The sequence below is a fragment of the Candidatus Cryosericum hinesii genome (assembly GCF_003570985.1).
GTDB classification, from domain to species: Bacteria; Caldisericota; Caldisericia; order Cryosericales; family Cryosericaceae; genus Cryosericum; species Cryosericum hinesii.
On the sequence record NZ_QXIW01000002.1, the window covers coordinates 47125 to 101965 of the forward strand.

General features: G+C 55.9%; 51 protein-coding genes and 2 tRNA genes. 49 read left to right on the plus strand and 4 right to left on the minus strand.

Annotated elements, in window-relative coordinates:
• Positions 1-327: 327 nt before the first annotated feature.
• The 4 genes from fabD to fabF are packed head-to-tail and all read left to right on the plus strand — an operon-like array spanning position 328 to position 3511.
• Positions 328-1227, plus strand: a complete 900-nt coding sequence (fabD, locus tag SMC3_RS00380; RefSeq protein ID WP_243623327.1) for an ACP S-malonyltransferase — start codon at positions 328-330, stop codon at positions 1225-1227.
• Positions 1224-1967, plus strand: coding sequence for a 3-oxoacyl-[acyl-carrier-protein] reductase (gene fabG / locus SMC3_RS00385; protein WP_119087581.1), 744 nt, complete (start codon positions 1224-1226; stop codon positions 1965-1967). The genes fabD and fabG overlap by 4 nt, the downstream gene beginning before the upstream one ends.
• Before the next feature lie 34 nt (positions 1968-2001).
• The gene (gene acpP, locus SMC3_RS00390) at positions 2002-2244 is read left to right on the plus strand and encodes an acyl carrier protein (RefSeq protein WP_119087560.1); all 243 of its coding nucleotides are present in this window, start codon (positions 2002-2004) and stop codon (positions 2242-2244) included.
• Positions 2245-2266: 22 nt separating this feature from the next.
• A complete protein-coding gene (gene fabF / locus SMC3_RS00395) occupies positions 2267-3511 on the plus strand; it encodes a beta-ketoacyl-ACP synthase II (protein ID WP_119089704.1) in 1245 nt (414 codons plus the stop codon).
• A gap of 80 nt (positions 3512-3591) precedes the next feature.
• Here fabF and SMC3_RS00400 read toward each other — a convergent pair whose 3' ends face one another.
• Together SMC3_RS00400 and SMC3_RS00405 are read right to left on the minus strand one after the other, a co-directional pair.
• Positions 3592-3783 carry a ferredoxin gene (locus SMC3_RS00400; RefSeq protein WP_119087559.1) on the minus strand — a complete coding sequence of 64 codons (192 nt, stop codon included), beginning with the start codon at positions 3781-3783 and terminating at the stop codon, positions 3592-3594.
• Positions 3784-3853: 70 nt separating this feature from the next.
• On the minus strand, positions 3854-5569 hold the full coding sequence (locus SMC3_RS00405; RefSeq protein WP_119087558.1) for a proline--tRNA ligase: 1716 nt from the start codon (positions 5567-5569) through the stop codon (positions 3854-3856).
• A 142-nt stretch (positions 5570-5711) separates the two neighbouring features.
• Here SMC3_RS00405 and SMC3_RS00410 point away from each other — a divergent pair, with 142 nt between their 5' ends.
• From SMC3_RS00410 to rpsU, 13 genes are all read left to right on the plus strand, one after another.
• The gene (locus tag SMC3_RS00410) at positions 5712-6293 is read left to right on the plus strand and encodes a deoxynucleoside kinase (protein ID WP_119087557.1); all 582 of its coding nucleotides are present in this window, start codon (positions 5712-5714) and stop codon (positions 6291-6293) included.
• Between the two features lie 139 nt (positions 6294-6432).
• Complete coding sequence (locus SMC3_RS00415) at positions 6433-7698, plus strand: Glu/Leu/Phe/Val family dehydrogenase (RefSeq protein ID WP_119087556.1); 1266 nt, start codon at positions 6433-6435, stop codon at positions 7696-7698.
• Between the two features lie 80 nt (positions 7699-7778).
• On the plus strand, positions 7779-8876 hold the full coding sequence (gene buk, locus SMC3_RS00420) for a butyrate kinase (protein WP_119089705.1): 1098 nt from the start codon (positions 7779-7781) through the stop codon (positions 8874-8876).
• Between the two features lie 21 nt (positions 8877-8897).
• Positions 8898-9641, plus strand: coding sequence for a hypothetical protein (locus tag SMC3_RS00425; RefSeq protein ID WP_119087555.1), 744 nt, complete (start codon positions 8898-8900; stop codon positions 9639-9641).
• The gene (locus SMC3_RS09860) at positions 9592-9876 is read left to right on the plus strand and encodes a 4Fe-4S dicluster domain-containing protein (protein ID WP_243621692.1); all 285 of its coding nucleotides are present in this window, start codon (positions 9592-9594) and stop codon (positions 9874-9876) included. Before SMC3_RS00425 ends, SMC3_RS09860 begins: the two co-directional genes overlap by 50 nt.
• The gene (vorB, locus tag SMC3_RS00435) at positions 9873-10940 is read left to right on the plus strand and encodes a 3-methyl-2-oxobutanoate dehydrogenase subunit VorB (RefSeq protein ID WP_119087553.1); all 1068 of its coding nucleotides are present in this window, start codon (positions 9873-9875) and stop codon (positions 10938-10940) included. The genes SMC3_RS09860 and vorB overlap by 4 nt, the downstream gene beginning before the upstream one ends.
• Positions 10941-10956: 16 nt before the next feature.
• A complete protein-coding gene (locus SMC3_RS00440) occupies positions 10957-11703 on the plus strand; it encodes a thiamine pyrophosphate-dependent enzyme (RefSeq protein ID WP_119087580.1) in 747 nt (248 codons plus the stop codon).
• A complete protein-coding gene (locus SMC3_RS00445; RefSeq protein ID WP_119087552.1) occupies positions 11703-12245 on the plus strand; it encodes a 2-oxoacid:acceptor oxidoreductase family protein in 543 nt (180 codons plus the stop codon). The genes SMC3_RS00440 and SMC3_RS00445 overlap by 1 nt, the downstream gene beginning before the upstream one ends.
• 9 nt (positions 12246-12254) lie before the next feature.
• Entirely contained in the window at positions 12255-13604 is a 1350-nt protein-coding gene (gene ssnA / locus SMC3_RS00450) for a putative aminohydrolase SsnA (RefSeq protein ID WP_119087551.1), read from the plus strand.
• 131 nt (positions 13605-13735) lie between these two features.
• Positions 13736-15640: a DNA gyrase/topoisomerase IV subunit B gene (locus SMC3_RS00455; RefSeq protein ID WP_119087550.1), complete on the plus strand. Its 1905-nt coding sequence runs from the start codon at positions 13736-13738 to the stop codon at positions 15638-15640.
• Between the two features lie 17 nt (positions 15641-15657).
• Positions 15658-18135 (plus strand): DNA gyrase subunit A, encoded by a 2478-nt coding sequence (gene gyrA / locus SMC3_RS00460; protein WP_119087549.1) that lies wholly within the window; start codon positions 15658-15660, stop codon positions 18133-18135.
• Positions 18119-19201, plus strand: coding sequence for an AI-2E family transporter (locus SMC3_RS00465; RefSeq protein WP_119087548.1), 1083 nt, complete (start codon positions 18119-18121; stop codon positions 19199-19201). Before gyrA ends, SMC3_RS00465 begins: the two co-directional genes overlap by 17 nt.
• A gap of 73 nt (positions 19202-19274) precedes the next feature.
• Positions 19275-19475: a 30S ribosomal protein S21 gene (gene rpsU, locus SMC3_RS00470; RefSeq protein ID WP_207799326.1), complete on the plus strand. Its 201-nt coding sequence runs from the start codon at positions 19275-19277 to the stop codon at positions 19473-19475.
• Between the two features lie 56 nt (positions 19476-19531).
• Here the strand turns inward: rpsU and SMC3_RS00475 are convergent, their stop codons facing one another.
• Together SMC3_RS00475 and SMC3_RS00480 are read right to left on the minus strand one after the other, a co-directional pair.
• A complete protein-coding gene (locus SMC3_RS00475) occupies positions 19532-20293 on the minus strand; it encodes an SDR family NAD(P)-dependent oxidoreductase (protein WP_119087547.1) in 762 nt (253 codons plus the stop codon).
• Between the two features lie 3 nt (positions 20294-20296).
• Positions 20297-20635 (minus strand): cupin domain-containing protein, encoded by a 339-nt coding sequence (locus SMC3_RS00480; protein ID WP_119085863.1) that lies wholly within the window; start codon positions 20633-20635, stop codon positions 20297-20299.
• A gap of 152 nt (positions 20636-20787) precedes the next feature.
• Here SMC3_RS00480 and SMC3_RS00485 point away from each other — a divergent pair, with 152 nt between their 5' ends.
• The 32 genes from SMC3_RS00485 to fusA (SMC3_RS00640) all read left to right on the plus strand — a co-directional run bounded on the left by SMC3_RS00485 (position 20788) and on the right by fusA (SMC3_RS00640) (position 54811).
• Positions 20788-21411 (plus strand): cyclodeaminase/cyclohydrolase family protein, encoded by a 624-nt coding sequence (locus SMC3_RS00485; RefSeq protein ID WP_119087546.1) that lies wholly within the window; start codon positions 20788-20790, stop codon positions 21409-21411.
• A 27-nt stretch (positions 21412-21438) separates the two neighbouring features.
• Positions 21439-22887 carry a transcription termination factor Rho gene (gene rho / locus SMC3_RS00490; RefSeq protein ID WP_119087545.1) on the plus strand — a complete coding sequence of 483 codons (1449 nt, stop codon included), beginning with the start codon at positions 21439-21441 and terminating at the stop codon, positions 22885-22887.
• Between the two features lie 5 nt (positions 22888-22892).
• On the plus strand, positions 22893-23501 hold the full coding sequence (locus SMC3_RS00495) for a thymidine kinase (protein WP_119087544.1): 609 nt from the start codon (positions 22893-22895) through the stop codon (positions 23499-23501).
• 16 nt (positions 23502-23517) lie between these two features.
• Complete coding sequence (gene prfA, locus SMC3_RS00500) at positions 23518-24606, plus strand: peptide chain release factor 1 (protein WP_119087543.1); 1089 nt, start codon at positions 23518-23520, stop codon at positions 24604-24606.
• Positions 24603-25466, plus strand: coding sequence for a N5-glutamine methyltransferase family protein (locus tag SMC3_RS00505; RefSeq protein WP_119087542.1), 864 nt, complete (start codon positions 24603-24605; stop codon positions 25464-25466). The genes prfA and SMC3_RS00505 overlap by 4 nt, the downstream gene beginning before the upstream one ends.
• Positions 25463-26092: a glycerol-3-phosphate 1-O-acyltransferase PlsY gene (gene plsY, locus SMC3_RS00510; protein ID WP_119087541.1), complete on the plus strand. Its 630-nt coding sequence runs from the start codon at positions 25463-25465 to the stop codon at positions 26090-26092. Before SMC3_RS00505 ends, plsY begins: the two co-directional genes overlap by 4 nt.
• Before the next feature lie 24 nt (positions 26093-26116).
• On the plus strand, positions 26117-26749 hold the full coding sequence (locus SMC3_RS00515; protein WP_165846474.1) for an L-threonylcarbamoyladenylate synthase: 633 nt from the start codon (positions 26117-26119) through the stop codon (positions 26747-26749).
• The gene (cmk, locus tag SMC3_RS00520; RefSeq protein ID WP_119087539.1) at positions 26746-27417 is read left to right on the plus strand and encodes a (d)CMP kinase; all 672 of its coding nucleotides are present in this window, start codon (positions 26746-26748) and stop codon (positions 27415-27417) included. The genes SMC3_RS00515 and cmk overlap by 4 nt, the downstream gene beginning before the upstream one ends.
• Positions 27407-28027, plus strand: coding sequence for a lysophospholipid acyltransferase family protein (locus SMC3_RS00525; protein WP_165846475.1), 621 nt, complete (start codon positions 27407-27409; stop codon positions 28025-28027). Before cmk ends, SMC3_RS00525 begins: the two co-directional genes overlap by 11 nt.
• Complete coding sequence (ispH, locus tag SMC3_RS00530) at positions 28020-28919, plus strand: 4-hydroxy-3-methylbut-2-enyl diphosphate reductase (protein ID WP_119087537.1); 900 nt, start codon at positions 28020-28022, stop codon at positions 28917-28919. Before SMC3_RS00525 ends, ispH begins: the two co-directional genes overlap by 8 nt.
• Entirely contained in the window at positions 28898-29899 is a 1002-nt protein-coding gene (locus SMC3_RS00535; protein WP_119087536.1) for an NAD(P)H-dependent glycerol-3-phosphate dehydrogenase, read from the plus strand. The genes ispH and SMC3_RS00535 overlap by 22 nt, the downstream gene beginning before the upstream one ends.
• 25 nt (positions 29900-29924) lie before the next feature.
• A complete protein-coding gene (locus tag SMC3_RS00540; RefSeq protein ID WP_119087535.1) occupies positions 29925-30203 on the plus strand; it encodes an HU family DNA-binding protein in 279 nt (92 codons plus the stop codon).
• A gap of 1 nt (position 30204) precedes the next feature.
• Positions 30205-30282 (plus strand) — tRNA-Pro (locus tag SMC3_RS00545).
• An 8-nt stretch (positions 30283-30290) separates the two neighbouring features.
• Positions 30291-30367, plus strand: a tRNA-Pro gene (locus SMC3_RS00550).
• A 29-nt stretch (positions 30368-30396) separates the two neighbouring features.
• The gene (locus SMC3_RS00555) at positions 30397-30711 is read left to right on the plus strand and encodes a hypothetical protein (RefSeq protein WP_119087534.1); all 315 of its coding nucleotides are present in this window, start codon (positions 30397-30399) and stop codon (positions 30709-30711) included.
• A 187-nt stretch (positions 30712-30898) separates the two neighbouring features.
• Positions 30899-32791: a V-type ATP synthase subunit I gene (locus SMC3_RS00560; RefSeq protein WP_126854954.1), complete on the plus strand. Its 1893-nt coding sequence runs from the start codon at positions 30899-30901 to the stop codon at positions 32789-32791.
• A gap of 16 nt (positions 32792-32807) precedes the next feature.
• Positions 32808-33383, plus strand: coding sequence for a V-type ATP synthase subunit K (locus SMC3_RS00565; protein WP_207799594.1), 576 nt, complete (start codon positions 32808-32810; stop codon positions 33381-33383).
• A 12-nt stretch (positions 33384-33395) separates the two neighbouring features.
• The gene (locus SMC3_RS00570; protein WP_119087529.1) at positions 33396-33974 is read left to right on the plus strand and encodes a V-type ATP synthase subunit E; all 579 of its coding nucleotides are present in this window, start codon (positions 33396-33398) and stop codon (positions 33972-33974) included.
• Positions 33971-35008, plus strand: coding sequence for a hypothetical protein (locus SMC3_RS00575; protein WP_119087528.1), 1038 nt, complete (start codon positions 33971-33973; stop codon positions 35006-35008). The genes SMC3_RS00570 and SMC3_RS00575 overlap by 4 nt, the downstream gene beginning before the upstream one ends.
• Positions 35005-35349 (plus strand): V-type ATP synthase subunit F, encoded by a 345-nt coding sequence (locus SMC3_RS00580; protein WP_165846476.1) that lies wholly within the window; start codon positions 35005-35007, stop codon positions 35347-35349. The genes SMC3_RS00575 and SMC3_RS00580 overlap by 4 nt, the downstream gene beginning before the upstream one ends.
• Complete coding sequence (locus SMC3_RS00585) at positions 35336-37123, plus strand: V-type ATP synthase subunit A (RefSeq protein WP_119087526.1); 1788 nt, start codon at positions 35336-35338, stop codon at positions 37121-37123. Before SMC3_RS00580 ends, SMC3_RS00585 begins: the two co-directional genes overlap by 14 nt.
• Positions 37116-38492 carry a V-type ATP synthase subunit B gene (locus SMC3_RS00590; RefSeq protein ID WP_119087525.1) on the plus strand — a complete coding sequence of 459 codons (1377 nt, stop codon included), beginning with the start codon at positions 37116-37118 and terminating at the stop codon, positions 38490-38492. Before SMC3_RS00585 ends, SMC3_RS00590 begins: the two co-directional genes overlap by 8 nt.
• A gap of 8 nt (positions 38493-38500) precedes the next feature.
• Positions 38501-39121, plus strand: coding sequence for a V-type ATP synthase subunit D (locus tag SMC3_RS00595; RefSeq protein WP_119087524.1), 621 nt, complete (start codon positions 38501-38503; stop codon positions 39119-39121).
• Positions 39122-39135: 14 nt separating this feature from the next.
• A complete protein-coding gene (locus tag SMC3_RS00600) occupies positions 39136-39681 on the plus strand; it encodes an NUDIX hydrolase (protein WP_119087523.1) in 546 nt (181 codons plus the stop codon).
• Positions 39682-40542 carry a lysophospholipid acyltransferase family protein gene (locus SMC3_RS00605; protein WP_119087522.1) on the plus strand — a complete coding sequence of 287 codons (861 nt, stop codon included), beginning with the start codon at positions 39682-39684 and terminating at the stop codon, positions 40540-40542. It abuts the gene before it with no gap.
• Positions 40539-41207, plus strand: a complete 669-nt coding sequence (locus SMC3_RS00610; RefSeq protein WP_119089708.1) for a glycosyltransferase family 2 protein — start codon at positions 40539-40541, stop codon at positions 41205-41207. Before SMC3_RS00605 ends, SMC3_RS00610 begins: the two co-directional genes overlap by 4 nt.
• A gap of 256 nt (positions 41208-41463) precedes the next feature.
• Complete coding sequence (locus tag SMC3_RS00615) at positions 41464-45645, plus strand: hypothetical protein (protein WP_165846477.1); 4182 nt, start codon at positions 41464-41466, stop codon at positions 45643-45645.
• Positions 45646-45666: 21 nt separating this feature from the next.
• A complete protein-coding gene (gene fusA / locus SMC3_RS00620) occupies positions 45667-47754 on the plus strand; it encodes an elongation factor G (RefSeq protein WP_119087519.1) in 2088 nt (695 codons plus the stop codon).
• A 16-nt stretch (positions 47755-47770) separates the two neighbouring features.
• Complete coding sequence (gene rpoC / locus SMC3_RS00625) at positions 47771-51670, plus strand: DNA-directed RNA polymerase subunit beta' (RefSeq protein WP_165846478.1); 3900 nt, start codon at positions 47771-47773, stop codon at positions 51668-51670.
• Positions 51671-51815: 145 nt separating this feature from the next.
• Positions 51816-52217 (plus strand): 30S ribosomal protein S12, encoded by a 402-nt coding sequence (rpsL, locus tag SMC3_RS00630; RefSeq protein ID WP_119087517.1) that lies wholly within the window; start codon positions 51816-51818, stop codon positions 52215-52217.
• The gene (gene rpsG / locus SMC3_RS00635; RefSeq protein WP_119087516.1) at positions 52217-52687 is read left to right on the plus strand and encodes a 30S ribosomal protein S7; all 471 of its coding nucleotides are present in this window, start codon (positions 52217-52219) and stop codon (positions 52685-52687) included. Before rpsL ends, rpsG begins: the two co-directional genes overlap by 1 nt.
• 33 nt (positions 52688-52720) lie before the next feature.
• Positions 52721-54811, plus strand: coding sequence for an elongation factor G (fusA, locus tag SMC3_RS00640; RefSeq protein ID WP_119089710.1), 2091 nt, complete (start codon positions 52721-52723; stop codon positions 54809-54811).
• Positions 54812-54841: the final 30 nt, after the last annotated feature.

Consider the following 54841-nt stretch of genomic DNA (forward strand, 5'->3'; position numbering starts at 1 on the left):
GAAGCTCCCGCCGTTGAGAACGTAGAGACCGCGGCGGCCGAACCCATGTCGACCGAAGAGGCTGTCCAGCACGAAGAGACAGAAGGGCCTGCAGAGGCCTAACTGGCGACTCTGGCCTTTTGGTGTGCTTTTCCAGAAGAATACTTCCAGATAGGTTCAGATTGACGGGGTTGCAGTGCCACACGGAGATGTGTGGCAACTGCGACCCCGTCTTTTTTACCGTGGGTGGCATTGACGAATGCTGGGTTCTGGCTTCCTCGCGGTTCCCTGGTGCAAGAAGTACTGTGGTGGTCGTGCAATGAGCGCTGACAACAGGAGGAGGCAGTCATGATAGCATTTCTGTTTCCCGGGCAGGGTTCACAATACGTGGGAATGGCCGGTAAAGTAGTCGACCCGATTCTGACTCGCAGGCTGTTTGGGCAGGCAAGTGACGTGCTCGGTCTTGACCTATGGAACCTTGTCGAGGCAGGTGATGAGGCGGCGCTGACTCGCACCGAGAACACCCAGCCTGCCCTCTTTGTGACCGAGATGGCATGGGTCGAGACACTTGCGAGCAGGGGTATGGGCTGCGATGTTGCCGCCGGGCACAGCCTGGGGGAGTTCAGCGCGCTGTGTTGTGCTGGCGTCTTCACGTTTGAGGATGGTATTCGACTCGTGCGACAACGTGGAGAGATCATGGCAAAGGCTGTATCTGGATCGCCGGGTACGATGGCTGCTATCGTAGGATTGGACGACAACGATCTGCAGCGTGTTCTTGTTGAAGGGCGTCGGGCCGGAATCGTGGAAGCTGCCAACTACAACGCGTCCGACCAGACGGTGGTGTCCGGCGAGATGGCTGCTGTGGATCGCGTCATTGGGGCCGTGAAGGAGATCGGCAGAGGACGCGCGATCAAGCTTCGGGTGGGCGCCCCATTTCATTCATCCATCATGGCTGGCGGTGCTGCCGAGTTTGCGACGGTCGTGCATGATATCCCGTTTTCCCGGCCTCGTTTTCCTGTCGTGAACAATGTGGCGGCAGTACCGGAAGATAATCCCGAGACAATCAAGGAGTGCCTTGTCGCGCAGTTCAAGAGCCCGGTGCAGTGGGTGCGTACGATGGAGACACTTCAGAGAATGGGAGCGAGTGAGTACCTGGAGGTCGGACCGAAGGGTGTGCTGACGGCACTTGGTCGGAAGGCGATTCCTGAAGGAAACGTCAGAGCCGTGGAGGAGGAGACATGGCAATGACGCTGGAAGGAAAGACAGCCCTGGTTACGGGTGGATCCCGAGGCATCGGTAGAGGCATTGCTCTCGAGCTGGCCATGCAGGGAGCCAATATCGTTATCGATTTTCATCAAAACCGCGTGGCGGCAGAAGAAGTTGTCACAGCCATCACTGCGATGGGTCGGGTCTGTGAAGCAGTGCAGGCGGATGTTGGGGACGTCGCTCAGGCTGACGATCTGGTTGCACGGAGTATCATGCTGACAGGTTCGCTGGACATCCTGGTCAGCAACGCGGGTATCACCCGAGACGCCTTGCTGGTCCGGATGACGGATGAGAAGTGGAACGACGTGCTGCGAACGAATCTCACCGGCACGTTCAATGTAACGCGGGCAGCTGCCCGCCATATGATGCGTCAGAAATCCGGACGCATTGTCCTGATCTCGTCGGTAGTCGGACTGGGAGGGAACGCCGGGCAGGCCAACTACGCGGCGAGCAAGGCAGGTGTTATCGCTCTTGCGAAGACGGCGGCGAAGGAACTGGGGTCACGCGGGGTCACCGTCAATGTCGTTGCGCCCGGATTTGTGGAGACAGACATGACGAGCTCGCTTGACAATGAGGTCGTATCCTCGTATCTTGCTAATATTCCACTTAGGCGGGCCGGAACGCCAAGCGACGTTGCCAAAGCTGTGGTGTTCCTTGCAAGTGAAGACGCTTCGTACATTACCGGCCAAGTGCTTGCGATTGACGGGGGATTGTCTCTCTGAAGTGCTTGGATATTCTTCTTTCAGGAGGAATCTTATGACCAAGGAAGAAATCCGCTCGAAGGTAGTAGATATTGCCAAGGAAAAACTGGGTGTCGAAGAGTCTCGCATTACTGATGAGGCTCAATACGTCAAGGATCTTGGCGCCGACTCTCTGGCATTGGTCGACATTACGATGGCACTGGAAGACGCTTTTGGAACATCAATTCCCGACGAGGACATCGAGAAGATTGCGTCTGTGGGGCAGACAGTAGACTACGTAATGTCCCACATTGCCTGACGCTGCAGGAGACAGAATTTCCATGGAGCGGACCCGTGTCGTCATAACGGGGCTTGGCATTGTGTCGCCGATCGGAAACAATGTCCCTGCGTTTGAGGCGGGACTCGCGGCTGGCATGTCAGGTGTGGGACCGATCACCCGGTTCGATGCAAGCGCCCTCAGCTGTCGTATCGCAGCCGAAGTAAAGGACTTCAACCCGGAGGACTACTTCGAGAAGCGTGACGTTGCACGTACCGACCGTGTACAGCAACTGGCGCTTGCGGCTGCGCAAGAGGCCCTGGTGGACTCACGGCTGGATCTGGAGGCTGAGGACAGGGAACGAATCGCCGTCTACGTCACGAGCGGTATAGGTGGTCTCGCGTCCTTTGAAAGTGAAGTGTTGCAGGTTGCCGTCAAGGGGCCTTCGCGCCTTTCCCCATTTCTCATTCCAAAGATGCTTGTGGACTCCATCCCGGGAACCATAGCTCAGCGGTTCAAGCTCTATGGAGGGACTAGTTCAGTCGTCAGCGCCTGCGCGAGTGGTACCCAGATGCTGGGGGATGCTCTTGAGGCTATTCGGCGAGGCGACGCAGACGTTATCGTGACAGGGGCGTCCGATGCTGCGGTGACAATGACCGGTATCGGAGCTTTTGCCAACATGCGCGCACTTTCTACGCGGAATGATGATCCAGGACATGCTTCCCGGCCTTTCGACAAGGAACGCGATGGATTCGTCATGGGCGAAGGCGCAGGAATCCTGATTCTGGAGCGGCTTGACCATGCGCTTGCCAGGGAGGCGCATATCTATGGCGAGATCCTGTCTCAGGCAGTAACATCAGATGCGTACCATATGACGTCGCCTGATCCTGAGGCGAAACAGATCGTGCGGGCCATGCGTACCGCCATCGAGCGCGCAGGGCTTTCTCCACTCGATATCGACTACGTCAATGCACACGGAACATCGACTCCGGCGAACGACCGGACCGAGTCATTTGCCTTGCAGACGCTTTTTGGAAGTCGAGCTCACCTTGTTCCTGTGAGTTCCACAAAATCCATGACCGGCCACCTGCTGGGTGCTGCCGGCGCTATAGAGACCATAGCTTGCATGTTGACCATCAAGAACAGACTGATCTATCCCACCATCAACTATGTCACGTTCGACCCCGAGTGTCCGCTGGACTACGTTCCGAACATTGCACGTTCATCCGACGTTCAGCATATTCTCAAGAGTTCGTTCGGATTTGGAGGTCACAACGTCTCCATTGTTCTGGGACGGTACGCAGGATAGCGTATCCGCTGTCTGGCAACCAGAAGGCCCCGTCAGCGACATGTTGACGGGGCCTTCTGGTTGCCTTATGGGGCAGCAGACTATTCTTCGACGGTAATTGAGGCGACGGGGCAGGACTCGGCGGCTTCCTTGCAGCAACCGGCAGCGCCACAATCGGCACCTGGGATGACCTCGGCCTTGCCGAGCTCATCATTGAGTCTGAATACAGTATCGCACAGGGCGACGCAAGCGCCACACCCGATGCAAGTCTCCTGATCGATTGAAACCTTCATGATTCCTCCTTTGGCATAGATGCTGTGTTTCTATTTTACTGGTTAACAGCCGGGTGTCAATTTGCCTGCGCTACTCTGTCGTTCGCACCAGATCGACAATGAATGCGATTGCCTCTAAGGCAGAGACGGCTTTCTTGTCTGTCTTGTTGCTGCGGAGAGTGACCTCGAAATTGCCAGTCTTGAGGAAGGAATTGCCGACGACAACCTGGATCGGGAAACCCATAAGGTCAGCATCGTTGAACTTGACACCTGCCGACTCGCTTCGGTCATCAAGAATGACGTCAATCCCGGCCTTCTCGAGTCCTTCGTAAAGTTCCAGCGCAGCATGCCAGACTGCATCGTCGCCCTTGTTGAGGGGAACGACAACGACCTGGAAGGGGGCGACGGACATGGGCCAGACAATCCCCTTGTCGTCGTGATGCTGCTCGATGATGGCTGCCAGTGTGCGCCCGATGCCAATGCCGTAGCATCCCATAAAATAAGGCTTCTCGCTGCCATCCTCATCGACATAGTTGGCATGAAGAGGAATTGAGTACTTCGTACCGAGCTTGAACGTGTGACCGACCTCAATACCTGTAGCCGTATGCAGCGGATGGCCGCACACGGGGCAAAGGTCCCCCGCCCGGACAGTCCTTATGTCTGCCACGACAGTCGAGTCAAAGTCCCGTCCAAAGAACGCATTCCTGATGTGGAACCCATCTTTGCCGGCTCCGACGGTATAGGCGACGTCCCGACGAACCATCTCATCAACAACGATAGGTACTGCCGTCTGCATTGGTCCGACTGAACCAGGGTGAACGCCGAGGATGTTCAGCACTTCCTCGTCGGTCGCCAGCCGGCCCTCACGGGCTTGCACGGCTTTCCGGAGCTTGACCTCGTTGATATCGTCGTCTCCTCGAACCACGAGGAGCCAGGGTTTGTCGTCAGCGACATAGAGAATGGATTTGAGAACGGTGCCTGGATCGACGGCAAAGAAGCGGGTGACCTCTTCGATGGAGTGGATGCCAGGTGTGGCTATGCTTTCCGGGGCGGGTGGAGTACCCGTAGCACTGTCAGAGCTTGTTGCTGGATGCGCTTTCGAGAGTTCGAGGTTGGCAGCATAGCCGCAGTTGTCGCATGCGGCGTAGGAACACTCTCCGTTGTCTGCCTGAACCGTGAACTCGTGGGACGACGAACCACCGATAGCGCCAGAATCTGCTTGGATAGGGCGGAACGTGAGGCCCACACGGTGGAAAATGTTATTGTACGCCTCAAACATGAGGGCATAGTTCGGCTCGATGGAGGCCTCGTCGCGATCGAAGCTGTAGGCGTCCATCATCGTGAACTCACGGCTGCGAATCAGCCCATACCTGGGGCGAATCTCATCCCGATACTTGTTGGTGATGTGGTACAGGTTGAACGGCAATTCTTTGTATGAATGGCGCTCACTGCCGACAACAGATGTGACCAGTTCCTCATGTGTTGGCCCCAGGCAGAACGAACGGCCCTTCCTGTCAGTCAGTTTGAACATTTCGTCGCCGTACAGATCCCAACGGCCAGTCGCCTGCCAGGGTTCAGCGGGCATCAACAAGGGCATCAGGATTTCCTGGGCGCCATGGCTGTCCATCTCCTGGCGCACAATTTCCTCTATACGCTGCTTGACGCGCAGGCCAAGATTGAGATAGGTGTAGATACCGGACGCCGATTTGCGAAGCAGGCCGGCGCGAAGCATGAGTTGGCCGCTTATGGTATCGGCGTCCTGGGGAACTTCACGCAGACGTGGTGCAAAGACTTTGCTCAGATACAAGGTTTCCTCCTGATGTCACAGACAAGCATATACATTATAGATGCAGGGTTGGTTTTGCAAGGGAGTCGATTGCTGCTAATATGAACAACTACAAGGATCAGAAGGGGCAGATCCTGGATGTTGACGGGAGCAGGGGGAAATCATGTACTTGGTCATTGCAGGAAACATCGGTGCAGGGAAGACGTCGCTCGCTCAGATGATCTCACGTGAGCTTGGTTTTTCCGTCTACTTTGAAGCGTTCGGCGACAACCCATTCCTGCCCAGCTATTACCAGGACATGCGTCGCTGGGCATTTGCGACACAGATCAGCTTCCTGGCTCTCCGGTATGAGCAGATTCTGAACCACGTTCTAATGAGCGATGTCCCCGCAATCCTTGACCGTTCCATCTATGAGGATCGCGAGATCTTCGCCAAGGCACTTGTGCGCGATGGACTCCTGTCGCCAGACGAGTGGAATACCTATGACAAGCTCTATCAGCTCATGGTACGCCGGCTTCCCAATCCCAACCTGCTCGTGTATCTTCGCCGGGACGTCCCGACACTCCTTGCCAATATCCGCAAACGCAATCGCAGCATTGAGAACATCAGCGGAGACTACCTGGAGGGTCTGAACAAGCAGTACGAGGAGTTCTACGGGAACTGGCATTATCCCAAGGTCGTGTTCGAGGAGGACATCTTTGATCATGCCACTGACGTACTGCAGCTTATCAAGAGTGCCATCTAGTGCATAGTTGTGTTTTTTTTCACAAATACTTGCAATGTTGGTGCATGGGCGTAAAATATGAGATGGCGTTTTAAAGCCCCATAACGGGACGGCTCTCCATTCTCCCTTAGAGCCAACACCACACGTCACGGAGGCTATTATGGCAGGCGAGAAGAAAAACTGGTTCCAGGTAGCTCAAGACAGAATTCAGATTGCAGGCACGAAGCTCGGTCAAAATCCCGAAATCACGGAGATTCTCCGCAACCCACAGAGGACGCTCAGCGTTTCCATTCCTGTTCGCATGGATGATGGCACCACAAAGGTTTTCCAGGGGTTCCGCTGCCAGCACAACGACGCGGTTGGACCGACCAAGGGTGGCATCCGATTCCATCAGGACGAGACCCTCGATGATGTTAAGGCTCTGGCGACCCTCATGACGCTCAAGTGCGCCGTCGTCGGTCTCCCATATGGTGGTGGCAAGGGAGGTATCGTTGTCGATCCCACGAAGTTGTCCATCGGCGAGCTCGAGAGACTTTCCCGTGGATACATCCGCGCGCTGGGGACGTTTGTCGGCCCCGACCGTGATGTTCCCGCACCCGATGTCAACACGACCGGTCAGATCATGGCATGGATGGTCGATGAGTACAGCAAGCTGACTGGCCACAACGCGTTTGCCCTCATGACTGGGAAACCCCTTATCCTTGGCGGGTCTCTTGGCAGGACTGCTGCGACCGGGCTTGGTGGCGTCTATTGCCTGCGCCTCGCTGCAAAGAAGATGGGGATGAACCTCAAGGGCGCTACTGTCGCCGTTGAGGGTTTTGGCAACGTTGGCTTCTATGCTGCCAAGATCCTTCGTGAGGAAGATGGCGCAAAGATTGTTGCCATTACGATGGTCAGCGGTGGTGTTTACGACCCCAAGGGTATCAACCCCGATGATCTCAAGGCCTACGAGAACAAAAACGGCACTGTGAAGGGTTATAAGGGGCTCGACAACGTGTCCAACGAACAACTGCGCGCGCTGGACGTCGACATCTATATACCTGCAGCTCTCCAGAACGCTATTCTCAAGGACAATGCAAAGGACGTCAAGGCAAAGATCGTCGTGGAACTTGCCAATGGTGGCGTCAACCCTGATGCAGACGAGATTCTTGAGAAGAATGGTGCTTTTGTCATTCCGGATATTCTGGGCAACGCCGGCGGTGTCACCGTCTCCTACTTTGAATGGGTTCAGAACAACTACGGTTACTACTGGTCTGAGAAAGAAGTCAATGAGAAGCTTGAACGTGTCATGACCGAGGCATTCGAGCGTGTCCACAATATGTACACCAAGCACAAGGCAGACAAGGTCACGATGAGGATGGCCGCAGACATGGTCGCAGTCGAGCGTATCGGCGAGGCCGTCAAGGTTCGCGGCTGGGTAGCCTGATAGATAGTAGTTCTCTCTGGAGGGCGCGTCTAGCGCGCCCTCCTTTTCGTGCTGGTCTGTCTAGCATATTGGAGGCCGCCTTGCCATTCAGGATTCTTGTCATCAATCCTGGCTCTACAAGCACCAAGCTGTCGATCTTCGAAGACAGGACTCCTGTCGCGGCGGAAACCGTTTCGCACGACGCTGCGACTATCACCCAATTTGTCTCGCTCATGGACCAGCTGCCAATGCGGCTGGCGATTGTCAAAGATTTCCTCACCCGCCACAGCACAGCCGTGGTCGATCTGTCGGCTATTGCCTGCAGGGGAGGACTGCTACGACCGCTTCCCTCAGGGACATATCGCGTCGACGAGACGATGGTGCACGACCTGCACGAACCTGTACTAGGCGCACACGCGTCTAATCTGGCCGCATGCATCGGGTTCGAGCTGTCAAAGGAATCGGGTGTTCCGGCGTTCATCGTAGACCCCGTCGTTGTCGACGAACTGAACCCACTGGCACGTTTCTCCGGCTTGAAGGGGCTTGACCGCGTGAGCATCTTTCATGCCCTCAACCAGAAGGCTGTGGCCAGACAGGCAGCAGCAGATCTTGGCAAGACCTATGAAGAGGCTAATCTCATCGTTGTTCATCTCGGTGGAGGAATCTCTGTTGGGGCGCACCATCTGGGTCGGGTCATCGACGTGAACAATGCGCTCAACGGTGACGGTCCCTTCGCTCCCGAGAGAGCGGGTAGTCTGCCGGCTGTTGGGCTGGTCAAATTGTGCTTTTCGGGTGAATATTCGCAGCCGGAGATGATGAAACTTCTTGCAGGCAAGGGAGGGTTGGTCAGCCACCTCGGAACGAATGACGCTCGCACGGTTGAGAAGATGATCGACGATGGGGACGAGCACGCTCTCCTGGTGTACACCGCAATGGCGTACACAGTCGCGAAGACTATTGGGGAAATGGCCACCGTATTGAAGGGAGACGTCGACGCCATTGTCATGACGGGAGGTATCGCCCGGTCGGCTTTCCTCGTCGACGAGATCACGAGACGTGTCCAGTTCATCGCACCCATCAAGGTCTATCCGGGCGAGGACGAGATGAAAGCGCTGGCTTTGGGCGTGCTCCGTGTACTGGATGGTTCGGTACCCGCCGGAGTGTATCCGCCGGAGCAGGCGGGTAGCGGACGGCCCTGAGTACATTGGACGTGCAGACCGATGCGTGAACTTGCCGATCTGTTTGGTCGCCCGCGGACAGGCCAGTCGATTGTATTTGCCGGGCCATCCGGGTCGGGCAAGACCGAGGTCGCTATCAACCTCGCCCTGTCTCTGATCCGGGTGACGACGTCCCCGGTTACACTATGCGACCTGGATGTCGTCAAGCCCTATTTTCGGCTTCGTGACATGTTGCGGCTGCTTACTGAGGACGAAGCAGGGAGACTGACCATCGTCGAACCGGAGCGTCGACTGCTTCATGCAGACATCCCGACGTTTCCTCGTAATCTGCATGCGCTTCTGTCTTCTCGAGAGACAATCAAGGTCATCGATGTTGGTGGAGACGCCATCGGGGCAGGAGCTGTTGCCCAGTTTCGTGAAACGATTATTGCCAGTGACTATAGCCTGTACATCGTGGTGAACACGCTGCGACCGGGAATGGATAGCGCTGATGGCCTGAAACGTATGCTGATGGCTATTCGCTCAGGTGCGCGCCTTGAGGTGACTGGACTTGTTGCCAACACGAATCTGCAGGCGGAGACGACTGCGGAAGACGTACAGCGCGGCTACGATGCTGTCAAGGCTCTCGGCGATAGTGAAGGGTTGCCTGTCGTCGCAGTGCTTGTGTCGCCGGAGTATGCTGACCAGGTAGTGCATCGACTCGCGCCAGGTGCGGCCGGGCTTCTGTCGGTGATTCGTGTTTTCAATCGTATTCTGGATACAGTCGGGTCGCAAACGGAATTCTGAAGCAATATGGAGGTCTACCTTGGAAAGAGTCTCTATTGACGAACAGCGGTGCAAGAGTTGTGGTCTGTGCGTCAGCATTTGTCCTGTCAAGATCCTGATCATAAGTGATCGACTGAATGCCCGTGGTTTCAGACCTGCACAGTGCACGGATCAGGACAAATGCACCAGTTGCGGTTCGTGCGCGCTGGTCTGCCCTGATATTGCCATTGAGCTGCACAGAGAGGTGAAGGCATGAGCGACAAGGTTCTCATGAAGGGGGCGGAAGCCCTTGCCGAAGGTGCCATCCAGGCGGGGTGTCGCTACTACTTTGGCTATCCAATCACACCACAGAATGAGACGCCCGAGTACATGAGCCGCCGTCTCCCGGAGGTTGGTGGCAGATTCGTGCAGGCTGAAAGCGAGGTTGCGTCTATCAACATGGTCTACGGTGCTGCCTGCGCTGGTGTTCGGGTGATGACGTCGTCCTCGAGCCCAGGTATTTCCCTGATGCAGGAAGGCATTTCCTACATCAGCGGCTCCAATGTCCCATGTGTCGTCATGAATGCCATGCGTGGCGGGCCTGGTCTCGGCAACATTGCTCCCGCTCAGGCGGATTACTTCCAGGCGGTCAAAGGGGGCGGCAACGGGGACTACAAACGCATTGTCCTTGCTCCCTCATCGATCCAGGAAGGCGTGGACTTGTTTGTCGATGCGTTCGAACTGGCGGACAAGTACCGCATGGTGGTCATGGTTATTGTTGATGGTCTCATCGGACAGATGATGGAACCCGTCGAGTTCAAGACCAGGATTGATGTTTCGACGCTGAAGACACCGGAGTGGGCAACGGTCGGGCGACATGGACGTGACCATGCAAATATCATTACCAGCCTTACGCTGGATGCTGCCGGACTGGAGCAATGGAACCTCAAACTCCAGGCGAAATACGCGCAGGTCGAACAGGCTGAAAGCCGCATCGAGGAGTACCAGATGGACGATGCCGACTACGCTATCATCGCGTATGGAACGATGGCGCGCATTGCGAAAACGACAGTACGCGTTGCACGTGACAAGGGCATCAAACTCGGGTTGCTGCGTCCGATAACAGTCTGGCCATTTCCTGCAAAGCAGATGCAGGCGTACGTTGGCAAACTGAAAGGGACTCTGACGGTCGAACTTGCGTACAGGCAGCTGTTTGAGGATGTCCAGCTGACTCTTTGTGACAAGATGCCTCTGGGCTGGTATGGGCGGGGCGGCGGAGTCGTGCCGGGACCTCAGGAAATACTAGCGGCGTTCGAAGAGCAGTTCGGGAAAGGACGGTAGAGCCATGGCTGAACAGATGAAAGTCATCTACGAACGTCCCACGTCGTGGGCAAACAAGGTAACACACTACTGTCCAGGATGTACGCATGGAGTTGCCCATCGGCTTGTCGCCGAGTTGGTGGATGAGATGGGACTCGTGGACAAGACCATTGGGGTCTGGCCAGTTGGTTGTGCCGTTCTTGGATATGACTACTTCAACTTCGACAGTGTCGAGGCGGCGCATGGCAGGGCTCCAGCGATGGCCACCGGCATCAAGGTCACGAATCCAGACAACTTCGTGTTTACCTACCAGGGAGACGGCGATCTTGCCAGCATCGGCATGGCCGAGATCGTCCATGCTGCGGCACGGGGCTGGCCCATTACCGTCATCTTCATCAACAATGGGAACTACGGTATGACCGGAGGCCAGATGGCGCCAACGACGCTTCTTGGCCAGAAGACCACGACGAGTCCTCTTGGCCGCACTCCCCAGGCCAACGGTTTTCCTATCCGTGTAGCCGAGATGCTCGCCCAGCTTGACGGGCCTGCCTATATCGCTCGTGTCTCTCTGGATTCGCCAGTCAACATCCGCAAGGCGAAGAGTGCCATGCGCAAGGCCTTCAATGCTCAGGTGCGCGGTATTGGATTCTCACTCGTCGAGTGCCTGTCGACCTGTCCGACCAACTGGAAGCTGACGCCTGTGGAATCAATGGAACGCGTCCGTAAGGAAGTCATGCCCTACTTCCCACTTGGCGAGTTCAAGGTCGTCGAGGGGGTGCTGTGATGGAACACAACGTCGTCATTGCAGGATTTGGCGGACAGGGTGTCATGCTTATTGGCGAACTTCTGGCACGCGCAGGCATGGAGGAGGGCAAGGAGGTCACGTGGTTGCCCTCGTACGGTCCAGAGCAACGTGGTGGAACGGCCAACTGCGCAGTGGTAGTCGCGGACGAGCCGATTGCCTCTCCACTTCTGACTGAACCACAGGCAGCGATCGTCTTCAATCGGCAGTCGTTCGACAAGTTCGAGCCTGTCATCGAGAAGGGAGGATTGCTCGTCATCGATTCAACCCTGATTGACAGGAAGGCTTCCCGTGCGGACTTGGACGTGGTGTACATTCCTGCGACGGACATCGCGACAGAGCTGGGCAACTCGAAATTTACCAATATGGTGCTGCTGGGTGCCTATCTTGGCAAGGTCAACCCCATTAGCATAGCGTCTGTCCATGGGGCTTTGTCAGTGTTCCTGACGGGCAAGAAAGCTGCTCTCATCGAGGTCAATAAGAAGGCGTTGCAGGCCGGCGTCGACTTCGTCAACAAGAAGTAGGGGCAGGGGATGGCAGAACTCCTCGTCAGGAACGCTCGCATTGTCTACCCGGCGACGAGGGGTTTTGTCGTCGACCGGGGATGGCTTCTGGCGCGGGACGGCGTGATTTCTGGTCTGGCCGCGGGGGACGTTCCAGTGGATATCGCACGGCCGGTTGCAGGAAGGCAGGAGATTGACGCCGCCGGTATGACGTTGCTCCCGGGGCTGCTCAACACGCATATGCACCTGTACTCGATGTACTCGCGAGGTATCAGCACTGGGCGTGTATCTCATAGCTTCCTCGACGTACTCCAGGACCTCTGGTGGCGTCTTGACCGTTCCTTGCTCAAGGACGCCTGCTGGATGAGCGCAACGTTCAGCGGGATGGACTCTCTGCGCTCTGGAACGACGACCATCGTCGACCATCATGCTTCACCCAGCTACATCGCTGGAAGCCTGTCGATACTGTCTGATGCGTTGAGCAAGATCGGTTTGCGGCACGTGCTTTCCTATGAGATCACTGATCGTAATGGCATACAGGGTGCGATCGCAGGCGTTGACGAGAACATTCGTTTCTTCGACGAGGTTACGGGAAAGGGAGGGCTGGCTTCAAGCATGGTTGGCCTGCATGCCTCGTTCACGGTCTCAGACACCACCCTCACCACCTTGCGCGCGAGAGTCGGGTCGCGTAACGTTGGGTATCACGTTCATGTAGCTGAGGGTGCCGTTGACGAGGAAGACAGTGTCGAAAAGTATGGCAAACGCATCGTGACCCGTCTGGACGATGCGGGATTGCTCGGTCCCCGGTCGATTGCGGTACACTGTATCGGCATCGACGCATCGGAGCGGGAATTGCTTGCGAAGTCCGGAACGCCCGTCGTCGTAAACACCATGTCCAACATGAACAATGCAGTCGGTCTTCCGGCCGTTCGAGAGATGCTGGAGGCCGGCATACAGGTCGGCATAGGGACCGATGGCTATACGGCGAACATGTTTGAGGAGTTTCGGAATACCCTCGTGGGGCTCAGGCACCGATACGAGGATCCGGCCGGTTTCTGGGCTGAGGTGCAAAAGGCTCAGATCGAGACGAATGCCGATATTGTGTCGCGTTGTACGGGATGCACAGTGGGCCGGTTGGAAGAAGGGGCTGCTGCAGACTTCATTCTTGTCGACTACGCGAGTCCTACTCCGTTAAGCTCGGAGAATGCTTTCGGCCACGTTTTTTTTGGCATGTCCGCGGATCTGGTCGACACTGTCGTTGTCAACGGAAATGTTGCTGTGAAAGGACACCAGGTCCTGGCCGTAGACAGAGAGGCTCTCGAACGGGAGTCACAGAAGGTCGCAAAGGCTGTCTGGGAGGCGTTTGACCGGCTATCCTAGCGTCCGACGATCATCTGACAGAGATGTACTTGACATAGGCGAATACGGAAAGGGCCTGAACCCTTGTTCCTGCATTGCATTTCCTCTGTTTCATGATACCATGTAATTGTCAGAAAACAGGAGGATTGCGCATGCAGGATTCCCAGTACACCGCAAGAGACATCAAGGTACTTGAAGGTCTGGAACATGTTCGAACCAGACCTTCAATGTATATAGGGTCGACCGACTCGCGTGGTCTGCATCATCTCGTGCAGGAAGTCGTGGATAACGCAATTGACGAATCCATGGCTGGCTTCTGTACCAGGATCGACGTTGGGCTCAGCGCAGACCACAAGACCGTCGACGTGCGCGACAACGGCCGCGGTATACCAACCGACATGCACCCCGTGCTGGGCATATCGGGTGTCGAGGTAGCTTTGACGCGCCTCAACGCCGGTGGCAAGTTTGACAAGAAGAGCTATCACGTCTCCGGTGGTTTGCATGGCGTCGGAGTCTCCTGCGTCAATGCTCTCTCGAACCGTCTCTACGTCGAAGTGACGCAGTGGGGAAAGGTGTTCCAGGAAGAGTTCAGTCGCGGCAAACCCATCTATCACCTCCGTGTCAAGGAGGAGGGCATTCCCGCTGGCGTTTCAGGCACATATGTGAGCTTTACTCCAGACGAAGAGATTTTTGGTGAGTTTATCTTTGATCCTGAGCGCATCGCCAAGCGTCTGCGCGAATTGGCTTTCCTGAACTCCGGGTTGGAAATCGACTTCGTCGACCACGCAACTGAAGAGGTTCAGGTCTTCAAGTATGACAAGGGACTCATTGAGTTCGTGCGATATATGAACGAAGGCAGTGAGGTCGTACCACCGAATCCCGTGCATTTCATGCGAGATACGGAAGGTTTCTTTCTCGAGGTTGCCTTTCAGTACAACACCGGCTACAACGACCAGATGATCTCCTACGTCAACAATATCAACACCGTGGACGGCGGTGTCCATGAACTGGCCTTTAAGAATGCCTACACGCGCCTGTTCAACGCGAAGGCGCGGCAGGTGAAGCTGATGAAGCCTGAGGAAAGTCTCGGCGGTGAGGACATTCGTGAAGGTCTCGTGGTCATCATCAACCTCCGCATCCCTGACCCGCAGTTTGAGGGCCAGACCAAGACGCGGCTTGGGAATGCTGATCTCAAGGGACCCATGGAGGCTGCGGTCGAGGAAGAGGTGGAGCTGTACCTCGACAAGCACATCGATGAGTTCAAGGCAATGGCCAACAAGGCTGTCAGTGCGAAGCTTGCGCGTGAAGCGGCGCGCAAGGCGCGTGATCTCGTTCGGCGCAAGACCGAGCTGGACGGCGGACGCCTGCCGGGCAAACTTGCAGACTGCTCGTCCCAGGACCCGGCTGAATCAGAGCTCTACATTGTCGAGGGGGACTCTGCAGGCGGCAGTGCCAAGCAGGGCCGGAACCGGCGTACGCAGGCGATTTTGCCTCTGAGGGGCAAAATTCTCAACGTAGAGAAGGTCGGTATCCAACGAGCCCTCGAGAATGAGGAGATCAAGGCCCTCATTACTTCCATCGGCACGGGCGTCATGGACGATATCAAACTCGAGAAGCTGCGGTATCACAAGATCGTTATCATGACGGATGCCGATGTTGACGGAGCACATATCCGGACATTGCTGCTCACGTTCTTCTACCGCTACATGCGCCCGCTCGTTGTCAACCAGAATATTTACTTTGCCCAGCCTCCACTTTTTGCTGTCATTGATGGCAAGTCAACGCGCTATGCGTTCTCTGACGACGAACTTCGGACACTCCTGTCCCAAACGAAGGGTAAGCCTGATGTCCAGCGGTACAAAGGACTGGGAGAGATGAACCCTGAGCAGTTGTGGTCGACGACGATGGACCCGGAAACTCGCCTCATGGGACGTGTCACTTTGGAGGAAGCCGAGGAGGCTGAACGCATCTTCACGCTGCTCATGGGCGAGAAGGTAGAGCCTCGTCGTAAATTTATCATTGATCACGCGCGTGAAGTTTACAACTTGGACATTTGACGGAGTGAGGGACACTGATGCCAGAAAACGATAGAGTATTCAACGTCTACGTCGAGGAGGAGATGAAGAAGTCCTACCTCGAGTACTCCATGAGTGTTATCATCGGTCGAGCGCTGCCGGACTTCCGCGATGGTCTGAAGCCAGTGCATCGCCGTATCCTCTTCGCCATGTATGAACTAGGGTGTTTCTGGAACAAGCCGTACAAGAAGAGCGCCCGTATTGTCGGCGACGTCCTGGGCAAGTACCATCCTCACGGTGATATCGCTATTTACGATTCGCTGGTCCGGATGGCGCAGGAGTTCTCCCTCAGATATCCATTGATCGATGGTCACGGTAACTTTGGATCCATTGACGGCGATTCTGCAGCAGCCATGCGTTATACTGAGGTACGGCTGGCTCCTGTCTCTGCACTCATGATGGACGAGCTGGATAAGGAGATCGTCGAGTTCACGCCGAACTTTGACAACAGCCTGGAGGAACCGAGCATCCTTCCAGCCAAAGTACCGCAGCTTCTACTCAACGGTTCCAGCGGAATTGCTGTCGGCATGGCTACCAATATCCCCCCTCACAACCTCGGCGAACTGATCGATGCCCTGAAGTACATGCTGGACTGCCGGATCAGTGATGAGCCCGAGGACCCCGCGCAGATCCGGTCGTTTATCAAGGGTCCCGACTTTCCGGGCGGTGGCCTCGTTGTTGGCACGGACGGTATCGACGAATACATCGCTACCGGCCGAGGCAATGTCGTCACGAGAGGAAAGTACACGATCGAGAAGGATGGCAACAAGACGCGATTCATCATTACAGAGTTGCCGTTTGAGGTAAATAAGGCCGAGTTCGTCCAGAAGGTTGCCAACCTGATGAAGGACAAGCGCCTGACACAACTGTCTGACCTGCGCGACGAATCCAGCCGCGAGGGCATCCGGGTCGTGCTTGAGTTGAAGAAAGATGCGGTTCCGGAGCGAGTTGACCTGCTGCTGCGCAGACATACTCAGTTCCAGCAGCATTTCCACGTCAGCATGCTCGGAATCCTGTACGGCGTGCCGCGGACCCTCCCCCTGGGCGACGTTCTCGCTACATTCCTGGACTTCCGCGAGGCAACGCTACGCAAGAGGTTCGCTCTGGAACTCCGCAAGCACGAGGAACGTCTGAACGTCCTCAACGCTCTTGTTATCGCCATTCGAAACATCAAGCGAGTGACAGAAATCCTGACTGCGTCTTCCTCTATGGACGACGCATCGGCTCGCCTCATCGAGAACTTTGGACTCAACGACCGGCAGGTGGAGGCGATTCTTGAGATGCGCATGCGGTCTCTGGTGTCGCTCGAGGTCGAGAAGCTGACGAAAGAGGTTGAAGAGAATAAGACAGAGATAGAGAGGCTCTCTGCGATGCTGGCAGACCCCAACAGGATCCGTGTCTACATCCGGGATGAGCTTGTCGAGGTCGCCCGCAAATATGGAAACCCACGCCGCACTCAGATCTTGAAGGACGATGGCCGCGGGGAGGACGATGACGAGCAGTTCATCGAGGACAAAGAGGTCATGGTCGTCATTTCCAAAAACGGCTATGCCAAGATTATCCCGAGTTCGACGTTCAAGGTTCAGGGTCGCGGAGGACTGGGAGTCGCGAGCATGAATCTGAAGAGGGACGACTATATCAGCAAGTACTTCACCGTCCGTACGAAGCAGTGCATGCTGCTCTTCACCAACAAAGGACGCGTGTACTCGATTCCAGCATACCGTCTTCCTGAAGAGAAGCGGCAAGGTGGAGGGGAAAATCTATCGCTTCTCCTCGGTATGGGGGCGGACGAGCTCGTCACCGAAGCGACGGCGCTGCCCGCCGTACAGGAGGGCGTGTCATTCATCATCGTGACCCGTCGTGGGCGTATCAAGAAGATGGTTACATCGCAGTTCGTTACCATACGTAGTACAGGAAAGACGTTCATCAAGCTTGTTGAAGGGGACTCTGTGGTCGCTGTAAGATCCGTCAAGGACACCGAGGAGGTCCTCATCGCCTCCGATTCCGGCCGAGCTGTCCGGATCCGGTCGACGTCTGTGCGTGCCATGGGGGCATCTGCCCGTGGCGTGCGCGGAATGCGTCTCTCACGCGGAGGCAGATTCGTGGTCGGCATGGAAGTGCTTCGGCCCGACGTGCCGTTCACACTCATTACGGAACATGGCCACGGCAAGCGCTTGAACCCATACGAGGTTCGCCTGGTTGGCCGAGGGTCCGGTGGTGTCATTTGTTATCGTGTCACCGAGAAGACCGGTCCACTGGCGGCATTTACGACGGGAACCGCCGACCAGGATGTCGTCGTGTCCACGAGTACGGGCCAGACGATTCGTACCCCTGCCGAGAGGCTCCCCCTGCTTGGAAGAGTCTCTTCGGGCGTGAAAGTGATCCGACTGAAGTCCAAGGGCAGCTGTGTTATTGCTGCGGAAGCAATTATCAAGGAGGTCGCCCCAGCGGAGGCTGAAGATGAGGCTGAGCAGTAAGGAAACCAGTGCTCTGCGTGTCGTTCTTCTGTCGGTCCTGAGCATCGCTGTGGCCACGTGGGCCGTCTGGCTCCTGTGGAGTCTTCGTAGCATCGTGTCTCTGGGAATCGCCGCGGCATTCGCGGCGTTTCTCTTCTTGCCAATTGCACGCTGGCTCAATCGGAAGACCCACCTTCCCATGGGTATCACGTGTGCCATTGTTGTTCTGGGAATCGTGGCGGCATTCGTCGGATTGGTGGCGATCACGATTCCTCCTCTTGTACGCGAAACGAGGTCGCTTGTGACAGCTCTTCCTGATTACGCAAAGACGGTTCAGGGATATTTCTCCAGACTCTCGACATGGCTGGATCGTCTTCAGCTGGGGTCGGCGAAGGACACCATCACGGCCGTTCTCGACGCAGTCCAAAAAGCCGCGATCCAATTCGGACAGAATATCGTCACGGCATCGTCCAAGAGACTACTAAGTGTTAGCGCACTTCTCCCGTTTTTCGTGCTCATGTATTTTTTCATGAGCGGTTCTCATGGCTACTACGAGATGTCTCTGTCGCTGCCGTTTATCCGTACACAGAAGGATCTTGCAGAGGTCGCGCTTGCGCAGGTCGCTGCAAGCACCAGGAGATATATCGAGGCGCTTGCTCTCATTGCACTGGTCACTTCGCTGTTCGTGGGCGGGGTCAGTGGGCTCTTCGGGATCAACTACGCTCTGACAATCGGCGTCGTGGATTTCTTCGGCGAGTTTATTCCATACGTAGGCCCGTTCGTGGTTGCATTGCTGGGAGCGTTCTTTGCCGCCGTGACGGGTCCGGGGAAGCTTATCGCGTGGATCATCATCTTCGGCGTTATCGAGGTTGCGACGAGTCAGATTCTCGCCCCACGACTCATATCCGAGAAGACTGGGCTCAGACCAGAGTTTATCATCCTGCTGCTTCTGGTGGGCGGCACGCTTGCGGGGTTCTTTGGGCTGGTGCTTGCAGTTCCTATGGCGGTTTTCGTCCGAGAGATCATCAAGAGTGTTCAGTTGTTCCGATCAGCGTCTGAGGATATCACAGAGAAGCCGGTTGACTGAAGACGCAATTCCGGTATAGTTAATTGGTTGTTTATCAACCCCTTTGGCAGCGGTTTGACGAAAGGAGGGGTGAATGATGGGAAACTATCGTGATCGGAACAAAGACAGGTCTGAACCTCAGGGCGAAGATGCTCAGCTTGAGAACATGCTGAGGCGCTATAAGCAGGACTGTATCCGTGATGGCCTCTTCGGCGAACTCAAGAAGCGTCGCTTCTTTATGGCGCCAAGCGAGAAACGCAAACAGAAGTCCATTGCTGCGCGCAGGCGCAAGTAGGGCCGTTCTTTCTGAAGATGAGAGCACGGGGCGCGTGAGCGCCCCTTTTTCGTTCTCTAGAGCCCCTGACATAGGAATCCACCATCGACAGGGATGGATGTCCCATTCACGTATCCGGCGACGGGAGACAGAAGGAACATGATGAGGTTGGCAATATCCTCAGGACTGCCCGGTCTGCCAAGCGGGACTGCGTCAAGAAACCGGAGGCGCTCGGCCTCAAACTCTTTTCCGAAGAAGTCCTCCGTCATGGGCGTTCGGATAAGGCCTGGGATGATGGAGTTGGAGCGTATTCCCCGAGAGCCGGCCTCGACCGCGATAGACTCGGAGATGCTCTCCAGTGCACGTTTCGAACTGTCATAGCTTGCCGAGGGCGTATGATGGGGATGTCTATGAGCGTCGATCGAGGACACGAACACGAAGCTTGCTGAGGAAGAGGCTACAGACAGTGCGGCTTGCGCAAACTCGAAGGCGGCAAAGACATTGACATCGAACGTCTCCCGGAATTCGCTGGAGCGAGCTTCAGAGAAAGTATCGGTTCGCAGTTGTGCCGGAAGGAACACGAAGCCGTCAAGCTCGGTGGACCCGCGAAGGGCGACTGTGCATTGATTTCGGTCCGATTCTCTGCGCAGATCTGCGGGGACGATGCCAATCAGTGCACCAGGAGACAAGGTGTGTGCAAGAGCGTCCAGACGTTCGGGACGCCCTCCCACAAGCAGGAGGCGGGCATGCTCCTGGTCAAGCGAGGTCGTGAGGAGCGACCCGATGCCGGCCGTACTGCCCGCGATGGCAATCGTTCTTCCTGCCAGAGCGAGATCCATTGGCTACTGAATTGGTATCATGCACAGAAAGACAAGGTCATCGGTGCCTTCGTTGACGAAACTGTGAATCGCTTCTGGCTCGATATAGATGGCATGGTCTGGGCCAACATGACGAGTTTCACCTTCGCAGAAAGCAGTACAGGTTCCCTTGATGACAAAGATCTCGTGCTCCCAGGGGTGAGCGTGGCGCGGTGTAGACCCACCCGGTTTGACGACGAAGTACCGCATCGCAAACGTGGGAACTCCGTCCGAGCGGTTGAGCATCCAACGTATCGTAGTGCCACGGGCTCCGGCTTCGGTGACGGAAATCTCCTCGACGTCTTGAACTGCCTTGACAATCATGATGACCTCCGGTTGGACTAGGTAGAGTGCATTATACTACAATTGTAGGGGAAAGGCTCTTCTCAGGACTCTCACGCTTGCATTTTCCAAGCGAGCAGGTATTATTTGTCTGAACTAGTCGATACATTCCAATTGTCAACCAAGAGGTCGAGATGTATAAAAATCAATCCTTAGATGGGTTTTTGACCGAACTCTCATCGCGCAATCCGACTCCCGGCGGAGGTAGTGCTGCCGGGCTTGCCGCGGCGATGGGGGCAGCTTTAGTCGAAATGGTTGCCAATGTCGTAGGTGTGCGTGATGAGTCGGAAAAGAGCCGTCTGGCACTATTTGTCGAGGGCTGCGAAGCGTCGCGAGCGGAGTTTGTTGCGATGATGGACCAGGACAGCGCGGCATTCGAGGGCTACATGACTGCCATGAAATTACCCAAGACGACCGATGACGAGAAACTTGTGCGACGGGCGGCCATGCAGGATGCACTCAAGGGTTCGACGAGAGCTCCTCTCGCGCTGGCCGTCCGCGTGTGCGATTTTGCCGAGCTTCTCGTCGCAACGTTTCGTGATGCGCCAAAGGATATTGCATCCGACCTGTATGTTGGCGCCGCCATGCTCGAGGCTGCCTATGCCGGAGGCATTGCCAACGTTTACGTCAATCTTGCATATCTGCGAGATCCTGTCTTCAAAGATGAGACACGTGTGACAGTTCAGCAGTGTCAGACGCGTGTTACTGTGTTGGGCTCGTTCAAGGATTCTATCGGGCGCTTGCTGGCTATTGAGTAACCACTTGATGAAAGAAGGCAGAGGATCATGAACTTCACTGAACAAGAGTTGCTGGAAAAGACGTCCCGGGAATTGTACGAGATTGCGAAAGTGCTGCATGTTCGGAACTATACACGGCTCAAGAAGCCGGACCTCATCGAGGAGCTGTTGAAACTTGGGGGTAAGGATGCTAACGATCAGGAGGGGCCTGCCATGAGTTCCATGAGACCCTACGACAACCATGACAAGCCTGAGGTAGTGACTGAGCATCTCGACATCGAGCAGGAACGTGTACCGGAGCACGTCGTTTCCGGGGCTGTTGTCTCGAGTTCGTCTGATCGCCATGGCGGAGAGGTTCCGCGAACGGGCGGGGAGGAGTTCACTGCCTCGGGCCTGTGTGAAATCCTCGCCGAGGGATATGGGTTCATGCGTTCCAACTACTTCCCTTCCTCGTCGGACGTCTATATCTCGCCCCCCATGATCCGGCGGTTCGGTCTGCGGACCGGTGACTGGCTCGAAGGTATCGTCCATCTGCCGCGTGGAGACAAGGAGAAGTACTCCTCACTAATGCGCCTCCGCAGCATCAATGGCATTGGCATCGAAGGGCACGTGCTCGCTCGACCGCAATTTGAGTCACTCACACCGATCTTTCCCAACAAGCATCTCAAGCTGGAAACGCCTAATTGCAGCATGGCGGTGCGCCTTCTTGAGCTTGTTGCCCCAATCGGCAAGGGTCAGCGTGGCCTGATCGTGTCTCCACCGAAGGCTGGAAAGACGACCATCCTTAAGAATATTGCGCAGAGCATTGAGTACAATCACCCCGAGGTCACGCTGATGGTGCTCCTTATCGATGAGCGACCCGAGGAAGTCACCGACATGAAACAGTCGATTCGGAGCGAGGTGATCAGTTCGACGTTCGACCAGCCTCCTGAGAACCATATTCGAGTCGTCGAGCTGGCCTTGGAGCGTGCAAAGCGTCTGGTCGAGGTCAAGAAGGATGTCGTCATCCTCATGGATGGCATCACCCGGCTCACGCGCGCTTACAACCTGATCAGTTCCTCGTCCGGGAAGACTCTGTCGGGCGGTCTCGATCCAACTGCGATTCGTGGCCCCAAGAGAGTTATAGGAGCCGCGCGGAACATGGTCGAGGGCGGCAGTCTCACTATCATCGCAACAGCGCTCATCGAGACAGGCAGCCGCTTGGACCAGGTCATCTATGAGGAATTCAAGGGTACCGGCAACATGGAACTTGTTCTGGACCGCGAGCTGGCTGAGCGCCGCATTTTCCCCGCCATCGACGTCCGAAAGTCCGGCACACGGCGCGAAGAGCTCTTGTACACGCCCGAGGAGTACCGCAAGATCTGGGCTCTCAGGCAGTTCATCGGCAACGAGGATCCAACGGAGAGCCTGGAAAAGCTCATCGCCATGCTTCAGAGAACTGCCAACAATCGGGAGTTCCTGGCCAACATCGTCGCGCAGGACAGCGCTGGACGCTAGGTATCATGGATAGTCTTTCCGGCAGGATCGAGGTCGTTGCCGGCTGTATGTTCTCGGGAAAATCCGAGGAGCTGATTCGGCGCCTCAAGAGGGCTCAGATTGCCAGGCAGAAGGTCATTGCCCTCAAGTCGTCTCTGGATGACCGCTATGGGCTTGAGACGATCACGAGCCATTCGGGTATTCGCCTTGAGTCAGCGCTCGTGGCATCTCCTGCCGACGTGCTCAGGATCGTCGAGGAGAGACAGGTGGAAGTCGTCGGCATTGATGAGGTGCAGTTCTTCGATCCCGGGATCATCGATGTTGCAGAGTACCTTGCGGGTAAGGGCGTTCGCGTCATCCTCGCTGGGCTCGACCAGGACTTTCGTGGTGAGCCGTTCGGACCTATGCCTGAACTGCTTGCGCTTGCGGAAGAAGTGACGAAGTTGACCGCGGTATGTATGGTATGTGGCAGACCGGCGACGCGTACTCAGCGCATCGTCAATGGACGTCCAGCGCGATACGACGACCCGGTGGTGATGGTAGGTGCAGCCGAGAGCTACGAAGCACGCTGTCGTGAGCACCATGTGGTTCCAGGTCGACCAGAGCGTGTATTGGAAAAGGAGCGCCTCATTTGAGGTATGAAGTGAGCCGATGAGCCTGGAAACAGAACAGTTGGCACGTAGAATTCATGAGATCGACGAGCGAGTTGCCAACCTGCGCTACGATGTCGATCAGAAGGAAATTCAGAAACTCACGCTGGAGCGGCGCACGATGGATTCTCTGTTCGGGCTGCTTAGTCGTGAAGAATCTCTGAGAACCCAACTTGCCGACAATGATGCGCTTCTTGCAGAGGGAACGGATTTCGAGTTCACTGCCATGATTGAAGAAGACAAGTTCCGACTTCGACGAGAACTGGAAGCTGTCCACGCTCAGATCGAGGAAGAACGCATTCCTAAAGACCCGGATGACGACAAGAATATCATTGTTGAGATCCGGGGAGGTGTCGGTGGCGACGAAGCGGCGTTGTTTGCCGCTGATCTGTTTCGCATGTACTCGTACTTCGCAGGACAGCATGGCCTCAAGATAGAGGTCATCTCGAGTCACCCAACCGAGATTGGAGGGTTTAAGGAAGTTGTCTTCTCGGTGCTTGGGACAGGAAGTTATAAGCTCTTCAAGTTCGAGAGTGGCGTCCACCGCGTCCAGCGTGTTCCTGAGACGGAGGCTTCTGGACGCATTCACACGTCTACTGCTACCGTGGCGGTGCTACCTGAAGCTGAAGATGTCGACGTGCATATCGACGACGACGACATCAAGCTTGAACTGTTTCATGCGTCTGGACATGGAGGGCAGAACGTTCAGAAGGTAGAGACGGCTGTTCGCATGACGCACATTCCAACGGGCATTACTGCGTCATGTCAGGATGAGAGGTCTCAGCTGAAGAACAAGGAGAAGGCTCTCAAGGTGCTGCGATCCCGCGTCTATGAGTTCATGAAGGAGAAGGCCGACAGCGAGATGATCGATGAGCGCAGGGCTCAGATCGGCAGCGGTATGCGTAATATGCGTATCCGTACCTACAACTTCCCTCAGGGTCGTCTGACTGACCACCGGATTGGTTTGTCTCTGTACAACCTGCCTCTCATCATGGAGGGAAACCTCGATCCAGTAGTCGACGCTCTTCACCGGGCTTCCCGGGAGAGAACGCTTGAGACGCCCATTCTGCAGGGCAACGACGACGATTGACTCTGCGAGAAGTAATTGCGCAAGCTGAGCAGCGTGCGCAGCTCTTGTCGCAGAAACACGGTGAACTGCAGTATGTTGTTGCGGCAAGCAGAGGATGGAGTCGTTCAGATCTGCTCATTCGGCTGGATCTACCTGCTGATACCGACATACAGGTATTTGTGGAGCAAGCTGCCCAACAACTGGCCGATGGATACCCTGCCGAGTACCTCACCGGCTATGCTGCTTTCTGTGACATTGTCGTGCGAGTGCGGGAGGGCGTTCTCGTGCCTCGCCCGGAGACAGAAAGCCTGGTGCAGATGGCCGGGGACTTCATTATTGAGCAGGATCGTCCCCATGCCATCGCATTGGACCTTTGCTCCGGTTCAGGGGCCATCGCTCTGGCATTGGCTGCCAGACTGCCACAGGTAGCGGTTGTGGGATTGGAGCTCGATTCCATATCTGTATCATGTTCTCGCGAATCCGCCCTGGACGCGAGTTTGTCAGAGCGGGTCAGGTTTGTCCAGGGCAACGTGCTGGCAGCGTGGGGTCTTGCCCTCGCCGATTTCCGCAGTCGCACTGATGTCATTGTCAGTAATCCTCCTTATGTGCGTGAGCAGCGTCTGTTCTCGGCGCACGCGTCTTCGCCCAGAGAACCAGTCCAGGCACTCTATGGCGGCACGTCAGGCATGGTTTTCTACAAACGGATCATTGCACAAGCTTGTGACTGGTTACGACCCGGTGGCCTGCTGCTGCTGGAGATTGACGATGGATTGGAAGAGGGTATACTCAACCTGTTTGAGCGGTATGGACTGCAGGGCGGATGCTGGTCGCCTGACCTTAGAGGGCTGTCGCGCTACGCGGAGGCACGTCGAGCAGAATGAACACGTTCAGCTATATCTTGCGTGATCTTGCGGTTTTTGCCGTTGCGTACCTCGTCGGTTCTGTGCCGTTCAGCTACATCTTCGCTAAAATGATCAAGGGCGTGGACATCACGAAGGTGGGCAGCAGAAACATGGGAGCTACAAATGTGTTGCGCACCGCAGGTCCTCTTCCTGCTGCGTTTGCTTTTGCTGGCGACTTTCTGAAGGCAGTGCTCCTTCTGCTCGTGCTGATAAGGTTCTTTCCGGCCATATCGCGGGAAACATTGCTTGTGGCGGCTGTTGTCGTGGTTCTGGGTCACGATTTCTCCGTTCTTGCTGGGTTCAAGGGAGGAAAGGGTGTTGCTACGACATTCGGAGTTGTGTTTGTGCTGAGCTGGCCCGTCGCTCTTGTGGAGTCAGGCATCTGGCTTGTCGTGATGGTGCTCCGCAATACCGTTTCTCTTGCATCAGTGGCCGTGTTTGCCACCCTTCCAGTTGCAGCGCTTCTTCTGAGACAGCCGCCGAAACTTGTTCTGATTTATACCCTGCTTGCTGTGCTCGGCATTGTTCGGCATGTTGCAAACATCCGTCGGTTGAGGGCTGGGGAAGAACCCAAACTCGAATGGTCCTATTTTCGGAGGCGGTAGATATCTCTGCCTGAGAGTGTCCTATTGGACACCTGCTCAGACGCCGATTTTCTGCGGCTATCCGAGCGTATTGCTTCGGGGGCCGTTGCAGTGTTCCCGACGGACACCGTCTATGGCATTGGTTGCAGCGCGGCATGTGCGTCTTCGGTTACCAGAGTGTTCGCAGTAAAGCATCGCGATGCCGCCAAGCCGTTGCCCGTTTTTGTACTCGATATCGCTCGTGTCCTGCCGTGGGTCGAGCCTGCGGCACGTGTCATGGCCCAGCGTCTTGCCAGCGTATTCTGGCCTGGGGCGCTTACCATCGTCGTCGACGTTGCGGGGAGTGGTCTCCACACACAGCCCCTGCCGCACCCAGAAGCGTCCAGCATCGGTTTCCGGGTACCCCGCCACACTGGACTCCTTCGCTTGCTTGCCGGCGGCATCCTGATGGCGCAGACAAGTCTGAATGAGAGCGGTGAGAGTGTCATTGAGAGCCTGGACGCGCCTGGAGCTGCCGGGTTGCTGGAGCGAGCGGACCTGGTCCTGGACAGCCGACAGCGGCCGGAAGGCCGGCCATCGACGGTTGTCAGATTGACAGCGGGGTCATGGTCCATCCTGCGCGAGGGCAGTATTTCTTGTGCTGACGTGGCTGCGGTGCTTGTGGGAGAGGTTCCGTGAGACGTGACATTGCTATAGACGGACCTTCTGGATCCGGCAAGACATCGGTGGGACTGGGTGTGGCCGCTGAGCTCGGTCTCATGCTCGTCGACTCTGGGTTATTGTACAGGGTGTTCACCGCTGCATATGCCGAGCAGTATCCATCTGACCGTTGTCTGCGGAGTGATCGCCTGTTGGATATCCTCGAGCGTTGTATAAGCTACGAGCCCGGCGGTACGGTTCTGTTTGGCGGGCGCGTTCTTCAGTTGTCCCTCCGCGACCCGAGAGTAGACAGCCTCGTGTCGCCTGTCAGTGCGGTGCCACAGGTGCGGACAGCCGTGAACAGGGAGTTGCGACGCATCGCCTTGCTCCAGGATGTTGTCATGGTTGGCCGGGACATAGGAACGACGGTTCTTCCCAAGGCTCTTCTGAAGGTGTTCATTACTGCGGACCCGGATGTTCGCGCCAGGCGGCGAGTTGCCCAGCTTGAGCGTCAGGGTAGCCTGGTCGACTACGGAGCCGTGCTGGCCAACATCAAGGAACGTGATGCGATAGACTCGTCCCGAAAAGACTCGCCTCTTCGATGCACAGAGGAGCACGTCAAGCTGGACAACTCTGCTGACGGCTCCGATGGAGTCGTGCAGGCGATCCTGGCCGAGTACCGCAGGAGGCTTGAGCATGCTGTATGAGCTGGTTGTTCCGATAGGCAGGCTCTGGTTCAGGACTTTCTTTAAACTCCACGTCATCGGACTTGAGAATGTACCGAGGCATGGACCAGGACTTATCTGCGGCAACCATTGCAGCTATCTGGATCCCATGCTTGCCGCCTTCGCGCTTCCGCGCAAGGTCTACAGTCTGTCACGCAAGGAGATCTACCAGCAGCCGCTGCTGAGGCCATTCATACGCCGTCTGGGTGGTGTGCGTATCGACAGGGAGTCTCTGGCCGATAAGTGTGCCCTCCAGGCAGTGCTGGCAATCATGGACCATGGTGACCTGTGCATGATCTACCCCGAAGGAACGCGGTCACCAGACGGATGTCTGCAGAACCCTCACAACGGGGCGGCTTTTCTGGCAGTGAAGTCGGGAGCACCGGTGGTCCCTATGGCCATCATCGGCTCATATGAGTGCTGGCCGAGGCAGAGGAGAGTCCCTAGAATCGGTCGCATTACCGTGCGGATAGGCCAGCCGGTCACGTATCATCTCCCGCCGGAGCGCGAGAGTCGCAGAGAAGACCTGACGGCAATCAGCATGGACATCATGGACCGCATTCGGACACTGCAGGAACAGGGGCATGCCTGATATGCGCGTTGTGCTGGCACGCGAGCTGGGCTACTGTTCGGGCATTCGGCGAGCGATTGACGCTGCTGAGACGGCTTTGCGTTCGGAAGGAACGGTCGCGGCGACAGATACGCTCCTTCACAACGCCGATGAGATGAACCGGCTTGGTTCCATGGGGTTGCGATCTGTGGAACTGCTGAGCGACGAGGAGCTGAGTGCTGCAACGGTCCTCCTGCCTGCTCACGGTTCGACGTTGTCGGAGCATCTTGGAAGGATTGCCAGCGCGCGAGCTGTGCAGGATCTGACCTGTCCCATCGTGAACCGGGCCCGCGACGCCGTAAGCCGGTTTGCAGATGCTGGTGTTCCTATTATCGTCGTCGGAGACAAAGAGCATCGAGAGACGCGGTATCTCATGGAGGCTGCCGGCAGTCAGCTGCTCAGGGTTGTGGCTTCGGAACAGGATCTGGACACTCTTGAGATATCAGTTTCTCGTGTAGGGGTCGTCTACCAGACGACACAGTCTCGCGAGTTCAGACAGCAGGTCCTGGAATGGTTTCGACGGAGAGGAATCGAGGTTGCCGAAGAGATGACGTTGTGTCCGGAGGTATTGCGAAGGCAGGACGGAGCTGTCGCTCTGGCTCGGCGCTGCACGGTCATGCTGGTCCTGGGAGATAGTTCCAGTGCCAATACCAGAAGACTGGTGGCGGTAGCTGTCTCGGCATGTCCGAGGACGTATCTCATAGGGGGCGCGGCCGCGTTGCCTGAGGTGGGGCTGAACTGTGTGGACATCGTGGGAGTCGTAAGCGGCACGTCTTGCCCCCAGGCAACAATCGACGAAGTCATGGCGGGGCTGAGGCAAGTGTGTCCCGATGTTCGCATGGAGGTGGACGCATGGCCCGAGTCTGTGTTGTAGGTGCGGGGGCCTGGGGGACTACAATAGCCAATCTGGCTGCGGTTAAGGCGACCGTAGTCCTATGGGTACACGGAGAAGATACACTCATGACGTTGCGCGATGTCCGAGAGAATACTCTCTATCTCCCTGGCGTACGGTTGCGGGACAACGTTGAGCCGACCGACGATCTCCTGGGTGCCTGGCGTTCAGCTGATTCCATCATTCTGGCGGTACCCACACAGAGACTGCGGGCGATGTTTCGCAAGCTGGCTCCCGAGTTACGCCGCCCGAGTGTTCCCTTGCTGAATCTCAGCAAGGGACTGGAGCTGGAAACACATCTGCGGGTGTCTCAACTGCTCTGTGAGGATCTGGAACTCAGCGATTATGACCACTATGCCGCTCTATCCGGACCCAATTTCGCGCCCGAGATTGCTCGAAACCTGCCAGCAGCTACCGTCATCGCCAGCCGGGGACCAGGTACGCGCCGCCATTTTCAGGAGCTCCTCTCAGGCGGTTCGCTCAAGGCATACACAAGTGCGGACCTGGTGGGAGTGGAGCTGGGTGGGGCGCTCAAGAATGTGTACGCTGTCGCGGCAGGCTTGTCGGACGGACTGGGATTTGGCGACAGCTCGAAAGCGTCTTTGATTGTCCGCAGCCTCCATGAGCTGATCAAGGTCGCAACGGCGCTCGGGGCAGACCCAGCTACGATTAATGGACTTGCTGGAGCAGGGGATCTGGTTGCAACCAGTTTCAGCAGGCTGAGCCGCAACCGCATGGCGGGTGAAGCGATTGGCAGGGGGACGCCTGCTTCTGAGCTTCAAACCGGCCAGCGTACTGTCATTGAGGGACTCCCAACCCTCGAGGCTCTTGCAAAAATCGCTGAACTGAGTAACATTGACTTGCCTATCGTCCACCAGCTGCACGGGATCGTCGCCGGAAGCGTCACGCCTCTGGTTGGTCTCCAGCGTCTGATGAGCCGGGAAACGAAAAGCGAATTCTAGCAGATGAGTTCGAAAAGGTGGTCAGGTGACAAAGTCGGATCTGGTGGCAGCGGTTGCAGCGAAGACGGGTTATTCCAGAGTGGTTGTGGAAAACGTGCTGTACCAGGCTTTGAGCACTTCCAGCAAGGAGTTGCGGGCAGGTCGTAAGGTTACCCTGACCGGTTTTGGGGCTTTCTGTGTGTCTATGAGAAAGGCTCGCTCGGGTGTGAACCCGAAAACGCGTGAAGCGGTGAACGTGCCGGAGAAGCGTGTTGTGACCTTTCGGGCCAGCGGAAAGCTGAAGAAGCTGGTTGAGAACAAATAGTCGGGGCGTGGCGTAGTTTGGCTAGCGCACCAGCATGGGGTGCTGGGGGTCACAAGTTCGAATCTTGTCGCCCCGACCACTATTTGTCGGGATGTGGCTCAGCTTGGTAGAGCGCTTGGTTCGGGACTAAGAGGTCGTGGGTTCGAATCCCACCATCCCGACCAGCAATTATCCAAACCGGAGGGGTACAAATATGATCGAGGAGTTCATTCAGAGCTTGCAGCAGGCTGAGGTCGAGGCGAAAGGCGTCATCAAGGTCGCAAGAGAGAAAGTTCAGACTATTCAGCGTGATGCCGAGTCTTCTCTCGCCGCGGTCAGAGCCTCCGCAGAATTGTCGCTGCAGCGGCGACTCGACACAATTGATCAGGAAACGAACCAGCACATGAAACTTGCTGAGGATCAGCTTCGCCAGGATCTCGAAGAACAACTTGAGAACCTCGATCGCCGGGCGCAGGATCGTAGATCTATGGCTCTGGATTTGCTTCTGTCAAAACTCACCGCTCGCTAGAATGGCGATCGACAAAGTACGAGAGTTTGCTCTTGCCTTTCCACACAACAGGGAAGACCAGGTTCTGTCTTGCTTGTTCGGCGCGGGAATGGTACACCTGACTTCTTATACCCCATCAGATGATTCCCAAGTTGATACAACTGCCCTGTCTTCGCTGGACATCTGCCGTCCGGAGAGGGAACAGTCGTTGAGCCATACTGCCGAGGAGTTGGAGCTTGCGAGTGCGACGCTTTCGTTCTTCGCCGAAGTAGACCCCGTGACCAAGGGACTCGTTCAGAGTTTCTTCCCGGACGAAGTGTATGTCAGTGCCGCTGGCATGAGAACAACCGCTTCGATGGCTTCAAGTAATGGCTATGCAGACATGATGCGCAGCGTGCTTGCACTGAAAGTCCAGCTGGCGGAACAGCGTCATCGTGTTGACCAGCTTGAGCAGGAAAGGGCGACGATCCTGCCGTGGTCGTCGCTGCCAGTGGATTTTGGCGAGGTTGCCAGGTGGCAGCGGATTGCGCTTATTGCAGGTACCATATCGTCGTTGGATATGGTGCGAGCTCTCAAGCGTCTCTTGGATCATGGCACTTCCGTTGCAGTTGATATGGCTTCTGCGACGAAAAACAAGAGTAACGTGGTCGTTGCGTGCCTGCGTGCCCAGACCGATGACGTTCGCGCGGTGCTGATGTCGCAGGGTTTTGTCGAGCAGGACTTGTCGCATACCAATGGTACTGTGGCGACTCTGATCGACCGTATGACGGAAGAGCTTCGTGCAGTACATGAGAAGATCGCGGCACTCCAGCTTGAGATTGCCTCATTCATCGCTCACAAACAGGAGATCGTTGTATATCGCGAGTATCTCAAGAATGAACGGACACGTCTGGAGGCTTCGCACGATATCACCCGGACCGAGCGCTGCAGCGTGGTCACCGGCTATGTTCGAGAAGTCGAGGTGGAGTCTCTGGAGCAGTTGTGCGCAGGTTTCGGCGGCATCGTCTGTATGACTGGAGACACGACGGCGGGTGACGACACTCCCGTTTCCATCACCAACAACAAATGGATTAAGCCGCTGGAGATCCTGATCAACATGTTTGGATTTCCGGTCTACTCTTCGTTTGACCCGACGGTCTTTCTGGCCATCCCGTTTCTTCTTTTCTTCGGTCTTTGTCTGGGGGATGTCCTCTACGGAGCCATCCAGATCGGGATCTGTTCCTACTTCATGCATAAGTACAGGCAGTCGAGAGGCGTCCACAACTTCATGATGGTCTTCGTATATGGCGGCGTGGCGGCGATGGTTGCTGGCGCACTTACCGGAAGCTGGGGTGGAGACCTCATCTCGGCAACCTACCTCGGGGCAGGGAACCCAATTGTGCGGTTCGTGTCTGCGCTCACCGTTATCAACCCCTTGCAAGCAGCATTTCAGTTCCTGGTGATTGTGTGGATCATCGGTGCCGCCAATCAGCTCTATGGAGTGTGCCTGGCAATCTTCAAGGCAGCGCGGCGACATGACCGTGCCACGATCATCTACGATTGCGTGGGGTGGCTGCTGTTCCTGCCCGCAATCTCCGCGTTGCTGTTCATAGGAACGAAATGGGGAGGTACGTTCAGGGTCGGATACCTTGTCGCGCTTGTCATTGGCCTGGTGCTCCTTCTGCTGGGCGGTGCACGCCAGAGCAAGGGTGGAGCCAAGGTGCTCACCGCGATCGTGAACCTGTACGGTATCCAGAGTTCCTACGGTGTTGGCTCCTTCGTTGGAGATGTGCTGTCGTACTCGCGGCTTCTGGCGCTTGGGCTCACAACGGCCATCCTTGCCTCCGCGTTCAACATGATCGCGGCCCTTATCAAGATGCCTGCCGCGGGCTTCGTCGTGAACCTGCTAGTGCGGGTTGTGCTGGGCGGGACAGTCCTGCTCTTTGGACACATGCTGAACTACTTCATGGGAACCATGGGGGCGTTCATTCATTCTGCGCGTCTCACTTTGCTCGAGTTTTTTGGACGGTTTTACGAGGGGGGCGCGCCTCGGTTCCGTCGTTTCGGGTTCTGGTCAGAGATTGTTAAGGTTGTTGACGTAACGACTGTCAGAGAGAAATAGGAGGTACATTATGGGGATGGAAGGATTGTGGGGAGTTCTCGTCGGAGCTCTTGTGACGACACTCAGTGCTGTTGGGGCGGTTTTCGCCTTCAAGCTCTCGAATACACCGATGACGTCACTGGGTTCACTGTGGACATTCATGGGAGCAGTCATGGTCATCACTCTTGGTGGTCTCGGGTCTGCCCATGGAATTCGTGTCAGTGGGTCTCAGGCAGCAGGAGTACTCTCGGAGAAGCCAGAGCTTTTCGGCAAGATGTTTGTTATGATGGCTCTTCCGGGCACACAAGGATTCTACAGCTTCGTGTGTGGCATCATGATGATCGTTCTATCGGGAGTTCTCAACAAGGGAGCGGCAGTCTCCAACGCGAAGGGACTTGCGTTCTTGGCAGTCGGGGTCGGTGTCGGCTTGGTAGAGTGGTGGTCAGCTATCCTCCAAGGACAGGCCTCAGCGGCGGCGGAGAGCCTCACTGGGCGTCAGCCAAGCAGCTCCGGTCAGGCAATCCTCATACCTGCTCTCGTCGAGACGTACGCTGTCATCGCTCTGGTCTCGGGTATCCTGCTCATTCTCTGGATCTCTCAGGCAGTCTTCTAGGACGTTTTGCACATGGGAACCGAGGAACTCAGAGCTGCGGTTCTCCAGGAGGCGACTGCGGAGGCGACCGCCCTCATCGAGGCTGCCACTATTCAGGCTTCGCAACTTGTCGATAGTCAGAGGCGACAGCTGGAGGAACATTCCAATGCCCAGGTAGCGGAGCATCGCGCTATCCAAGATCGTGAGATTGCGACGAAAACAGCTGCGCTGAAGATCGAGCTGAGAAATGCCATCCTCAAGCGCAAACAGGAACTGCTTGAAGGACTCTACCAGGAGCTCGAACAGAAAGTCAGGGACGATGATGTCCTCTATCATGCGTATCTTGAGCGAGCGGTGAAACAGATCGGACAAGAAATGCCAGTCTCCATTGAGTGCCGAAGTCAAGACGAGCCCATCATCAGAGCATTGTTGCCCAAACGTGGAAAGTGGAAGGGTGTACGTATCGATGCGATGCTCGCCGACAACAATGGAGGCTTCATTGTCCACTTTGCCGAGGCGGAGCTCGACTTGACCCTGTCGGCGGCGTCCACTGCCCTCCGGGAGGTCACGCTCGTTGAGGCCGCACAAGTGCTGTTTGGCGACAAGAGATGATTGCTCCGCTCATCCCACATCAGGCCGATTCGAGCGACTACGCGTACGCCTCGGGCTCGTTTTCTGTCAGGCGAGGGTTACTCCTTCCGGTCCAGGAACTTCGGCGTGCATCACAGGAGGGCAAGGCCGAGTCTCTGCTGGCAGCTCTCAACCGCGGAGCGTATGCGCCGATCGGGAGCGACATGTCGGCGGGTGAAGTCCTGGCCAGAGTCGAGAGCACGTGGCAGGCCTTTCTGGCACAAGCGGCCCATGATTTGCCGGAGAGCTTTCTTCCATACCTGCTCGCAACCCTTGATGAGAAGGAATACGCCAAGGCTGGTCTGGCTGAAGCTCTTCTTGGCGGGGATGCCGAAGTGCATACCGATGGGACAAGCAGTGAGTATGCAGCCTACTGCGTGCGTATCCAGACGGAAGGAAGTTCCCCTGGACTGCTTGCGGAATCGGTTTTTGGGGTTTCGCTCTCAGAGGGGCTGGAAGCAGCGCAGGCGGGAGCCTCGGCTTCCGACGCCCAGACAGTGTTCGACTTCTCCTTCGAGACGACCCTGGATGGTCTGGCGAGGGTCTATGGACATCCTGCTGTCATGGCATACATGGATGGACTGTTGAAGCTCATGCTGGCAGGACATGCACTGAAAATGAAGCTTCGTAGCACTTCTGGTGTTGGAGCTCCTCTGGAGAGGCTGTTGCCGTTCCTGAAGCCAGAGATACAAGTATCACTTGCATTGATTGTGGAACGCATCCAGGGCATATCGTGGGACACGCTCCAGCCGGCGGATCTCGTTCCGGAAGCTTCGGAATACGTACTCGCCGTCGGCCGGCGATACACTCCTGAAGAGCGGATACAGCTGCTTGAGGACGCTCTGGAGTCGTGGCTTGTCGGACGCCCGGAAGCAACGGGATTTGAACCATATGGAGTTGCAGTCGTCTTTGCCTATCTGATGGACTTCAGGCGAGAAGTCTGGTCACTGCGGCGGCTTCTGAAAGCGGCAGCGTCCACGAGGCCGCGTGTTGATGGATCCGGAGGGGCATTGTGAGCAAGGCGGCGGTTGTGACGACGCGGGACTCCGTCGGGGCATTTGAGGCGCTGGGTTTTGTGGGCACTGTTGTCGAGGACGGTCTTCAGGCATCTCAGGCTGTTCAGTCGATTGCTCGTTCGGGGAGATTCGGACTGGTCTTGCTGACGTCCGATGTGGCCGATGTGTGGTCTGGGTCGGCGGCGGCACGCAGGCTCGTGGTACCCGTGGTGCTGGTAATCCCAGTGACTTCATCGGCTTCAGGTGCAGCGACTGTTGCCGTGAGGCATCTCATAGAGAATGCAGTAGGTATTGACCTAGTTGGAAAAATGATGGAGGAGAAAAGCCATGACACACGGTGAGATCGTCAAGGTTGCTGGACCGCTCGTCGTCGCCAAGGATCTGACGAACCCGCAGATGTATGAACTGGTGCGCGTCGGCGATGCGAAGCTCTTTGGTGAGATTATCGAACTTCGAGGCGAGATGGCGAGCATCCAGGTGTATGAAGAGACAAGCGGCGTCGGGCCGGGCGAACCTGTCGTCCAGACGGGGAGCCTTCTTACTGTCGAACTCGGGCCGGGCCTCATCACTTCGATTTATGATGGAATCCAGCGGCCGCTCGACGCTATCCGTGCGCAGTATGGCGACTTCATTCCCCGTGGTGTGGCTCTTCCTGCACTGCCTCGCGACCGGAAGTGGCACTTTGTTCCCTGCGTGAAGGTGGATGATGTCGTCGTCGAAGGAGATATCATCGGATCGGTCCAGGAGACCAAGGCTGTCTTGCACCAGATCATGGTCCCCAAGGGCCTGGCAGGTCGGATTGTCTCGATAACAGAGAACGACTTCACTGTCGAGGAACCCGTTGCAGTCCTGCGAACCGAGTCGGGCGAAGAGCAATCTATCACCATGATCCAGCGGTGGCCAGTCCGTAATGGCAGGCCCTATACGCGGCGCATGGCACCGGATACTCCGCTGGTGACCGGGCAGCGCGTCATTGACGCCCTGTTTCCTGTTGCCAAAGGCGGGACGGCTTGTGTTCCCGGGCCTTTCGGCAGCGGCAAGACCGTTATCCAACACCAGCTGGCAAAGTGGGCGAATGCCGACATCATTGTCTATGTTGGTTGTGGCGAGCGTGGAAACGAGATGACGGACGTCTTGCAGGAATTCCCGCAGCTCAAGGACCCGAAGACTGGCGAGGTTCTGATGAATCGTACAGTCCTCATCGCCAACACGTCCAACATGCCTGTCGCAGCTCGCGAGGCTTCGGTTTTCACTGGTATTACAATAGCCGAGTACTTCCGCGACATGGGCTACAGCGTCGCTCTGATGGCAGACTCCACGTCGCGGTGGGCAGAAGCCATGCGTGAGATTTCGGGACGGCTGGAAGAAATGCCCGGTGAAGAGGGCTATCCGGCCTACCTTGCATCAAGAGTGGCAGCGTTCTATGAACGCGCCGGAAGATCCCTGAGTCTTGGCAGCCAACCAAGAGAAGGCAGCCTGAGCGTCATCGGGGCCGTGTCTCCTCCTGGTGGCGACTTGTCCGAACCGGTCGTTCAGGCTACTCTCAGGGCAGTCAAGGTCTTCTGGGCACTCGACTCCCGTCTTGCATACGCACGGCACTTCCCGGCGATCGACTGGCTTCAGTCCTACTCGCTGTACAGCAACTTGCTCGAGCGTTTCTATGACAAGGAACTCGGCGATCGTTGGAGTCAGGACATCCGCGAGGTTCGAGCTCTGCTTCAGAAGGAAGCGGAGCTGCAGGAACTTGTTCGTCTCGTAGGTGTCGACGCGCTGTCTGTAGCAGACCGCCTGGTACTGGAATCGGCGAAGTCCATACGTGAGGACTTCCTGCAGCAGGGAGCTTTCACCGAGGGCGACAGCTACACCTCTCTCCGCAAGCAGTTGCGAATGCTTGACGTCATCATGTTGTGGAGCCATCTGGCGGGCAAGGCTGCATCGGGGGGCGTACCGCTCGGTGCTGTTCTCGCAATGCCGGTCAGAATCGAGATTGCTCGCTCAAAGAGCATTCTCGAGACGAACCTTGCTGCATTCGACACGCTTGAGAACTCGATAACAAAGGGTTTTGAGGCTCTGTCAGAAATGGACACGACTGCACGGGAGGAGTACCATGAATAGGGATTACCGAACAGTCCGCGAAATCGTGGGACCGCTAGTACTTCTGGATGGGGCTCACGATGTCAAATATGGTGAACTCGTCGAACTGCGAACGATCTCCGGGCTGAGACATGGCCAGGTGCTCGAGGTCTCCGGCGACACGGTTCTGGTTCAGGTCTTTGAGGGTTCGTCCGGAATGGACCGCGGTCAGACAGTGACTCGATTCCTTGGACACGGGTTGCAGTTCGGGGTCTCGCGCGACATCGTGGGCCGGGTGTTCAACGGACTCGGAGCACCGATCGATGGAGTTGCTCCGATTCTTCCTGACAAAGTGCTGGACATCAATGGCGATCCCATGAATCCCTATGCGCGCGACTATCCCGACGAGTTTATACAGACTGGCATTTCTGCAATCGACGGACTCAATACTCTTGTTCGGGGTCAGAAGCTGCCGATCTTTTCGGGCAGCGGTCTTCCTCACGCCGAGATCGCCGCGCAGATTGCCAGGCAGGCTCGGGTGCTTTCTGGAACTGACGAGTTTGCCGTCGTTTTTGGCGCAATGGGCATCACATTCGAGGAAGCCGACTTCTTTATATCTGATTTTCGCAAGAGTGGCGCAATCAATCAGTCAGTACTGTTCATGAACCTGGCAAATGACCCCGTCATCGAGCGGATAGCGACTCCTCGTTTTGCACTGTCTGCTGCCGAATATCTGGCTTTCGAACTCGGAATGCACGTTCTGGTTATCCTTTCCGATATGACCAATTACTGTGAAGCTCTGCGTGAGATCTCTGCAGCTCGGAAAGAGGTACCGGGCAGACGTGGCTATCCAGGATACCTCTATACGGATCTGGCCACAATTTACGAGCGAGCTGGTCGCATCAAGGGCAAGAAGGGGTCGATCACTCAACTGCCAATCCTGACCATGCCTGAAGACGACAAGACGCATCCGATTCCGGATCTTACAGGCTACATTACCGAGGGACAGATCTTCCTGAGCAGGTCACTGCATCAGGCAGGCATCTACCCGCCAATCGATGTACTTCCATCGCTGTCCCGGCTAAAGGACAAGGGTATCGGCAAGGGCAAGACGCGCGAGGATCACGCTGGCCTGCTCAACGAGTTGTTCGCCGCCTATGCCCGAGGACGCGATGCAAAGGAGCTTGCAATTGTCCTGGGCGAGTCGGCGCTCACAGAGACGGATCGGACGTTCGTGAAATTCTCAGATGAGTTTGAACGTCGTTTTGTCCAGCAAGGGCACGACGAGGATCGATCGATCGAACAGACACTGTCCATCGGGTGGGAACTCCTCTCGATACTACCGCTGCAGGAACTGAAGCGTGTCTCGCCAGCTATGATAGAGAAGTATATGCCGAAGCGTACGGCATAGGCAGAGCGATGATCCTCAAGGTCAACCCAACCAGGATGGAGCTTCTGCGGCTGCAGAAGCGTTTTGTTCTTGCTCGGCGGGGTCACAAACTTCTCAAGGACAAGCTCGAGGGTCTTATGAAGACATTTATCAGACTTGCAGAAGAGTATGGTGATTATCGGGCGCACGTTGACCACGAACTGCCGGACGCACTGGCTGCGTTCAAGGGTCAAACTGCCACGTATCCAGCGGTCGTCGTGGAGCTGCTCTCGCGAACAGTCTCTACTCGTCTCGACATCGAAGCGGGAACCAAGACCGTCATGAATGTAGCCTTGCCTGTGCTGTCTTTCTCGATCTCGGATTTCGAGTCCCCGTCATTCGCCGGGTTGGAGGGAGCCGGGGTAGAAGCTTCCCTTCTGAGGTTGTATGAGTTGATGCCATCCATCGTGAAGCTAGCTCAGATTGAGGCAAGCATACGTCTGATGGCGGAGGAAATTCAGCGAACCCGGCGGCGGGTAAATGCTCTCGAGTATGTCATGATCCCCAACCTTGAGGAGACGATTCGGTTCATTACGTCGAAACTGGACGAGAATGAACGGGCAAACACTACGAGGCTTCTGAAAATCAAGGAGATGATCCGGTCTCATTGAGGACACATCAACGGATGTTCGAGGCGATCCTGTCATGTCGACAAGCGTATCTCGGGAAGTCCATAGAGGTTCTGGACAAGGTCGTCCGATTGCCGGACGACCGCGTTGCTCATCGGGATGTCGTAACATATGCGGGCGGAGCTGTCTGTGTCGTGGCATTGACCGTCGACAATCGCGTCGTGCTTGTGCGCCAATACAGACCGGCGCCCGAGATGGTCATGTTTGAGATCCCGGCTGGGCGCCGCCACGGTGTGCACGAACGCTTCCTCACCGCCGCACGCCGGGAACTCCGTGAGGAGACTGGGTATATTGCGAGTTCCTGGAAGAAGTGCATCGAATTCTGGCCCAGCCCCGGCTTCGTCGATGAACGGCTGACGCTGTACATTGCGAAGGATCTTCGGCATGGTCCTACCGAAATGGATTCCGACGAATTCATCAGACCGGTTCTGATGCCTGTCACCGAAGCTATTGAACGATGCCGCGACGGGCGCATGAATGACGCAAAGACCCTCATCGGGCTGCTCTGGTGTGCTGCGTTCGAAGGATTGGCAAGCGGCTAGATGATGGCTTTCTGGTATGTTGTCGCCTTCCGCATTGTCGCCGTGTTGCCCGTCTGGCTCAGACGGGTCATTGCCAGGTTGATTGCCTGGGGCTACTTTGCCTTCAACACCGGGCAGAGGCGAGGGGTCTTCGCGAACCTGAGAATCATGCGGCCTGAAGCAAGCCATCGGGAGCTGTCACGGTTGGCATTGCGGACGTTCGGCCAGGCTGGGATGAACCTGGTCGACTTCTTCGAGATACCGTCCACCAGCGATGCTCGCATCAAATCGATGATCATGAACTTTGCGGACATACACGTGCTCCTCGAGCAGCGATCCGGTGGCAGGCCATTTTGCCTGGTTACCGGGCACTATGGACACTGGGAGCTGGCCGGGGCGATGCTTGGCCTTGGCGGCTACAGGACGCATGCGATTGCACTCACGCAGAATAGCTGGGTCGTCCAGCGGCTCTATGAGTCGCTCCGTGTGCGTTTTGGGCTGACTGCCCACGACGTTCGGTTCGGATTGAGGGACCTCCTCCGACATTTACCAGAGGGCGAAGTGCCGGCCATTGTCTCCGACAGAGACTATGCGAACGGTGGCGAGGAGATAGAGTTTTTTGGGCATCCCGTCCGCTTTCCCCGTGGGGCAGCACTGCTTTCTTTTCGAAGGAAGCTCGTTGGAATTCCTGGATTCCTTGTGCGGCAGCCAGACGGAAGGTTTTTGCTCAAATTTGGTCGGCCAATCAACCCGGAAGCTTCAGACGAGCGGTCCTGGGTGCGAACCTTTGTGGTGGACTTCGCGCAGCAGTACGAGGCTATTGTTGATCAGGACCCCACACAGTTTCTGAATTTCTTCGATTTCTGGAGCACCGTCTCATGAGAATCGCTGCGGTCATTCCTGCCTTCAACGAAGAACATAACATCGCGGCGGTCGTGGAAGGGGTGCGTCCATTTGTTGCCGCCGCCGTGGTCATCGACGATGGTTCTGCTGACAATACAGCTGGGGCTGCACGTGCCGCGGGTGCCATTGTTCTTTGCCACGAGTTCAATGTGGGCAAGGGCGCTGCGCTCAAGACTGGATTCAGGTATCTCATGGATAGTGGTTATGATGGTGCGGTTACCATCGATGCTGATGGACAGCATGACCCTGCTGAAATCCCGCTGTTCATCGCTGCGGCTGAACAAGGCTACGACATGGTCATCGGGAACAGGATGTCGAATGTCTCGACGATGCCCTTCATCCGAAGATTCGCGAACCATGCGTCTTCATTTCTCATCAGCTTGTTCCTTGGACAGAATGTTCGCGACAGCCAGAATGGTTTTCGCTACTACAAGCTGACTTCGGTTCTTTCTCTGCCGCTGAAGGCGAACAAGTATGACCTGGAGACTGAGGTTATCTTCAAGGAAGGAAGGGCAGGGTATCGGATAGGTTGGGTGCCGACTCGGACCATCTACCGGACGGAGGCAAGGAGCAAAATCAACACGCTCACTGACACTCTCAGGTTTGTCGGGGTGCTTGTGCGATACGGTTTGTTCAGGTGGTAGGTTAATCGATTGTATCAGTGTGGAGTGTTTTCGAATGGACAAAGTGAAGACGAAAGGGAATCGCAGGCCCTTTTCCCCTGGCTGCGCGGGTGCTTACGGGAGATGAAAATGTGAAGACATATTTCCCTGACAAGAGAGGCTGATTGGCGAAGGCCAAAAAATCGTGGAGAGAACGCAGTTGACTGTCAAACAAAAGGGAGTAAACTTTTAATTTGACCGCATTTTTCCACACCGATATGAAAGGAGAGCCATGCGCGTGGCAGGAGATATTATAGACTTTACCAAAATCAAATCAAGTTACGCGATGCCCGACCTCCTCCAGCTCCAGAAGACGTCTTACGACTGGCTTCTGGGACCAGGACTCGCTCAGATCTTTGCGAGAGTATTTCCCATCGACACCGCTAAACTGCGGATCGAGTATGTGAACCACGATATCGAACAGCCGGCCAAGTTGATGGAGAACTGCCGCAAGGCAGGGCTGAGTTTTGAAGCGATGGTTCGTGCCAATTTCCGCCTCATCAACAAGGAAACCGGTGAGATACGGGAACAGCCACTTATCATTACACAAATTCCGCTCATGACACCATTTGGAACGTTTCTCATCAATGGCGCGGAACGCGTGATCGTTTCACAGCTGGTCCGCTCGCCTGGCGTTTATTTCGAGGGTGGAAAGGACAAGTTGTCCGGCGCACAGATCTACATGGTGACCCTTATTCCTGACCGGGGAAACTGGATGGAAATTGAGGCTGGCAAGGACGATGTCATCTATACACGTCTTCGGAAGAAGGCTCGCAAGGTTCCCGTGACTCTCGTGCTGAAGGCTCTTGGCATCGAGTCCAACGAGGAGATCGAGCGTCTTTTCACCATCGAGAAGAGCGAGCGCCTATCCACCGAACAGCTTCGGTCGGTGTTTGATCAGGCCGAATATACGGCTGTCGAGCCACTTCTGGATTCCAAGGGCAAGGAGATCATCAAGGAAGGTGCTGCGATTACCCGGAAAGCAATGAGCCTTCTTGAGAATCATGGCGCGAGCTCGTTTCTGGTCAGCAGCAAACAGCCTGACCGCTGGATTATCAAGACACTCAAGGCCGACAAGACGACGAATCAGGAAGAGGCGGTGAAGCAGATCTTCAAGGAGATGCAACCGAAGGAACGCCTTACGCTCGAGGCTGCGCAGAGTCTGCTCTCGACCCTTTTAACCGACCAGGCATACAACACGTTCACACCGATTGGTCGATACAAGATCAACAAACGATTTGGAGCAGACAGCGATTCTGCTGTGCTGACCAAAGACGATTACGTCTCCATTATTCGGCACCTGATTGACATTCGCGAACGCAAAGCCAACTTCGATGATATCGACAGTCTGGCGAACCGTCGTATCAGGCGTGTGGGGGAGTTGCTTGCCGAGGAAATTCAGGACAGTATGCTGAAGGTAGCCAAGGCAACCCGTGACAAGGTCACGATCTACTCGTCAGAGCAGATGATGAACCTCCAGAATGTCCTCAACACCAAGCCGGTTATCTCTTCTATCAGAAACTTCTTCGGCCAGAGTCAGCTATCCCAGTTCATGGAACAGATTAACCCGTTGTCGAGTCTTGCGCACAAGAGACGGCTAAGCTCCCTCGGACCAGGCGGTCTGAACAGGAAGCGGGCGGGCGTGGAAGTCCGCGATATCCACTCTTCCCACTACAGTCGCATTTGTCCCATCGAGACTCCAGAGGGTGGGAACATAGGACTAATCAATAGTTTGAGTTCATACGCCAAACTTGACCAGTTTGGATTCATCACCGCGCCGTATGCCAAGGTCGAGAATGGTCGCAAGGATGAGAAGAATGTTGTCTATATGGACGCCGAGGAGGAAGAGCACCATTCGATCGCCCAAGCCAATACTGCTGTCGATGCAAAGAGCCGTCTGACTTCGAAGACGGTTATCGCCCGGCAGCGCAGCGAAGGCGGCGAAATCCTCCCGAAAGAGCTTCCTGCCGGCAAGGTTGACTACATTGACCTCTTGCCGTCGCAGGTATTTGGGATTTCGGCCTCGTTGATTCCCTTCCTCGAGCATGACGACGCAAACCGCGCCCTCATGGGCTGCAACATGCAACGACAGGCGGTGCCATTGGTACGTCCAGATCGCGCCCGCGTTTCGACTGCCATGGAAGGACGGGTTGTTCATGACAACGGCGACCTCGTGCTCAGTGATGTGGACGGGATCGTCTCATATGTGGATGCCGAGCAGATCCGGATCTCGCCTTTGGTCAACGTGGCGGACCTCCAGGCCGGCAGCATTCCGGTGGACGTCATTCCCGTCATGCTCGCTTCAGATGCAAACGAGCCCGGTATTCTCGGCGATGTCCGCATGGTGCCTATTTCCTTCGCGCCTGCCGGTGTTCCAGAGGTTATTCTCAAATTGATAGGCTCGGAGATTTCGCGCGAGCAGGTCGAGGCTCTTTCGGATGAGGGAGTCGAATCATTTCAATACGTTCCCGCAGGTTCCATCGTTCAGAATTCGCTGACGGACCTGTTTGACGTGCTGACCAATGATGGTCTGGTCGGGAAAGTGTTGGCTAAGGATGTGCAGGAAGGCAAGAACAAGGTGCACAAAGCCGGCACGAAGATCACGGAAACTCTGCTTGGCCGCCTCATCAACAACGCAAAGGTTCGCTCTCTTCCGATACAGGAAGGTGACGAGACAACGCTGGTCGAACTGCAGATGCTGACCATGACGCCCATTGGACAACAAGTTCTCGGCCATCGGATTCTGGGTGTGACATCGGTGCTGGATCTGAGTTCCGATATCGGTCGCACGGTCGCCGAGGAGAGTCTCCGCGACCTCTTTGCCAAAGACAAGAACGCCAGCATTCTGACGTATGATCCTGCCAAGGCGGCAGGCTATGAGCTCTTCCGAGTCAACGGATCGCTTGCTGGTCAGACACTTGCTGAGGACGTTCAGCTTCGCAAGCCCAAGGTCAAGAAGCTGGCTGTCGGGAGAAAGTTGACCCGTGACGATCTGATTCTGATGGCGAAGAACGGAGTGACCCACGTTTCCGTACCCCGGGCTCGCTTGTTCGAGCTTCAGAAGTTCAAGCGGACGAACCAGGACACGTGTATCAACCAGCACCCGGCCGTTTCCACAGGAGATGAAGTACACGTCGGCGATCTTCTCGCAAACGGGTATGCGTCTGCAGAAGGGGAACTTGCCCTCGGCAAGAATCTCCTGGTTGCCTATGTCCCATGGCGAGGATATAACTACCAGGACGGCGTCATCGTCAGTGAGCGTCTCGTACGCGACGATAGTCTTTCGTCCATTCATATCAAAGAGCACAAGATCGAGGTGAGGTCGACAGAGTTCGGCAAAGAGGAGATCACCCGCGACCCGCCCAACGTCTCCAAGGAACTCGCACGCCATCTGGACGAGCGTGGCGTGGTTCAAGTCGGAGCGCACGTCAAAGCTGAGGATGTTCTTGTGGGCAAGATCACGCCACGCGCTGAACAGGAGGAGTCTCCTGAGGTAAGGGTCTACTTCGCTCTGTTCCATGACAAGGCTCGTGACTACAAGAACACATCTTATAAGGTGCCGCCCGGAGAGGACGGAGTCGTCATCGACGTGCAGGAAATCACGAAAGACAACACGAGTGACGCTCTTCCCGTCGGCGTCGAACGGATCATAAAAGTCTATGTCGCCAAGAAACGCAAGATCATCGTTGGAGATAAGGTTGCGGGACGCCATGGAAACAAGGGTGTCATTACGCGCATTCTGCCGCAGGAGGACATGCCGTTCCTACAGGATGGAACACCTGTCGATGTTATCCTGAGCCCGCTTGGCGTACCCTCACGCATGAACATCGGCCAGCTTCTTGAGGCCAGTCTGGGCATGGCTGCCCGGATATTGAACGTTCGCGCTATGACGCCCGTGTTCAACGGTGCTACCGAGGAAGAGATCAAAGCACTTCTTCGCAAAGCTGGACTCGACGACAGTGGCAAGGAGGACGTTCGAGATGGGGTCTTTGGCAAGTACTTTGATAGTCAGGTTACCGTAGGAGAAGCATATATCCTTAAGCTGATTCACTTGGCCGAAGACAAGATGCACGCGCGCTCGACCGGCCGCTACACCCTTATTACCCAGCAGCCAATCGGTGGCAAGGCACAGTTTGGTGGCCAGCGCTTTGGAGAAATGGAAGTATGGGCCCTGGAGGCGTATGGTGCCTCGACCGTACTGCAGGAGATGCTGACGATCAAATCGGACGATCTTGAGGGCAGACGTGTGGCTTACGAACGTCTCACAAAAGGAAACAACCTCTTCGAAACGGGTTCTCCAGAGTCGTTCAACGTTCTCGTGAAAGAACTTCGTGGGCTTGGGTTGGACCTGGAGACGCTGCCGAAGGCAGGAGACACTCACGCGAAGAGTACCAAGGTAGTGCTCGAAGACAACGAATAGCATTCTCTAGGGGAGGAAAAGGTGAGCAGATTCAGCCCGAGTGACATAAGGAACTTCGCGCTAGTTGGACAAGGCGGCTCTGGCAAGACGATGATCACAGAACGCCTGCTTTTCCGTGCCGGCGCGAGCCAGAGAGTTGGCCGCGTCGAAGATGGAACTACTGTTTCCGACTACCTGGATGAGGAAATAAAACGTCATATCAGCACAAGTATTGGCCTTTGCGAATTTGACTACAAGGGGGTTCGGCTGAATCTGCTTGATACCCCGGGATATGCCGATTTCATGACAGAAGCACAGGAGGCGGTCAGGGTAGCTGACGCCGCATTCCTCGCAATCAATGCCGGTGCTGGTATTGAAGTCCAGACCCCGCGTTTCTGGGGTTTGTGCGAAGCGCAGCATATTCCCGTCGCATTTGTGATCAACAAGGTCGACCTGGAGAATATCGACTTCGATGCCCGAGTTACTGAGTTACAGGATGCTTTTGGACATAAGGTCGTCACATTGACGATCCCGATTGTCTCAGGTCCCGCTTTCTCTTCGTTTGTCAACGTCCTCACTGGCAAGGTCTACGCCTATACAGCCGGCAAAGACGAGGCGAGTGTGTCCGATGCCATTCCGGATACTGTCAGGTCCGACTACGAGTCGGCGCGCGTTGCCCTCACGGAAGCTGTTGCCGAATCGGATGACGCCATCATGGAGAAGTATCTTGGGGGAGAAGCTCTGACCCAGGACGAGCTCGTGATGGTCTTCACCAAGGCGTTCAAGAAACGCCAGGTGTTCCCAGTCCTTGGCGTGTCTGCCCTGAAAGGGGTTGGTTGTGACTACCTTATGGATTTTGTGTCATCCTACGCTCCTTCGCCCGTCGAGGTTTCGGTCCAAGCGACTCGCAAGGGGACCGATGAGACGGTGGAACTTCAGGCTGATCCGGCGGCGCGTGTAGCAGCACTTGTGTTCAAGACCACCTCAGACCCGTTCGTCGGCAAGTTGTCGTTCATGCGCATCTATAGCGGGAAAATTGCTCACGAAATCTATAACGGAACGAAAGATGTCTCGGAGAAAGTCGGTGGCCTGTTCCACATGATCGGGAAGAAGCAGGAACCTGCAGATGAAGGAGTTGCCGGGGACATCCTTGTCATCTCGAAATTGGTGCACACTGCGACGAACGATACGATTTCGACCAAAGATGCTCCTCTTGACTTGGCGCCGATCGTATTCTCGGCCCCCCTCCTCATGCGTTCTCTCAAACCAAAGACCAGGGCTGACGACGACAAACTGAGTTCCACCCTGAGCCGGCTCAAGGAAGAAGAACCTGCCGTTGTGATCGACAAGAACGCCGAGACCCACGAGACCATTCTCAGCGGTCTGGGTGAAGCTCACCTTCAGGTCATTGTGGAGCGTCTTCAGAAGAAATTCGGTGTGAACATCGACTTGGAAGTACCTCGCGTACCATACCGTGAGACGATCAAGGGCAAGGCACACGTGGAGGGCAAGCACAAGAAGCAGACTGGTGGCCATGGTCAATTCGGTCATTGCTGGATTGATATGGAACCAAATGCACGTGGTGCTGGTTGGGTCTTTGAGAACAAGGTGTTCGGGGGAGCAATCCCCAGGCAGTTCATCCCGGCTATCGAAAAGGGTATGTTGGAGACCATGAGCAAGGGCCGCTTGGCTGGATACCCTGCCGTGGACATCAAGGTTGCCGTTGTAGATGGGTCATACCACCCTGTCGATTCGTCGGAAATGGCGTTCAAACTAGCAGGATCGTTGGCGTTCAAGAAGGGTTTTGACGAGTGCAATCCGATCTTGCTGGAGCCAATCGTCACTCTCGAGACCATCGTTGACGAGAAGTACATGGGCGACGTCATGGGTGATGTTACGAGCAAGCGTGGCAAGATCTCCGGCATGGAGAATGTTCAGGGAAAGCAAATCATCAAGGCGTCTGTCCCGCTTGCAGAGATGTTGAACTATGGTATCGACTTGGGATCCATTACTCAGGGAACCGGTACATACTCGATGAAGGTCAATCATTACGAGGAAGTGCCCGAGCGGATTGCTGAGAAGATCATTGCCGACGCGAAGGCCACCATGGTCGCTGAGGAAGAAGAGTAGTTCGAAGGGAGGAAGATTGAGAAACAACAAGATCGAGGCTTTGTCCCTCCACTTGGCTTCACCGGAGGAAATACGCAGCTGGTCACACGGAGAGGTGACTGAAGCTGAGACGCTTGACTACCGGAGCGGAAAACCGAAGCCTCATGGGCTATTCTGCGAGATCATCTTCGGACCGACCAAGAGTTTTCAGTGCCGTTGTGGCAAGCTCAAGGGAAAAAGCTTCGAGGGTCAGGTCTGTGACAAATGTCACGTCGAAGTAGCCGATTCCAACGTTCGCCGCGAGCGTATGGGACACATTGAACTCCACGCTCCGGTCGCACATATCTGGTACTTCCGCAACGCTGTCAACTACATCGCGCTTCTCCTCGAGATGCCCAGCAAGGCTGTCGAGAAGGTCGTCTATTTCGGCAGCTGGCTTGTCCTGGACCCAGGCGATGCCGAGGGGCTCGTGCGTAAACAACTTGTGACTGATGAAGAGTTCCGGGATCGCAAGATCAAGGGTGAGAAGTTCGTCGTCAGGAAGGGTGCCGAGGCGTTCCTCGAACTCCTCAAGGACCTTGACTTGTACAAAATGCGCGACAATCTCCTTGTCCGAATCAAGGGCAAGTCTCGTCAGGACCGTGCAAAGGCAGTCAAGCAGCTGGACGTTGTCACGGCTCTCATCAACAATAGCCGAAAGCCCACGGACATGATTATGACCCGCATCCCGGTGATTCCCCCGGACCTTCGGCCCCTTGTTCAACTGGAGGGAGGCCGATTTGCGTCGGACGACCTCAACGAACTGTACCGCCGGGTCATCAACCGCAACAATCGCTTGGGGAAAATGATCGATGAGAGCGCCCCCGAGATCCTGCTGCAGAACGAGAAACGGATGCTCCAGGATGCCGTGGACGCTCTGCTGGACAACAGCAAGCGTCAATATCCCGTTGTCAATGCGAACGGTCGCCCCCTCCGCTCCCTCAGCGACAAACTGAAGGGAAAGGAAGGGCGATTCCGTCAGAATCTGCTGGGCAAGCGTGTCGACTATTCCGGCCGTGCCGTCATCGTCTCGGGCCCGCAGCTCAAGATCAGTCAGTGCGGTGTCCCCAAGGAAATGGCGCTCGAGCTGTTCAAGCCCCATGTCATCTACCGGCTCATGCGAGAAGGCGTCGTGGGCAGCATGAAGGTTGCCAAGGACATCGTCGAGAAGCCCACACCAGAAGTGTGGACCATCCTCGAGAAGGTCGTCAAGGGCAACGTCGTTCTGCTGAACCGTGCGCCGACCCTTCACCGTCTGTCGATCCAGGCCTTCGAACCCGTGCTCATCGACGAGAAGGCCATCCAGATCTCGCCTCTCGTGTGCACGCCGTTCAACGCCGACTTCGACGGAGACCAGATGGCCATTCATCTTCCCCTGAGTCTTGCAGCTCAGACCGAAGCCCGTCTGCTCATGCTCTCCTCGTACAACATCTTCTCGCCTGCAAGCGGCAACCCCATGGCCGGCCCCGTCCAGGACATGGTGCTCGGTGCCTACTACCTCACGTATGAGATCAAGGAGAAGATGAAGGCGATGAAGTGGAATTCGACTCCTGTGTACAGCGAGCAGGACGTCCTCTACCTTTTCGAGTCAGGGAAGCTGCGTGTCCACGACCCCGTTCTTGTTCGCCTTGGTGGCATGAAGATCCGTACCACGGCAGGTCGAGTCGTGTTCAACGACGAACTCCGGGCAACTATCTTCGAGGGTGAGGCAAAGTACCGTGATTTCGCCTTCCAGAACAAGACGATGCCCAAGAAGGAGATCGAGGCGATGATCCTGGACTTCTCGCGCCAGTTTGGCGTGTCCAAGACCTGTGTCCTTCTCGACAACATCAAGGCACTCGGATTCAAGTATGCGACTGAATCGGGCATGTCCATTGGACTGTCGGATATGGAAGTTCCACCCGAGCGGCAGCGTATCCTCGACGATGCCGACAGGACCGTCCGCGAGATCAACGAGTTCTATGACGAGGGGCTCCTGTCCTACAACGACCGCTACCTGAAGGTGGTTCAGGTGTGGCAGGAGAAGGGCGCAGAGATCGAACGAGCCGTATTCCGCAACCTTACCGAAGAGAACTCCGTGCGTATCATGGCGGATTCCGGTGCCCGTGGAAGCAAGAAACAGATCGTACAGATGACGGGTATCCGAGGTTTGATGTCAGATCCCACGGGCAAGATTATCGAATTCCCCATCAAGTCCAACCTGCGCGAGGGTCTGTCTGTGCTCGAGTACTTCCTGTCGACACACGGTACCCGCAAGGGACAGGCCGATACTGCGCTGAAGACCTCTGACTCGGGCTACCTGACGCGTCGTCTTGTCGATGTCGCGCACGAACTTGTGGTCCGCGAAGAAGACTGCACACACTCTCAGGCTCGTGAGATCAAGATTGGCAATCTGGTGGTGTCCTCGCTTTCGGAGGAGTTGGCGGGCAAGATCGCCGACGAACAGGTCGTGAATCCTCTGACCGGAGAGACCATCATCCAGTCTGGCGAGGAGATCTCGTGGGAACAGGCGAAACGTCTGGAAGCCCTCGGTCTCAAGTTCCTGAAGATCCAGCGGTATGTTGGTGGCTTGACCGTTCAGCCTGTCGTCGATGGTGGTGCTGTCATCGTTGGCCTCCGCGAACAGATTGCCGGCCGGTACGCAGCCGATGATATCGTGCTCCGTGCATCGAAGATCAAAGTGAACCCAGCCTGGTCGAAGACGACGCTCGAACGTATCCTCGATCGACCTGTTGCGACAGACGTCGTGTCTGCTGAGGGAAAGAAGAGTCTCGCAGAGAAGGGTGACCTTCTTACCGAGAAGGTGCTTGCGGCAACGAAACGCGCTGGCATCACGTCCATCGAGGTGGTCGTGGACGAAGATATTGTTTTGGTTCCCAAGGATGGTCTTATCCGCGACGAAGTGGCGATAGCTATCGAGCAGTTTGGTATCACCAGCGTACGTCTTCGCTCTGCCATCACGTGTCAAAGTGAGAACGGCGTTTGTGCCATGTGCTATGGCCGTGACCTGTCCACTGGCAATGATGTTCAGGTCGGGGAGGCGGTCGGTGTCATCGCGGCTCAGTCCATCGGCGAACCCGGTACGCAGCTCACCCTCCGTACGTTCCACACAGGAGGCATCGCGGTCGTTGACATCACAACTGGTCTGCCTCGTGTTGAGGAGATCTTCGAGGGACGTACGCCAAAGGGGCAAGCAGTCGTCTCGACAATGGATGGTGTCTTGCACATCGTTGATGTGAAAGAGAAGAACTTTGAGGAGAGGAAGCAGATTGTTGTCACGCCCAAGACGGGTGTCGAAGCCAAGTTCAAAGTTTTGCCAATGACCAGGTTCCGCGTCAAGGATGGAGCGCACGTGCGCGTGGGTGATCAGCTTACCGAGGGCTCCATCGATCCCAAGGGTCTCCTTGAGCTGGTGGGCGTCGAGGAGACGGCTCGTTACCTGGTTCAGGAAGTCCAGAAGGTTTATCGTTCCCAGGGCGTCGATATCAACGTGAAGCACGTGGAGATGATCATTCGCCAGATGCTGAAGAAAGTGAAGGTTGTCGAGCCGGGCGATACAACATTCTTCACCGACCAGATCGTGAGCAAGCATGAACTCCTGCTGCAGAACCGCAAGGTCCGCGCGCAGGGTGGCAAGCCTGCCTCCTTCGACCTTGTGCTTCAGGGTATCACAAAATCCTCTCTCGAAACGGATAGTTTCCTGTCCGCTGCATCATTCCAGGAGACGCCAAGAGTGCTTGCTGACGCAGCAATCAAGGGCAAGATCGATCGGCTGACCGGCCTCAAGGAGGCCGTCATCGTGGGCAAGTCGATTCCTGCTGGCACATCGTCTCCGGAACTCATGTTTGAGAAGCGCAAAACGCAGGCGGAACCTTTACGAGAGGCTCGCGGAAGCTAGATTTTTGGGCAAACGAGGCCACAGAGTCGAACGAGTGACGTCTGGGCTGTGCGAGTGTGATTTGTCAAGGGGACAAGCGCTTGACACTTGCCCCCTAATGCATATCATTTAGAGATGTGTATTTACGTCCTTAGGAGGAAACTGTATGGCGACATTTAACCAACTGGTGCGGTCTCCCCGCGTGCAGCCGAAGTACAAGACAAAGACTCCGGCGCTCAAGGGTTGCCCACAGAAGAGGGGTGTCTGCACCCAGGTCAAGACCGCGACACCGAAGAAGCCTAACTCCGCATTGCGCAAGATTGCCAGAGTTCGTCTGACAAACGGCATGGAGGTCACGGCTTATATCGGTGGTGTCGGTCATAACCTCCAGGAGCACTCGATGGTGCTGATTCGTGGCGGCAGGGTCAAGGATTTGCCTGGCGTGCGGTATCACATTATTCGTGGAACACTGGATACTGCAGGCGTGGCCAATCGTATGAAGGCACGTTCAAAGTACGGAGCCAAGCGAGCCAAGAAGGGCGCCGCAGCGAAGAAAGGTGGCAAGTAATGCCTAGGAAGAAGCGGCAGTTCCGCAAGCCAGCTCAGGCTGATCCTATCTACAACAGCGAGCTGTTGAACCACTTCATCAACAAGATCCTCAAGAAGGGTAAGAAGGTCAAGGCACAAGGTATTGTATATGGAGCTATCAAAATGATCGACGGGAAAGGCACGAAGCCTGGCATTGAAGTTTTCCAGCAGGCTGTTGAGAAATGCCGACCCCTGGTTGAGGTGAAACCCCGCCGAGTCGGTGGAGCTACGCTTCAGGTACCTGTTGAGGTTGACTCGCGCCGAGGTATCAACCTGAGCATGGAATGGATCGTTGACGCCGCGAAGAAACGCGCTGGCAAGTCGATGATCGAGAAGATAGCATATGAGATGATTGACGCGGTTTCCGAGACTGGCTCCGCCTTCAAGAAGAAGTCAGATGTCCACCGGATGGCAGAGGCGAACAAGTCGTACTCTCACTATCGCTGGTAGAATCGGAACGCAGTCGAAGGGTAGTGGCACTGCATGCTTAATCAGAACGATCTGAACAACATACGAAACATCGGGATTATTGCTCACATCGATGCCGGGAAAACAACGACCTCAGAACGGATTCTCTATTACACGGGGTCCACGTACAAGCTTGGCAACGTCGATGATGGGAATACGACCACGGATTTTCTGCCTCAAGAGCGTGAACGCGGCATTACGATTCAATCTGCCGTTGTCACAGCCTTCTGGAAGGGTTTCAAGATCAACATCATTGATACGCCCGGCCACGTGGACTTCACGGCAGAAGTGGAACGCGCTCTCAGAGTGCTTGATGGGGGCGTAATTATCCTGTCTAGTGTCGAGGGGGTACAGGCTCAGTCGGAAACGGTCTGGCGCCAGGCGGACAAGTACCATGTTCCGCGCATCGTTTACATCAACAAATACGACCGCGTTGGTGCCGATTTTGAGAAGACAGTTGTGGCAATTCGCGAGAAACTGGGAGCGCGACCTGCTTTGGTACAATTGCCAGTCGGAAAGGAAGATACATTCGCAGGGATTCTCGATGTCATGGAGGCCAGGAAGTATCTGTTCACTGATCCTACTGGCGAAACCTATGAAACCGTTGAACTTGACGAACGTGAGGCCGTCCAGGTTGCTGAAGCTCGCGAGCACCTTATCGAGGCAGTAGCCGAAGTGGACGATGAGGCTCTGGAAGAATATGTCGCTACCGGCACGATGGAGTGGAGTCATGTCAAGCCTGCTCTTCGTCGGGCAACAATTGCGAGTCTCGTGGTCCCAGTGTTTGTTGGGTCGTCATTCCGCAACAAGGGCATCCAGCCTTTGCTGGATGGTATTGTGGACTATCTTCCCTCACCCCTGGATGTGAAGCCGGCCATTGGAAAGATTCCGGGAACTGACGAGAAAGTAGACGTCATGAGCGACGTGAATGGTCCCTTGGTGGCTCTGGTCTTCAAGATCGTGTCCGATCCCTATGTCGGTATCCTATCCTATGTACGTGTCTACTCAGGAATCATGCGGAGCAGCTCGTATGTCGTGAATGCGAACAAGGGTGACAAGCAGCGAGTCAGCAGACTGCTTCGGATGCATGCTAACAAGCGCGAGGATGTCGAGGAGCTTGGGGCGGGTGATCTCGGGGCTATTGTTGGTTCGAGAGACGTTATCACCGGTACGACCCTGTGCGACGAAGAGAAGCTCGTTCAACTGGAAACCATGCATTTCCCGGAGCCGGTGGTTTCGGTGGCCGTTGAGCCAAAAACCAAGGCTGATCAGGCGAAACTTGCCGCGTCGCTGGCCAAATTCGCGATTGAAGATCCTACGTTCCGAATCAAGACAGATGAAGAGACTTCTGAGACAATTATCTCGGGAATGGGTGAACTCCACCTTGAGATCATCATCGATCGTCTGTTGCGGGAATATGGGGTGAACGCCAGTGTTGGTGAACCGCAGGTCGCATACCGCGAGGCAATCGGTCGCGAAGTTGTCCAGCAGGGAAGGTACATCAAGCAGACCGGAGGGCACGGCCAATATGGCGACGTCGTCCTGAGAATCTCTCCAGGGGAGCGTGGTACAGGAATCGTGTTTGTAAACAAAACCGTCGGTGGTTCGGTGCCAAAACAGTTCGTCTCGTCTGTCGAAGCCGGCGTTCGCGAAGCAGTTACCTCGGGGCCAATCCTTGGATTCCCGCTTGTCGACGTGACGGTTGCGCTTACGGACGGATCGTATCATCCAGTCGACTCATCAGAAATGGCTTTCAAGATCGCTGCTTCCAAGGCGCTGCGTGAAGGTTGCACAAAAGCATCGCCTTTCCTTCTGGAACCAATCATGAAACTCGAGATTGTCGTTCCGAAGGAGAATATCGGCGACGTCATCGGCAGCGTGACGGCGAGAAGGGGCACCATCCAGCAGATTCAAGATCGTGGACACCTGCAGGTCGTCGAGTCATCGGCACCTTTGGCGGCCATGTTTGGATATACGACGATTCTGCGTTCCCTGACGCAGGGCCGTGGTTCTTTCTCAATGGAGTTCTCGCATTATCAGAGGGTTTCTGAGGATGTGAGGGAACAAGTTGTCACCAAGTTCGAGGGTTCGTCTAGCAAGGCGTAATCATACAGGGAGGTTATAATGGCGAAAGAG

What these genes read in the sequence shown, in the direction of transcription:
- fabD (WP_243623327.1), top strand. Translation starts at nt 328, where the DNA reads ATGATAGCATTTCTGTTTCCCGGGCAGGGTTCACAATACGTGGGAATG.
- fabG (WP_119087581.1), top strand. Translation starts at nt 1,224, where the DNA reads ATGACGCTGGAAGGAAAGACAGCCCTGGTTACGGGTGGATCCCGAGGC.
- acpP (WP_119087560.1), top strand. Translation starts at nt 2,002, where the DNA reads ATGACCAAGGAAGAAATCCGCTCGAAGGTAGTAGATATTGCCAAGGAA.
- fabF (WP_119089704.1), top strand. Translation starts at nt 2,267, where the DNA reads ATGGAGCGGACCCGTGTCGTCATAACGGGGCTTGGCATTGTGTCGCCG.
- SMC3_RS00400 (WP_119087559.1), bottom strand. Translation starts at nt 3,783, where the DNA reads ATGAAGGTTTCAATCGATCAGGAGACTTGCATCGGGTGTGGCGCTTGC.
- SMC3_RS00410 (WP_119087557.1), top strand. Translation starts at nt 5,712, where the DNA reads ATGTACTTGGTCATTGCAGGAAACATCGGTGCAGGGAAGACGTCGCTC.
- SMC3_RS00415 (WP_119087556.1), top strand. Translation starts at nt 6,433, where the DNA reads ATGGCAGGCGAGAAGAAAAACTGGTTCCAGGTAGCTCAAGACAGAATT.
- SMC3_RS00425 (WP_119087555.1), top strand. Translation starts at nt 8,898, where the DNA reads ATGCGTGAACTTGCCGATCTGTTTGGTCGCCCGCGGACAGGCCAGTCG.
- vorB (WP_119087553.1), top strand. Translation starts at nt 9,873, where the DNA reads ATGAGCGACAAGGTTCTCATGAAGGGGGCGGAAGCCCTTGCCGAAGGT.
- SMC3_RS00440 (WP_119087580.1), top strand. Translation starts at nt 10,957, where the DNA reads ATGAAAGTCATCTACGAACGTCCCACGTCGTGGGCAAACAAGGTAACA.
- SMC3_RS00445 (WP_119087552.1), top strand. Translation starts at nt 11,703, where the DNA reads ATGGAACACAACGTCGTCATTGCAGGATTTGGCGGACAGGGTGTCATG.
- ssnA (WP_119087551.1), top strand. Translation starts at nt 12,255, where the DNA reads ATGGCAGAACTCCTCGTCAGGAACGCTCGCATTGTCTACCCGGCGACG.
- SMC3_RS00455 (WP_119087550.1), top strand. Translation starts at nt 13,736, where the DNA reads ATGCAGGATTCCCAGTACACCGCAAGAGACATCAAGGTACTTGAAGGT.
- gyrA (WP_119087549.1), top strand. Translation starts at nt 15,658, where the DNA reads ATGCCAGAAAACGATAGAGTATTCAACGTCTACGTCGAGGAGGAGATG.
- SMC3_RS00465 (WP_119087548.1), top strand. Translation starts at nt 18,119, where the DNA reads ATGAGGCTGAGCAGTAAGGAAACCAGTGCTCTGCGTGTCGTTCTTCTG.
- rpsU (WP_207799326.1), top strand. Translation starts at nt 19,275, where the DNA reads ATGATGGGAAACTATCGTGATCGGAACAAAGACAGGTCTGAACCTCAG.
- SMC3_RS00475 (WP_119087547.1), bottom strand. Translation starts at nt 20,293, where the DNA reads ATGGATCTCGCTCTGGCAGGAAGAACGATTGCCATCGCGGGCAGTACG.
- SMC3_RS00480 (WP_119085863.1), bottom strand. Translation starts at nt 20,635, where the DNA reads ATGATTGTCAAGGCAGTTCAAGACGTCGAGGAGATTTCCGTCACCGAA.
- SMC3_RS00485 (WP_119087546.1), top strand. Translation starts at nt 20,788, where the DNA reads ATGTATAAAAATCAATCCTTAGATGGGTTTTTGACCGAACTCTCATCG.
- rho (WP_119087545.1), top strand. Translation starts at nt 21,439, where the DNA reads ATGAACTTCACTGAACAAGAGTTGCTGGAAAAGACGTCCCGGGAATTG.
- SMC3_RS00495 (WP_119087544.1), top strand. Translation starts at nt 22,893, where the DNA reads ATGGATAGTCTTTCCGGCAGGATCGAGGTCGTTGCCGGCTGTATGTTC.
- prfA (WP_119087543.1), top strand. Translation starts at nt 23,518, where the DNA reads ATGAGCCTGGAAACAGAACAGTTGGCACGTAGAATTCATGAGATCGAC.
- plsY (WP_119087541.1), top strand. Translation starts at nt 25,463, where the DNA reads ATGAACACGTTCAGCTATATCTTGCGTGATCTTGCGGTTTTTGCCGTT.
- SMC3_RS00525 (WP_165846475.1), top strand. Translation starts at nt 27,407, where the DNA reads ATGCTGTATGAGCTGGTTGTTCCGATAGGCAGGCTCTGGTTCAGGACT.
- ispH (WP_119087537.1), top strand. Translation starts at nt 28,020, where the DNA reads ATGCCTGATATGCGCGTTGTGCTGGCACGCGAGCTGGGCTACTGTTCG.
- SMC3_RS00535 (WP_119087536.1), top strand. Translation starts at nt 28,898, where the DNA reads ATGGCCCGAGTCTGTGTTGTAGGTGCGGGGGCCTGGGGGACTACAATA.
- SMC3_RS00555 (WP_119087534.1), top strand. Translation starts at nt 30,397, where the DNA reads ATGATCGAGGAGTTCATTCAGAGCTTGCAGCAGGCTGAGGTCGAGGCG.
- SMC3_RS00565 (WP_207799594.1), top strand. Translation starts at nt 32,808, where the DNA reads ATGGAAGGATTGTGGGGAGTTCTCGTCGGAGCTCTTGTGACGACACTC.
- SMC3_RS00570 (WP_119087529.1), top strand. Translation starts at nt 33,396, where the DNA reads ATGGGAACCGAGGAACTCAGAGCTGCGGTTCTCCAGGAGGCGACTGCG.
- SMC3_RS00575 (WP_119087528.1), top strand. Translation starts at nt 33,971, where the DNA reads ATGATTGCTCCGCTCATCCCACATCAGGCCGATTCGAGCGACTACGCG.
- SMC3_RS00585 (WP_119087526.1), top strand. Translation starts at nt 35,336, where the DNA reads ATGACACACGGTGAGATCGTCAAGGTTGCTGGACCGCTCGTCGTCGCC.
- SMC3_RS00590 (WP_119087525.1), top strand. Translation starts at nt 37,116, where the DNA reads ATGAATAGGGATTACCGAACAGTCCGCGAAATCGTGGGACCGCTAGTA.
- SMC3_RS00595 (WP_119087524.1), top strand. Translation starts at nt 38,501, where the DNA reads ATGATCCTCAAGGTCAACCCAACCAGGATGGAGCTTCTGCGGCTGCAG.
- SMC3_RS00600 (WP_119087523.1), top strand. Translation starts at nt 39,136, where the DNA reads ATGTTCGAGGCGATCCTGTCATGTCGACAAGCGTATCTCGGGAAGTCC.
- SMC3_RS00605 (WP_119087522.1), top strand. Translation starts at nt 39,682, where the DNA reads ATGATGGCTTTCTGGTATGTTGTCGCCTTCCGCATTGTCGCCGTGTTG.
- SMC3_RS00610 (WP_119089708.1), top strand. Translation starts at nt 40,539, where the DNA reads ATGAGAATCGCTGCGGTCATTCCTGCCTTCAACGAAGAACATAACATC.
- rpsL (WP_119087517.1), top strand. Translation starts at nt 51,816, where the DNA reads ATGGCGACATTTAACCAACTGGTGCGGTCTCCCCGCGTGCAGCCGAAG.
- rpsG (WP_119087516.1), top strand. Translation starts at nt 52,217, where the DNA reads ATGCCTAGGAAGAAGCGGCAGTTCCGCAAGCCAGCTCAGGCTGATCCT.
- fusA (WP_119089710.1), top strand. Translation starts at nt 52,721, where the DNA reads ATGCTTAATCAGAACGATCTGAACAACATACGAAACATCGGGATTATT.